This is a genomic window from Idiomarina zobellii, assembly GCF_900100855.1.
Taxonomy (GTDB): domain Bacteria; phylum Pseudomonadota; class Gammaproteobacteria; order Enterobacterales; family Alteromonadaceae; genus Idiomarina; species Idiomarina zobellii.
Genome location: NZ_FNCB01000012.1, coordinates 1 through 57,671 on the forward strand (window position 1 = coordinate 1; position 57,671 = coordinate 57,671).

The 57,671-nt window shown below is 46.8% G+C and carries 53 protein-coding genes, 1 tRNA gene and 1 pseudogene (1 of these 55 running past the window's edge); 39 read left to right on the top strand and 16 right to left on the bottom strand.

Annotation, left to right across the window (positions count from 1 at the left end; genetic code table 11):
• Together BLT32_RS09735 and BLT32_RS09740 are read right to left on the bottom strand one after the other, a co-directional pair.
• Positions 1-232: transposase (locus BLT32_RS09735; RefSeq protein WP_176764953.1), on the bottom strand; the 232-nt coding region annotated here is incomplete at its 3' end.
• Positions 183-818 carry a hypothetical protein gene (locus tag BLT32_RS09740; protein WP_053954146.1) on the bottom strand — a complete coding sequence of 212 codons (636 nt, stop codon included), beginning with the start codon at positions 816-818 and terminating at the stop codon, positions 183-185. The genes BLT32_RS09740 and BLT32_RS09735, both read right to left, overlap by 50 nt.
• Before the next feature lie 149 nt (positions 819-967).
• On the opposite strand from BLT32_RS09740, the gene BLT32_RS09745 reads away from it, so the two are divergent.
• From BLT32_RS09745 to tsaD, 5 genes are all read left to right on the top strand, one after another.
• Positions 968-1,978 carry a helix-turn-helix transcriptional regulator gene (locus tag BLT32_RS09745; RefSeq protein ID WP_082343247.1) on the top strand — a complete coding sequence of 337 codons (1,011 nt, stop codon included), beginning with the start codon at positions 968-970 and terminating at the stop codon, positions 1,976-1,978.
• Between the two features lies 1 nt (position 1,979).
• Positions 1,980-2,639, top strand: coding sequence for a HEPN domain-containing protein (locus tag BLT32_RS09750; protein ID WP_053954148.1), 660 nt, complete (start codon positions 1,980-1,982; stop codon positions 2,637-2,639).
• A 162-nt stretch (positions 2,640-2,801) separates the two neighbouring features.
• Positions 2,802-2,978: a hypothetical protein gene (locus tag BLT32_RS12925; protein WP_161802661.1), complete on the top strand. Its 177-nt coding sequence runs from the start codon at positions 2,802-2,804 to the stop codon at positions 2,976-2,978.
• Entirely contained in the window at positions 2,971-3,264 is a 294-nt protein-coding gene (locus BLT32_RS09755) for a hypothetical protein (RefSeq protein WP_053954149.1), read from the top strand. Before BLT32_RS12925 ends, BLT32_RS09755 begins: the two co-directional genes overlap by 8 nt.
• Positions 3,265-3,891: 627 nt before the next feature.
• On the top strand, positions 3,892-4,941 hold the full coding sequence (gene tsaD, locus BLT32_RS09760; RefSeq protein WP_053954150.1) for a tRNA (adenosine(37)-N6)-threonylcarbamoyltransferase complex transferase subunit TsaD: 1,050 nt from the start codon (positions 3,892-3,894) through the stop codon (positions 4,939-4,941).
• Here tsaD and plsY read toward each other — a convergent pair.
• Positions 4,925-5,515, bottom strand: a complete 591-nt coding sequence (gene plsY / locus BLT32_RS09765) for a glycerol-3-phosphate 1-O-acyltransferase PlsY (RefSeq protein ID WP_053954151.1) — start codon at positions 5,513-5,515, stop codon at positions 4,925-4,927. The two genes, tsaD and plsY, sit on opposite strands and share 17 nt — an antisense overlap.
• Before the next feature lie 98 nt (positions 5,516-5,613).
• On the opposite strand from plsY, the gene folB reads away from it, so the two are divergent.
• Both folB and folK read left to right on the top strand, forming a co-directional pair.
• Positions 5,614-5,997, top strand: coding sequence for a dihydroneopterin aldolase (folB, locus tag BLT32_RS09770; RefSeq protein ID WP_053954152.1), 384 nt, complete (start codon positions 5,614-5,616; stop codon positions 5,995-5,997).
• 9 nt (positions 5,998-6,006) lie between these two features.
• Positions 6,007-6,516 (top strand): 2-amino-4-hydroxy-6-hydroxymethyldihydropteridine diphosphokinase, encoded by a 510-nt coding sequence (folK, locus tag BLT32_RS09775; protein ID WP_053954153.1) that lies wholly within the window; start codon positions 6,007-6,009, stop codon positions 6,514-6,516.
• Here the strand turns inward: folK and BLT32_RS09780 are convergent.
• Positions 6,500-7,636, bottom strand: a complete 1,137-nt coding sequence (locus tag BLT32_RS09780) for a tRNA nucleotidyltransferase/poly(A) polymerase-related protein (protein WP_053954154.1) — start codon at positions 7,634-7,636, stop codon at positions 6,500-6,502. The two genes, folK and BLT32_RS09780, sit on opposite strands and share 17 nt — an antisense overlap.
• 118 nt (positions 7,637-7,754) lie before the next feature.
• Here BLT32_RS09780 and BLT32_RS09785 point away from each other — a divergent pair, with 118 nt between their 5' ends.
• The 4 genes from BLT32_RS09785 to BLT32_RS09800 all read left to right on the top strand — a co-directional run bounded on the left by BLT32_RS09785 (position 7,755) and on the right by BLT32_RS09800 (position 12,149).
• The gene (locus BLT32_RS09785) at positions 7,755-9,161 is read left to right on the top strand and encodes an ExeA family protein (RefSeq protein WP_053954155.1); all 1,407 of its coding nucleotides are present in this window, start codon (positions 7,755-7,757) and stop codon (positions 9,159-9,161) included.
• Between the two features lie 2 nt (positions 9,162-9,163).
• The gene (locus BLT32_RS09790) at positions 9,164-9,850 is read left to right on the top strand and encodes a general secretion pathway protein GspB (protein WP_053954156.1); all 687 of its coding nucleotides are present in this window, start codon (positions 9,164-9,166) and stop codon (positions 9,848-9,850) included.
• A 111-nt stretch (positions 9,851-9,961) separates the two neighbouring features.
• A complete protein-coding gene (locus tag BLT32_RS09795; RefSeq protein ID WP_053954157.1) occupies positions 9,962-11,746 on the top strand; it encodes an acyl-CoA dehydrogenase C-terminal domain-containing protein in 1,785 nt (594 codons plus the stop codon).
• On the top strand, positions 11,727-12,149 hold the full coding sequence (locus tag BLT32_RS09800) for a hypothetical protein (RefSeq protein ID WP_053954158.1): 423 nt from the start codon (positions 11,727-11,729) through the stop codon (positions 12,147-12,149). The genes BLT32_RS09795 and BLT32_RS09800 overlap by 20 nt, the downstream gene beginning before the upstream one ends.
• 83 nt (positions 12,150-12,232) lie before the next feature.
• Here the strand turns inward: BLT32_RS09800 and putA are convergent.
• Positions 12,233-15,400: pseudogene (gene putA, locus BLT32_RS09805) on the bottom strand (bifunctional proline dehydrogenase/L-glutamate gamma-semialdehyde dehydrogenase PutA).
• 151 nt (positions 15,401-15,551) lie between these two features.
• Here putA and BLT32_RS09810 point away from each other — a divergent pair.
• Both BLT32_RS09810 and glnE read left to right on the top strand, forming a co-directional pair.
• Positions 15,552-17,126: a CYTH domain-containing protein gene (locus BLT32_RS09810; protein WP_244887045.1), complete on the top strand. Its 1,575-nt coding sequence runs from the start codon at positions 15,552-15,554 to the stop codon at positions 17,124-17,126.
• Entirely contained in the window at positions 17,126-19,990 is a 2,865-nt protein-coding gene (gene glnE / locus BLT32_RS09815; RefSeq protein WP_053954159.1) for a bifunctional [glutamate--ammonia ligase]-adenylyl-L-tyrosine phosphorylase/[glutamate--ammonia-ligase] adenylyltransferase, read from the top strand. Before BLT32_RS09810 ends, glnE begins: the two co-directional genes overlap by 1 nt.
• On the opposite strand, the gene lpxL is transcribed toward glnE, so the two are convergent.
• Both lpxL and tolC read right to left on the bottom strand, forming a co-directional pair.
• Entirely contained in the window at positions 19,974-20,900 is a 927-nt protein-coding gene (lpxL, locus tag BLT32_RS09820) for an LpxL/LpxP family Kdo(2)-lipid IV(A) lauroyl/palmitoleoyl acyltransferase (protein WP_053954160.1), read from the bottom strand. The genes glnE and lpxL overlap by 17 nt on opposite strands.
• A gap of 100 nt (positions 20,901-21,000) precedes the next feature.
• Positions 21,001-22,374, bottom strand: a complete 1,374-nt coding sequence (gene tolC, locus BLT32_RS09825; protein WP_053954161.1) for an outer membrane channel protein TolC — start codon at positions 22,372-22,374, stop codon at positions 21,001-21,003.
• 223 nt (positions 22,375-22,597) lie between these two features.
• On the opposite strand from tolC, the gene BLT32_RS09830 reads away from it, so the two are divergent.
• The 6 genes from BLT32_RS09830 to rraB all read left to right on the top strand — a co-directional run bounded on the left by BLT32_RS09830 (position 22,598) and on the right by rraB (position 29,036).
• Positions 22,598-23,215 carry an NUDIX domain-containing protein gene (locus tag BLT32_RS09830; protein ID WP_053954162.1) on the top strand — a complete coding sequence of 206 codons (618 nt, stop codon included), beginning with the start codon at positions 22,598-22,600 and terminating at the stop codon, positions 23,213-23,215.
• 8 nt (positions 23,216-23,223) lie between these two features.
• Entirely contained in the window at positions 23,224-23,691 is a 468-nt protein-coding gene (locus tag BLT32_RS09835; RefSeq protein WP_053954163.1) for a DUF1249 domain-containing protein, read from the top strand.
• A gap of 66 nt (positions 23,692-23,757) precedes the next feature.
• Positions 23,758-25,650 (top strand): DNA topoisomerase IV subunit B, encoded by a 1,893-nt coding sequence (gene parE, locus BLT32_RS09840; protein ID WP_053954164.1) that lies wholly within the window; start codon positions 23,758-23,760, stop codon positions 25,648-25,650.
• Positions 25,651-25,674: 24 nt separating this feature from the next.
• On the top strand, positions 25,675-27,915 hold the full coding sequence (gene parC / locus BLT32_RS09845) for a DNA topoisomerase IV subunit A (protein ID WP_053954165.1): 2,241 nt from the start codon (positions 25,675-25,677) through the stop codon (positions 27,913-27,915).
• Positions 27,916-27,930: 15 nt separating this feature from the next.
• The gene (locus BLT32_RS09850) at positions 27,931-28,656 is read left to right on the top strand and encodes a 1-acylglycerol-3-phosphate O-acyltransferase (protein ID WP_053954166.1); all 726 of its coding nucleotides are present in this window, start codon (positions 27,931-27,933) and stop codon (positions 28,654-28,656) included.
• Positions 28,653-29,036 carry a ribonuclease E inhibitor RraB gene (gene rraB / locus BLT32_RS09855; protein WP_053954167.1) on the top strand — a complete coding sequence of 128 codons (384 nt, stop codon included), beginning with the start codon at positions 28,653-28,655 and terminating at the stop codon, positions 29,034-29,036. The genes BLT32_RS09850 and rraB overlap by 4 nt, the downstream gene beginning before the upstream one ends.
• Before the next feature lie 20 nt (positions 29,037-29,056).
• Here the strand turns inward: rraB and BLT32_RS09860 are convergent, their stop codons facing one another.
• The 4 genes from BLT32_RS09860 to pepA all read right to left on the bottom strand — a co-directional run bounded on the left by BLT32_RS09860 (position 29,057) and on the right by pepA (position 34,422).
• Complete coding sequence (locus BLT32_RS09860) at positions 29,057-29,494, bottom strand: hemerythrin domain-containing protein (RefSeq protein WP_053954168.1); 438 nt, start codon at positions 29,492-29,494, stop codon at positions 29,057-29,059.
• Between the two features lie 114 nt (positions 29,495-29,608).
• Positions 29,609-32,458: a valine--tRNA ligase gene (locus BLT32_RS09865; RefSeq protein ID WP_053954169.1), complete on the bottom strand. Its 2,850-nt coding sequence runs from the start codon at positions 32,456-32,458 to the stop codon at positions 29,609-29,611.
• A 7-nt stretch (positions 32,459-32,465) separates the two neighbouring features.
• Positions 32,466-32,915, bottom strand: coding sequence for a DNA polymerase III subunit chi (locus tag BLT32_RS09870; RefSeq protein ID WP_053954170.1), 450 nt, complete (start codon positions 32,913-32,915; stop codon positions 32,466-32,468).
• Position 32,916: 1 nt separating this feature from the next.
• The gene (gene pepA, locus BLT32_RS09875; protein ID WP_053954171.1) at positions 32,917-34,422 is read right to left on the bottom strand and encodes a leucyl aminopeptidase; all 1,506 of its coding nucleotides are present in this window, start codon (positions 34,420-34,422) and stop codon (positions 32,917-32,919) included.
• Between the two features lie 135 nt (positions 34,423-34,557).
• Between pepA and lptF the strand changes: the two genes are divergently transcribed.
• A complete protein-coding gene (lptF, locus tag BLT32_RS09880; protein ID WP_053954172.1) occupies positions 34,558-35,664 on the top strand; it encodes an LPS export ABC transporter permease LptF in 1,107 nt (368 codons plus the stop codon).
• A 2-nt stretch (positions 35,665-35,666) separates the two neighbouring features.
• Entirely contained in the window at positions 35,667-36,737 is a 1,071-nt protein-coding gene (gene lptG / locus BLT32_RS09885; RefSeq protein ID WP_053954173.1) for an LPS export ABC transporter permease LptG, read from the top strand.
• Between the two features lie 20 nt (positions 36,738-36,757).
• On the opposite strand, the gene BLT32_RS09890 is transcribed toward lptG, so the two are convergent.
• Positions 36,758-37,267: an RDD family protein gene (locus BLT32_RS09890; protein ID WP_053954174.1), complete on the bottom strand. Its 510-nt coding sequence runs from the start codon at positions 37,265-37,267 to the stop codon at positions 36,758-36,760.
• A 206-nt stretch (positions 37,268-37,473) separates the two neighbouring features.
• Here BLT32_RS09890 and BLT32_RS09895 point away from each other — a divergent pair.
• From BLT32_RS09895 to BLT32_RS09935, 9 genes are all read left to right on the top strand, one after another.
• Positions 37,474-37,558, top strand: a tRNA-Leu gene (locus BLT32_RS09895).
• Between the two features lie 186 nt (positions 37,559-37,744).
• Positions 37,745-38,431 (top strand): hypothetical protein, encoded by a 687-nt coding sequence (locus BLT32_RS09900; RefSeq protein ID WP_053954175.1) that lies wholly within the window; start codon positions 37,745-37,747, stop codon positions 38,429-38,431.
• A gap of 29 nt (positions 38,432-38,460) precedes the next feature.
• On the top strand, positions 38,461-39,360 hold the full coding sequence (locus tag BLT32_RS09905; RefSeq protein ID WP_161802662.1) for an LPP20 family lipoprotein: 900 nt from the start codon (positions 38,461-38,463) through the stop codon (positions 39,358-39,360).
• On the top strand, positions 39,357-40,484 hold the full coding sequence (locus BLT32_RS09910; RefSeq protein ID WP_053954177.1) for a hypothetical protein: 1,128 nt from the start codon (positions 39,357-39,359) through the stop codon (positions 40,482-40,484). Before BLT32_RS09905 ends, BLT32_RS09910 begins: the two co-directional genes overlap by 4 nt.
• Positions 40,481-41,866, top strand: a complete 1,386-nt coding sequence (locus BLT32_RS09915) for a hypothetical protein (protein WP_053954178.1) — start codon at positions 40,481-40,483, stop codon at positions 41,864-41,866. Before BLT32_RS09910 ends, BLT32_RS09915 begins: the two co-directional genes overlap by 4 nt.
• Before the next feature lie 12 nt (positions 41,867-41,878).
• A complete protein-coding gene (locus tag BLT32_RS09920; protein WP_053954179.1) occupies positions 41,879-43,162 on the top strand; it encodes a hypothetical protein in 1,284 nt (427 codons plus the stop codon).
• Entirely contained in the window at positions 43,162-43,875 is a 714-nt protein-coding gene (locus tag BLT32_RS09925) for a hypothetical protein (protein ID WP_053954180.1), read from the top strand. The genes BLT32_RS09920 and BLT32_RS09925 overlap by 1 nt, the downstream gene beginning before the upstream one ends.
• Positions 43,838-44,965 carry a murein transglycosylase domain-containing protein gene (locus tag BLT32_RS09930; protein ID WP_053954181.1) on the top strand — a complete coding sequence of 376 codons (1,128 nt, stop codon included), beginning with the start codon at positions 43,838-43,840 and terminating at the stop codon, positions 44,963-44,965. Before BLT32_RS09925 ends, BLT32_RS09930 begins: the two co-directional genes overlap by 38 nt.
• 2 nt (positions 44,966-44,967) lie before the next feature.
• The gene (locus tag BLT32_RS09935) at positions 44,968-45,576 is read left to right on the top strand and encodes a hypothetical protein (RefSeq protein ID WP_053954182.1); all 609 of its coding nucleotides are present in this window, start codon (positions 44,968-44,970) and stop codon (positions 45,574-45,576) included.
• Between the two features lie 71 nt (positions 45,577-45,647).
• Here the strand turns inward: BLT32_RS09935 and BLT32_RS09940 are convergent, their stop codons facing one another.
• A complete protein-coding gene (locus BLT32_RS09940; RefSeq protein ID WP_053954183.1) occupies positions 45,648-46,235 on the bottom strand; it encodes a CBS domain-containing protein in 588 nt (195 codons plus the stop codon).
• 579 nt (positions 46,236-46,814) lie between these two features.
• Here BLT32_RS09940 and rnr point away from each other — a divergent pair.
• The 9 genes from rnr to dnaB all read left to right on the top strand — a co-directional run bounded on the left by rnr (position 46,815) and on the right by dnaB (position 54,417).
• Entirely contained in the window at positions 46,815-49,106 is a 2,292-nt protein-coding gene (gene rnr, locus BLT32_RS09950) for a ribonuclease R (protein WP_053954185.1), read from the top strand.
• Positions 49,107-49,109: 3 nt separating this feature from the next.
• Positions 49,110-49,856 carry a 23S rRNA (guanosine(2251)-2'-O)-methyltransferase RlmB gene (gene rlmB, locus BLT32_RS09955; protein ID WP_053954186.1) on the top strand — a complete coding sequence of 249 codons (747 nt, stop codon included), beginning with the start codon at positions 49,110-49,112 and terminating at the stop codon, positions 49,854-49,856.
• Positions 49,846-50,277 carry a hypothetical protein gene (locus BLT32_RS09960; RefSeq protein ID WP_053954187.1) on the top strand — a complete coding sequence of 144 codons (432 nt, stop codon included), beginning with the start codon at positions 49,846-49,848 and terminating at the stop codon, positions 50,275-50,277. Before rlmB ends, BLT32_RS09960 begins: the two co-directional genes overlap by 11 nt.
• Before the next feature lie 136 nt (positions 50,278-50,413).
• Positions 50,414-50,764, top strand: a complete 351-nt coding sequence (rpsF, locus tag BLT32_RS09965) for a 30S ribosomal protein S6 (RefSeq protein ID WP_053954188.1) — start codon at positions 50,414-50,416, stop codon at positions 50,762-50,764.
• A gap of 19 nt (positions 50,765-50,783) precedes the next feature.
• Positions 50,784-51,083 carry a primosomal replication protein N gene (gene priB, locus BLT32_RS09970; protein ID WP_053954189.1) on the top strand — a complete coding sequence of 100 codons (300 nt, stop codon included), beginning with the start codon at positions 50,784-50,786 and terminating at the stop codon, positions 51,081-51,083.
• A 10-nt stretch (positions 51,084-51,093) separates the two neighbouring features.
• Positions 51,094-51,321 (top strand): 30S ribosomal protein S18, encoded by a 228-nt coding sequence (gene rpsR / locus BLT32_RS09975; protein WP_011235166.1) that lies wholly within the window; start codon positions 51,094-51,096, stop codon positions 51,319-51,321.
• Positions 51,322-51,362: 41 nt separating this feature from the next.
• The gene (gene rplI, locus BLT32_RS09980; RefSeq protein WP_053954190.1) at positions 51,363-51,815 is read left to right on the top strand and encodes a 50S ribosomal protein L9; all 453 of its coding nucleotides are present in this window, start codon (positions 51,363-51,365) and stop codon (positions 51,813-51,815) included.
• 160 nt (positions 51,816-51,975) lie between these two features.
• Positions 51,976-52,938 (top strand): DUF4097 family beta strand repeat-containing protein, encoded by a 963-nt coding sequence (locus BLT32_RS09985; protein WP_053954191.1) that lies wholly within the window; start codon positions 51,976-51,978, stop codon positions 52,936-52,938.
• An 84-nt stretch (positions 52,939-53,022) separates the two neighbouring features.
• Positions 53,023-54,417, top strand: a complete 1,395-nt coding sequence (dnaB, locus tag BLT32_RS09990; RefSeq protein WP_053954192.1) for a replicative DNA helicase — start codon at positions 53,023-53,025, stop codon at positions 54,415-54,417.
• 13 nt (positions 54,418-54,430) lie between these two features.
• Here dnaB and BLT32_RS09995 read toward each other — a convergent pair whose 3' ends face one another.
• The 3 genes in view from BLT32_RS09995 to BLT32_RS10005 are tightly spaced (at most 3 nt apart) and all read right to left on the bottom strand, a layout consistent with a single transcriptional unit that may run on beyond the window.
• The gene (locus BLT32_RS09995; protein ID WP_053954193.1) at positions 54,431-54,901 is read right to left on the bottom strand and encodes a chemotaxis protein CheX; all 471 of its coding nucleotides are present in this window, start codon (positions 54,899-54,901) and stop codon (positions 54,431-54,433) included.
• 3 nt (positions 54,902-54,904) lie between these two features.
• The gene (locus tag BLT32_RS10000) at positions 54,905-55,411 is read right to left on the bottom strand and encodes a DUF6702 family protein (RefSeq protein ID WP_053954194.1); all 507 of its coding nucleotides are present in this window, start codon (positions 55,409-55,411) and stop codon (positions 54,905-54,907) included.
• On the bottom strand, positions 55,401-57,671 hold the 3' portion of the coding sequence (locus tag BLT32_RS10005; protein WP_053954232.1) for a M1 family metallopeptidase. The gene runs 60 nt beyond the window's last position; the window shows 2,271 of its 2,331 coding nt (coding positions 61-2,331); its start codon lies off the right edge, out of view — the gene reads right to left on this strand; the stop codon is at positions 55,401-55,403. Before BLT32_RS10005 ends, BLT32_RS10000 begins: the two co-directional genes overlap by 11 nt.

The following is a 57,671-nucleotide window of genomic DNA, read 5'->3' on the forward strand; positions in this document are numbered from 1 at the left end:
GGGGCGTATCAAGTTCAAAGCTGCCGGCCGGACTCTTGACTGTTTTTGACGTCGAACCGTTCTTGCGGTTAGATTGCTCTTTATCACTGAGATGCTCTTCAAGCTCAGCCTGCATCGCGGCTTCGGTGAGTTGTTTAATAAGCGGTGTCAGGATGCCGTCTTTGCCGGTGAGGTCTTTGCCTTCACGCAACTGCTTTAAAGCGGCATCCATGTCGAAATTGGTTTTGGTCATATGTCATCTCTTTTTTGCTTAGTTTAACGAAATGACACAGAATTCTGAACACTACCAATGTTTGTACGAACCTTAATGTCATACTGTTAATTACGTCATTGGTGAGCTCGTCAAAATCTATACTTTGACAAACATTATTGCCAAAAATATTTTTTAAACTTTGCTCTAACGACTGCTTTAAACCTTTCCTTTGTGTTCTCATGATCTCAGCCGCGACTTGGTCATATTCAGTGTCGTTATCATTAGGAATACAATCTGTTCCAGCAGGGTCTTGATAAAACAAAGCCAGAGAAAGACTACGCTCAAAATCTGCTCGGTGGGTACTGAGTAAATGAGAGGTCCACTCTTGCGTAAGTTTCTGACTAGAGTTATCGGGTAAAGCGCCATTCTTTTCTGTCGGGGTAACACCAAGTCGTCGACGTCTCCTATTGATCTTCTCTATATAACTTACTGTTCCTGGAGTGGCTGAGCTCGGCTGCTCGTATTCATCAAACATTGAGTCAAAAACTGGGGCAAAATCGTCTGCAAAGCATAGTTTATGAAGTAAAGAGCTGATCGAATCTTCTAAACATTGTTGTAGCGTCATAACAAATATCCATTGTTAGAAAATGAATAGCCTAACGACTACCTGCGTCATTACATGTCGCAGAGCACTCACCAGCAGAGTTGTTATATCAGGTTGTTAATATTGTTCTTTGTCGGTAAGCTCAGAAAAAATGTAATAGAAATACGAGTATGTCTAAACAGGGAAGTCGAGAATCTATGGTTCGCCAGTGGGAAATGCTAAAGCTATTACCCACAAAGCCACCCGGTATTACAGCGAGTGATATTTGCCAGCATTTGAATGATCAAGGTTTTGATATATCAAAGCGACAAGTTGAGAGAAACCTTAATGACCTCAGCCAATCGTTCGGTATTACTTGTAATGACAAAGGACAGCCTTTTGGTTGGTACTGGGTGTCTAGTGCAGATGCTAGCCTTCCAGCCGTATCTATGGCAGAAGCACTTTCTTTAACAATGGTTGAGCAAGTATTAAAGCCAATTCTGCCAGCCACTGTTTTTGACGCTTTGTCTCCAAAGCTGAATCAGGCCAAAGATACTTTAAACAAAGTTAACCAGCGCTATAAGTTGGCGAGTTGGCAGGAGAAAGTGGCCTATGTTCCTGCAACATTGCCTCAAATTCCTCCCAAAGTTGATGAAGCTATATTAAGCCAAGTTCAGTTGGCAATTCTGAAAGGGCAGTGTATCCATGTGACTTATGACTCGGTAGATAAGCGTGAGTTAAGAGATTATGTACTGCACCCTTTAGGTATTGTGCAAAGAGGTTTGACGACTTATATCACCGCAACTATCGAACCCTACCAAGATGTTTTGCTGTTAGCTATGCATCGTATCCAGGCTCTGGATGTTTTGGAAAAGCCTATCGTGATTCCGTCTGATTATAAATTGAGTGATTACTTGAATGCAGGTCGATTGAGTTTTTCGTCGGGGGAGTCAATCTTAGTAAAAGCCAAAATTAGCTCTGAGACTTCTCTGCATGTTAGCGAAACGCCCTTGAGTCAGGATCAGACCATAAAAAAAGAAGGCGAAGACTGTATTTTAACGGCAACAGTGGCAGATTCCTGGCAACTACGTTGGTGGTTATTGTCATTGTGCAATGACGTAGAGGTATTAGAGCCTAAGTCTTTACGTAATGAAATAAAGCAGCAGCTTGCAGCGGCATCTGCTAAGTATCAGGGAGCATAAAATGCCAAAAAGCTTTGAGAGTTTAAAAGCGTTTCAGCGTGAACACCGAGACAAATGGGGACAGGGTATTAGTTTACGAATTCACCGAGCTCTTAGCTGGTTAAAAAAAGCGGAGTTTGAACGACAGCATGAGGATATAGATGGTGAATTTATAGCGCTCTGGATTAGCTTTAATGCTGCTTATGCAAGTGAGCATAATATTACTATACAGAAAAGTGAACGCGAAGCTTATCGTGATTTCTTTGACCGGGTTATTAACTCTGATGCCGACAAACGGCTTTATAACGTGATTTGGGAGCAGTATCCAACCGCTATTCGTTCGCTCATGAACAATCCGTATGTCTTCCAGCCGTATTGGGACTATGTTAATCAACAAACGGTAGACAATAGTTGGAAAGATAGCTTTGAGTCTGCGAAAAAGCGTGCTAATCAAGCTTTAGCTGAGCAAGACACGGTAACGTCTGTCTCCATTCTAATGGATCGTATGTATACCCTACGGAATCAGGTAATTCATGGTGGTGCAACCTATCAGGGAGGAATGAACCGAGAGCAATTAAGTGATGCGTGCAGGATTCTGGGAGCGATAGCGCCTGTTGTTATCGAACTATTGATGCAAAACGGTACAGAAGTATGGGGTGACGCAGTTTATTTTGAAGAGTAGCAAAGTGGATTTTTGGGGTGCGACGTAAAATGACGCACGAGTAAGAGAGAATGTTAACGTGAACCTCTCAATTAATTAAATGCATTTATTTACCGAGAGGCCACAGCCTAGTGCAACTGTTTTTTAAGGGCACAGTAACTTAATACAATAAAGGAGAGCTTAATGCTTGGTTGGTTATCCGGTTTGTTAGATTGGTTTACTAATCTTTGGAAGAAAGTGCCAGACTCAGCTAAGGAAAAGATAGTTTTGGCGATGGTTGAGTCTTTTGATCTAATTCTCAGGGAGTATTTTCGCTCTAAGAAAGAAAAAAATGAAGAAAAGGAAGTGAGCCATGAGTGATTTCAAAAGTTTCGTAAAAGTAATGGATACAGATGTAAAAAACTCTTCCACTAAGGAGTTAACAAAAAAAATTAATAGTGAAGTATCTGTTGTGGCTCAGGACACTTCAAATAATGAAGTGTCGAAGTTTTCCGGTAAAGTTGTAGACATAGCATATAGTGATGCAGTTATTTCAGAGCTGAGTAACACAATTGGAGAGCCTAACAAAGAAGAAAGCGAAGATGAGTTTGTTGACAGAACGAAATTGGCTTTATATCGAATTCTTAAAAGGAAACTATTCCGATAGGTAATATTTTATTTTGAACAAAGTTGTCATTAGTCTAAAGGAATACTTGATATAGAGTTGCTGTTAAGACGGATTGTTTATGAGTAGATAAAAAGTGCGATCAATTTTAAATAACAAAAGTGAGCTCGAAGAGTTTGCAAGGTCAAGAAAGCTTGCAATAGAGGCCGCTAGAGCTTTGTTTGAAAGGATGTTGAGAGAACCAGAGCTAAGTGATGAGGCTAATAAATATGTATGGTCGGGTGAGAGCAGCGCTGACTTGAAAGGCTATGTATCGGGAGAAGAAAAAAGGCTACAAAAGAGGCCACGAGGCGGGGTTTGCTAAGGGGGCGTTTCTTGGTGTACTAGCAGCAGGTTCTGCGGTAGCTGCATATCTTTTTAGTAAAAAATAAATATAAATAGCCGTCCATGCCGCTTTGTCTGAAAAAAGTTTAGTTTCGCTGGATTGCCTGAGTTCCGTTAACCATATAACAAAATGTTAAGAAGACTTATTGATACGAGTAATTAGTTTCTGTTGGTGTAAGAGTTATATGGCTGAAAAGCCACAATTAGCTCTTTTAAACTGATGAGAAGACAAAAATCAGGTAAAATACCGGTAATTGTCGTTAAAAAGCATCATCGGTGAGTAGTATGCGGGTATTAGGTATAGAAACGTCTTGTGATGAAACAGGTATTGCGGTGTATGACACTGAAAAAGGGCTGCTGGCTCATCAGTTATACTCGCAAGTAAAGCTGCATGCTGACTACGGTGGTGTGGTGCCTGAGTTGGCGTCACGAGATCACGTACGTAAAACTTTGCCGTTGGTGAAAGCCGCACTGCAAGAAGCAGGGTTAACACCGAAAGACTTGGATGGCGTGGCTTACACTAAAGGTCCCGGCCTGGTCGGTGCTTTGTTAGTTGGCTCCTGCATAGGCCGAAGCCTGGCATTTGGATGGGGTCTTCCGGCCGTTGGTGTACACCACATGGAAGGCCATTTGCTGGCGCCCATGCTGGAAGATGACCAGCCTGAATTTCCTTTTGTCGCCTTACTCGTATCAGGCGGACACACGCAGCTGGTTCAGGTCAAAGGCATTGGCGACTACGAGTTATTGGGTGAGTCTGTTGATGATGCTGCCGGTGAGGCTTTCGATAAAACCGCTAAATTAATGGGACTCGACTACCCGGGCGGACCGAGGCTTGCAGCACTTGCCGAAAAGGGGGTGAGTGATCGCTTCACGTTCCCAAGACCGATGACAGACCGTCCCGGTTTGAACTTTTCATTCAGTGGCTTAAAAACCTTTGCGGCAAATACATTAGCGGCGAATGACAACAGCGAGCAAACACTGGCGGATATTGCCCGGGCGTTTGAGGATGCGGTTGTTGATACCTTACTTATTAAATGCCGTCGTGCGTTAAAGCAAACGGGCTATAAGCGACTGGTCATTGCTGGTGGAGTGAGTGCCAATAAACACTTGCGAGCCGAACTTGAAAAGCTAATGCAAAAAGTGAACGGTCGTGTGTTTTATCCTCGCACTGAATTTTGCACTGACAACGGTGCCATGATCGCGCTCGCGGGGGCTTTGCGTTTGCAGGCGGGAGAGCGCGAAGCATTGAGTGTTAAGACGTATCCGCGCTGGCCAATGACCGACTTAGAGCCGATGCAGGTGGCCAAACCAGCGGCGGCTACTGACGGCGTTTAAAGCCTTTTTCCTGACCGGATGTCAGGCGTACGATATTTGACTGGTGTCGCCACAAAATTAACAGCGAAATCATAATAACCGGCACGGTGTACTGCGGTTTTATCCAATACGCATAAAAAGGCGCCAGACAGACAGTGATAAGCGCCGCAAGTGATGACACTTTGCTTATTTTGAAGACCACAAGCCAGGTTGCAATCAGCAGTAACGCCATTTCCCAGGCGACCGGGAACATGGCGCCTAATGCCGTAGCGACAGCTTTGCCACCGCGAAAATGAAAGTACAGCGGGAAAATGTGACCCAGACAGGCAGCCACCGCTATTAGCCCTAAGAAAAAGGGCTCTATACCTAAAAAGTACGAGCCCCACACCGGCACCATGCCTTTTAATACATCAAACCAGAGTGTGAGCAAGGCAGGGATTTTACCGCCAACCCGATAGACATTAGTCGCCCCCGGATTACCAGACCCCTCCTTTCGAGGATCAGGCAGGCCCCATAATTTACAGATAAGCACAGCGCTACTGATAGAGCCTAAGAGGTAGGCTGTCAGAATCATCAGTATGGTTAACGCTGTCATAGGGTACGAATCCCTCTTTTGTTAGGGTAGACTGCGGTTTAAAATTCAGGTTTATAGAATAAGCGGTTTTTGCCGCAATTACTATGGGGTGAGTGAAAATGGAACAAGCGGATATCGATGTGGTTAGCATTGAAGGCCTCAGCGTCGACACAATTATAGGCGTGTACGACTGGGAGAAAGAGAAGAAGCAAACACTCACTTTAGATATTCAAATGAGTTGGGATAACCAAACCGCCGCGAAGTCCGATGACTTGAACGACGCTCTTGATTACGCCTTAGTCAGTGAAAAAGTGACTCAATGGGTTGCCGAAAAGCCACGTCAGTTAATTGAAAGCGTAGCCGAAGGCGTTGCTAGCTTAATTCTCAATGAGTTTGGCGTGCAGAATGTCGAGGTGAAGGTGTCGAAGCCCGGTGCCGTCCCCAATGCTGCTAATGTTGCAGTGACTGTTCGTCGCAGTGTTTTCGACAGTCCTTTCGGCTAAGGGGTCAGTGTGGCAGTTGTCTTTTTAGGACTTGGCTCAAATATTGATAAAGAACATCATATTTTATCCGGTTTGAGAGCGTTGGCGGACAGCTTTAACTACCAGCAACGGTCACGTATTTTTCTGAGCGAGGCGGTGGGCTTTAAGGGAAGCGACTTTTACAATCTTGTCGTGGAAGTCACTACTTTTCAGCCGGTTGAAACGGTGTTAGCGCATTGTAAGCGCATTGAGCAAGAAAACGGACGCAAGCCCGACAGTGCGAAGTACAGCCCCCGCTCGCTAGACATCGACGTGTTGCTTTACGACGATATGGTGCGCGAAAAAGCACCACAGCTGCCACGCCACGAAATAACTGAAAATGCGTTTGTGCTTTGGCCTTTGGCGGAAATAGCCGAAAACAGACAACACCCGATTTTGAAGAAAACTTACGGCGCAATGTGGCACCAATATTGCCAACAGCCTGAACAACAAAATTTAACTCCGCTGGAAAATACGGACTGGCTTAAAGAGTTTGCTTAAGCTGGTGCGTAAGCGTTTCCAGTCGCTTTTCTTTTATCGCAAGCCCAAGTTGTTTGCCGGTGAAGCCTTCACTTATTAGTGCCTGAGGGCTCACTTCCGAAGCCTTTATCGCGGCCTGTGTCAGTTGCTGATTTTGCTTAACAATACGTTCTGAAAATTCAGTGGCTTCATGCTCTAACTGACGCAGCAATAGTAGCTGTTGCAGTTTTTCCGGGCGGCGCCAGTAGTCTATCGACTGCAATGCCTCAGCAAATTGCTCGGCGCTCGGTAGCTTTGTTGAAAGAATGAGGTCACTATTTCGCTCGGCAAGTACAGCGGCATCACGGTACTCATTGGGTATTGCCAATACTTTGCAAAAATCGGAAATATCCTCGACGGGCGACTCGCCAATAAACAAACTCGCAAAGATAAGTGGCTTGGTAAGCTCGGTGTGAGATGCGCTGAATTGAGCCGCCTTGTGTAAACGATTCAGATGGCTGCTCTTCGCTTTGAACTGCTTAAGAACCTGATTTAAACCGCCAATATCAGCCAGGGTACTCAGAAATACGTCCGGGCTACCTGTGCCTAATGACTTTTCCCATTCCAGCCACACGCGCTCAGGCGTCAAAGCTTCAAGCTCGCCAGAGTGAGCTATTTTGACCAGTAATTCATGCGTTTCATCGGCAATGGTAAAACCTAAGTGCTTAAACCGGGCGGCAAAGCGAGCAACGCGAAGTACTCTTAACGGGTCTTCTTCGAACGCCGGTGACACGTGGCGTAACTTTTTCTGTTCAATGTCACGCTGGCCACCGTAGGGATCTATCAGCTGGCCATGCTCGTCTTCGGCTATGGCATTGATAGTAAGGTCGCGGCGCACCAAATCATCTTCTAAAGTGACATCCGGTGAAGCGAATACATCAAAGCCTTTGTAGCCTTTGCCATTTTTACGCTCAGTGCGGGCGAGGGCATATTCTTCTCGGGTTAGTGGGTGTAAAAATACAGGGAAGTCTTTTCCCACTTGCTGGAAGCCCTGGTCGAGCATTTGTTGTGGCGTAGCGCCAACAACCACCCAATCGCGCTCTTTAACGGCTAACCCCAGTAACTTATCGCGAACTGCGCCGCCGACTAAATAGGTTTGCACTCATGACTCCCCGGTTAAACGCCATACTTAGTGAAAGTGATCATCGCTAATCACTGGTGGATGTGCAAGCAAGTCGTTACACTGTTGGTTAAATAATAATAAATTGCGCACAACGCTTATGTATCAAAACTATTTTGGTTTGCAGGCAGAGCCCTTCTCCATAGCGCCAGACCCTAATTACCTTTACCTGAGTGAACGGCATCAGGAGGCGTTAGCTCATCTGACTCAAGGCTTGCAGGGCAGTGGCGGTTTTATCTTATTAACCGGCGAAGTCGGCACGGGCAAAACAACAGTGTCACGGGCGCTTATTGAGCAGTTACCTGAGTCGACCGAAACGGCCTTTATTCTGAACCCCATGCTGAATGAAGATGAGCTGCTGGCGAGTCTGTGCGATGAGTTTGGTATTCGCTATCAAAAGCGCTCGGCAACACGAAAAGTTTTGACGGATAAACTCAGCCAGTTTTTGCTAAAAGCGAATGAAGACGGACAGCAATGTGTGGTGCTCATTGATGAAGCGCAGCACTTAAGACCGCAGGTGTTAGAGCAGTTGCGCCTGCTGACCAACCTGGAAACACACAATAAAAAGCTATTACGCGTTATTCTCATTGGGCAACCTGAGCTCCAGGATTTGCTGCGTCGTCAGGAGTTAAGACAGTTAGCTCAGCGAATTACGGCGCGCTATCACTTATTGCCTCTTACTGAACAAGATACACAGCGTTATATTGCCTATCGATTGCAAGTGGCAGGGGCAAACCGGCCACTGTTTACAGCGGCTGCGGCAAAAAGAGCACATCAGCTGACACAAGGTATTCCGAGGCTTTTAAACCTGTATTGTGACCGCGCTCTGCTGGCTGCCTATACCGATTCGTCACCAGAGGTAAAGCCTGCCCATTTGAACCAGGCGGCTATTGAACTGGACGGTCCGTCGAAAAGGGGAAGGCCGAACAAGACAAAGGCACTTTCTGTCGCAGGGAGTTTATTACTTTTTGCGGTGGCGGCAGTTGCGACGTTTTGGTACAGCTCTCCTTCACCAAAACCTGTGAAAATTACGAATGATTATGCGTCGGCGCAACAGCTTGCCAGCGTTTGGGGACTGCCCGAGCCACCAGAGTCAGAGCCATTTTGCCAGTGGGTTAAACGGTATGACTTAGCCTGTGCCCGCATGAACCAAACTTTGCAGCAGCTGAAAAGTATTAATTATCCGGCCTTGTTGTATCGCAAGGACTCTTCTCCATTATTAATGACAACCGAAACGCCGACAACGACTGACGGCTGGACGGGAGAATTTTTACTGCTCTACCAACAAGCTCCGGCCGAAACCGCGGAAGATAAGCAAGAGTGGATTAGAGCGCAGTTAGAACGTCATTTACCGGAAAAGCTGCACGATGCAGATTCGTCCAGCCAGTTTCGAGAGCTGCAACTTAGCAACGGGTTAAAAGTCACCGGAGAGCTTGATGCTGCAACGTTAGCGTGGTTAGCATCGAGAGCTTCCAATTTCGGTCCTAGATTAAAGGGGGGCGAATAGTCATGTCGTCATTGTTAAAAGCGCTAAAACAGCAGCAGTCTCCCCTTTTGAAAAACAAAAGTGTATTAGACAGCTCTCTTATTGCGCAAGACAGAGAACGGACCAGTCGCTTGTGGCTGATTTGGCCGTTGGCACTTATTTTGGGCGGTGCAACGGGGTATGCGGCCGCATTATGGTCTGGTGCGCCGAGCGCAGATACTAAAATGACTGCCCTTGACTTCTCATGGGGAGAGGCCGTTTCTCTCCCTGAGGTGAGCTGGGAAGCGACACCGACAGAGCCGGAACCGTCCCAGGCAAGTACGAGTAATAAAGTCGAACCTCAGGCTCAGCAGCCAGTGGAGAACCAGCGAGAAGCATTGGATTTATCAAGTGTCTCCCCTGAGCTTTTGAATCGCTTTCAGGACGCCGTTGAGCAAACCGGGGGAGGGACAGAAAGTAAAGTGAGTGTTGTACCTTCTTTGTCTGACTTGTCGACCGCATTCCAACGACAAGTGCCAGAGTTTAGCTATGACAGTCATATGTACCGGAGCAGTTCAAGCGACCGTTGGATTGAGCTAAATGGCCAGCGTTTGTATGAAGGTGATAGCTACCAAAGCTTAAATATCATTCGCATAGAGCCACATCAGGTGGTACTTGCGCTTGACTCTAAAGCCTTTTCGCACCCTGCTTTAGAAGACTGGAAACGATAGAAATTATTGACATCCCGCAATGGGATTCATACTCTTGTGCGATACAGTTTAAACAGGTGTTTAAATTAAGGGTTTAAATTCCCTGTTTGGTTCAGACAAGAGGTAAAAGATATGGCGGATTACAGAGCTCCACGTGATGATATGGACTTTGTCCTGCATGACGTTTTTAATGTCGCAGCGGATTGGGAGCTAGCTCCTGAACTGGCTGAAATGATGGATGTTGAAACCGCAGGTGCGATTCTTGATGAAGGCGCTAAGGTTGCTGAAAACTTAGTGGCTCCGCTGGCGCGAGAAGCTGACGAAGAAGGCGTAAAGTTTGAAGACGGTGCAGTCACAACGCCTAAAGGCTATAAAGAAAACTTCCGTCAGTTAGCCGAAGGTGGCTGGGTTGGTGTTACTGCTAACCCTGAGTTCGGCGGTATGGGGCTGCCTAAGTCGTTATCGGCGCAGTATGAAGAAATGCTGTGCAGTGCAGATATCGCTTTTTCACTATACCCGGGTCTTACTTCCGGGGCCATTATGGCCATTGACTCCCACGGCAGTGACGAACTCAAAAATCATTACTTACCACGTATGGTTTCAGGTGAGTGGACAGGTACTATGTGTCTGACCGAACCTCACGCCGGAACCGATCTCGGCATTATCAAAAGCAAAGCTATTCCATCAGAGGATGGCAGTTTTGAAATTAGCGGCACGAAGATCTTCATCACAGGTGGTGAGCATGACTTAGCGGACAACATTGTTCACTTAGTGCTGGCAAAACTGCCTGACGCACCGGCGGGTACTAAAGGTATTTCGCTGTTTGTGGTTCCGAAATTTTTATCCGATGCCGAAGGTAATTTAACAGAGCGTAATGCCGTAAGTTGTGGCTCTATTGAGCACAAAATGGGCATTCATGGTTCAGCAACCTGTGTGATGAACTTTGACGGCGCTAAAGGCTGGTTGGTTGGCGAGCCGCATCGTGGTTTGCCCGCTATGTTCACAATGATGAACTACGAACGTCTGGGCGTTGGTATTCAGGGACTGGGTGCAGCAGAGCGCTCTTATCAAAATGCTTTGGAGTACGCGAAAGATCGCATTCAGGGACGCGGCGCCAAAGCGACTCGAAATGACAGCGCTGAGGCAGATTCCATTTTAGTGCATGGTGACGTGCGTCGCATGCTGCTGACCATGAAAGCGTTGACCGAAGGCGGTCGTGCATTTTCGACTTGGGTCGGTCAGCAGCTAGACCGCTCAAAATACTCTCAAGATGATGCGGTTCGTGAAAAAGCCGATGCTATGGTGGCATTACTGACGCCTGTTGCTAAAGCGTTTTTAACCGATACCGGTCTTGAGTCGACTATTCACGGTCAGCAGGTGTTTGGTGGTCACGGCTATGTGCGTGAATGGGGGCAAGAGCAGTTGGTTCGCGATACCCGTATTGCACAAATTTATGAAGGTACTAACGGTATTCAGGCACTCGACTTGCTGGGCCGTAAAGTAGGGGGCTCGCGTGGCGAACTACTGAAGCCTTTTGTGGAAGAAATAGCAACATTCCTACAGGGAATTGCAGGCAACAGTAACTGGGCTAAAGAAGCTGAAACTTTGCAGAAGTCACTGCAGGACTTAACCAGTATCAGCGAAGAGTTACTGCAAAAAGCGGCTACCGATGAAAACCTGGTGAACAGTGTTGCGGTAGAATATTTGCACTTGGTGGGATATATTTCTTACGGTTACATGTGGTTACGAATGGCCGTTGCGGCTGAGCAAAAACAAGCTGAAAAGCCTTATCTGGCGTCAAAAATTAAAACAGCGCGTTTTTACTTTGCTCGCATTATGCCTCGTACTCACGCATTATTGGGTGCAATTAAAGACGGCAGCGAGAGTTTATACTTACATGACGACGAACAATTCTGAAACACTTCAGTTTTATCGTGATAGCCGCCGCCCCCAAGCCTGGGGCGGCTTTTTTTTGGCGTTGTGGATGGCAATTTATATTGGTGGTGTAGTGCCGATATGGGTTATTGCGGTTGGCGTCTTACTGACCATGGCACTCATGGCTGGGATAGTGATTAAGTTCCGGCCCAAACAGCTCGCTGCAAGTTGGGACGGTAAGCAGCTCGAAGAACGGCGTTTAATTTTGCCACCGAGAACACACAATTTAAGTAATCCACCAAAGCTGCTTCGTTACGAAGATGATATAGCAGCTCTGCAGTTTAGAGACGAGTCGAACCACCTTCACGAAGTTTATGTGGTGTTTGATGAGGACTTACAGGGAAGCGTCAACGGAACCGACGTCGAGCTTGTTGATAAGCGCTAAACTTACCTGCTAACCAATTGAAAAACGCCGCAACGGTTAACGTTAGCGGCGTTTTTATTGATACCCAATAACAGGTTACTTAATTAGTCATCCAGTGATAGCAGTGTGGCATTACCGCCAACTGCTGTGATGTTATCACTGCGTGTTTTCTCGGTAATAAAACGAGTAAGGTAGTGAGGACCACCGGCTTTCGGCCCTGTACCTGACATGCCGCGACCACCAAATGGTTGCACACCAACAATAGCACCAATTTGGTTACGGTTAATGTACACGTTACCCACATCAATTTTGCTGGCAACCTCGTAGGCAAAGGTTTCGTTACGGCTGTGAATACCGAAAGTTAAACCAAAGCCGGTGTTATTGATGCTCTCAATAACTTCCTCAATGTTGTCGGTTGAATAACGAATAACATGCAGAATTGGGCCAAAGTTTTCTTTTACCAGCTGACTGATGCTGTCAATTTCGATAGCCGTTGGCGCAACAAAAGTACCACCCATTGTGTAGTCCGGCATTGGCGCACGGGCAATCAAACGACCGGCTTGCTGAATGTCGGTAATATGCTGCTCAAGGTTCGTCTTGGCAATGCCGTCAATCACTGGGCCAACATCGGTTTCATGCAGTAACGGGTCACCGACTTGCAACTCTTCCATGGCACCACGCAGCAGGTCGATAACACGGTCAGCCACGTCTTCCTGAACGAACAAGACACGAAGTGCAGAGCAGCGCTGACCGGCACTTTGGAATGCACTGGCAACAACGTCTGTCACAACCTGCTCAGGCAGCGCTGTTGAGTCAACCATCATGGCATTTTGGCCACCTGTTTCGGCAACCAATGGCACGATAGGTCCTGTGCGAGCCGCAAGCGCACGGTTAATAGCTTGTGCTGTGTAAGTAGAGCCAGTAAAACAGACACCGCCAATATCTTCTTGTGATGTCAGGTAACTACCAACTTCCGCACCGCTACCCGGCATGTAATGCAAGACATTACCCGGAATACCCGCTTCTAGTGCAAGTTGCACTGCGCGGTAAGCGATAAGACCAGTTTGCTCGGCCGGTTTGGCGATAACTGAGTTACCGGTCACCAATGCTGCGGCGACCTGACCAACGAAAATGGCCAGCGGGAAGTTCCATGGACTAATACAGATGAAGGTGCCACGACCTTCCACAAACAGTTCATTGTCTTCGCCAGTTGGCCCCGGTAGCTGAATAGGCGAGCCCATCAACTCACGCGCTTGGTTAGCGTAGTAACGACAGAAGTCGACTGCTTCCCGAACCTCATCAATACCGTCCTGCAAGCCTTTACCGGCTTCAACAGAACACAATGCAATTAGCTCGTTGCGGTTGGCTTCCATTAAGTCAGCAAACTTCTCAAGGCATTTCGCTCGCTCTTCAGTCGGAACGTCACGCCATTGCTTGTAAGCTTTGTTAGCACTTTCAAGCGCTTGCTCTGCGAGTTTCTTATCGCCCCAGTAAATACTACCGACCTGTTTTGCGGTTTCCTGTGGGCTGGTAATGCTGACGTGGTGATCGGTTTCAACGGTCTTGCCATCGACAATAGGACCGCCTTGCCATTGTTTGTCACGATATTGCTGAACCGCTGCAATAAAGTCATCTGCTTGTGAGTGAATATTCATATTCAATCCTAATGAATTTGTGCGATCCCCATAAATTTGAGGAGGAAGTGGAATCTTGCTATTAGCATACTTCTCGTAACCCGATGCTGTTTTCATCGGATGCTCAACCAGGTCATTAACCGGCGTGTCGGCGTCTAATAGCTTATGAACGAAAGACGAGTTGGCGCCGTTTTCTAAGAGTCGGCGAACCAGGTACGGTAGTAAGTCTCTGTGCGGACCCACTGGCGCATAGATGCGTACGACCATGCCCGGGTTTTGTTCCATAAGCGTGTCGTACAGACTGTCACCCATACCGTGCAAACGCTGATATTCAATACGGCGTTTGTGAGTTTCGTTCATGTGCTGGATGCTCATAATGGTCTGAGCATTATGCGTCGCAAACTGCGGATAAATTGCACCGTCGGTATCATCGCTGACTAAATAGCGAGCGCAGGCGAGATAGGAAATATCACTGTGCGATTTGCGGGTAAAGACTGGGTACCCGGGCAGACCATTTTCCTGAGTCCACTTAATTTCGTTATCCCAGTAAGCACCTTTTACCAGGCGTACCGGAATTTCATCACCGCACTCCTTAGCCAGTGCAGTAATCCAGCACAAGGTTGGTAAAGCACGTTTCGAGTAGGCTTGAACGACCAGACCAAAACGTGGCCAGCCTTTACAGACACCACTGCGATAGACTTTCTCAAACAGCTCTAACGATAACTCATGACGGTCTGCTTCTTCGGCATCAATAGTAACGCCGACGTCCGCTTACTTGGCCAGCTTGACTAGCTCCGTCAGAGTAGTTGCTAATTCGGTTAGCACACGCTCATGGTTAGAAGCTTCATAACGCGGATGCAATGCCGACAGTTTAATTGAAATAGTCGGTCGAGGAGCGTCCGGGTTATTGAATTTCTCTTTGGTAATAGTCTTAATGGAGTTGACGTACTGCTGCTTATAATAAGTTGCGTCTTTCGCAGTCAGTGCCGCTTCACCTAACATGTCGTAGGCATGGGTATAACCTTTATCGCGGTTATCGCGACTCTCTTTAAGCGCTTCTTCAATAGTGCGCCCTAAGACAAATTGCTTACCCATAATCTGCATGGCGGCATAAGTCGCCTTGCGAATAACGGGTTTACCCATTTTGCGAACCAAGCGTCTGAAAGCACCTCTGGGGGTTTCCATCGCTTTACCGGTAGGGTTAGTCACGCTATTGGTTAGCGCTAGTGCCCAGGTACCGGAATTCACCAGCCAGGACGCACTTTGCCCCATGTGTTTCTGCCAGTCACCGCCGGACAGTTTATCCTGGATAAGTGCATCGGCAGTGTAGCCATCGGGTATTCTAAGCAAGGCCTCGGCGAGACACATGAGGATAATGCCCTCTTTAGTGTCTAAGCTGTACTCTTGCAGGAAAGCATCGACAACACCGTTGTCGGCTTGCTCTCGAACTTGCTCAACTAACTTAGCTGCGCGTTCGGTTACTGCGCTAACCGTCTCTTCATCGGCAGGAACAAGCGGCAATAACTCGCGCATATATTGATCTTCATCGACAATATAGTTGTCGGTTATCGCTTGTTGCAGAGACTTTAAGTCTTCTGCCTGATGCTGTTTGGATAGCACCTCACTCGCTTTGAACATAGCATCTCCTGTATAGCCAGGCCGAAGCTCGGCGTGCTTCCCCAACGTCGGGAATCGGCGCAAGTATAAGCTTATTTTTGCGCGGGTAAAGACCCTAAAAAAGGCCTGTCGTCACGTTGCTATTTTTTCGGGATACTGTCAAGCCAACAAAATGCCTATGTTTGTTGACCCTAAGCCGCCAAGCCAGTACCTTTACTTTAACTTTCACCCGCTTCGGAATGCGTCAATGTCACAAGAACTTGAGTTAAAATTACTGATTGCTCCTGAAAAACGAGATCAAGCTTTAAAAGTGTGTCAATCACTGGCTGATGCCCGTTCAGGAACCACGCAAAAAACACAGTTTGAACTCAGAAACAGTTATTTCGACACATCCGATTTGCGTTTGCGTCAGTTTGATATGGGATTACGCATACGCAGCCATAAAGATCAAAAAGAACAAACGATTAAGTTAGCCGGTCGGGTTATGGGCGGTATGCATCAACGGCCGGAGTACAATGTAAATGTTGAGAGCGAAAAGCCCGATTTAACATTGTTTGATAGTGAGATTTGGCCTGACGACTTTCCGGTTTACGACATTCAGCGTGACTTAGAAACTATTTTTGTGACTGACTTTACGCGCACCCGCTGGCGCCTGCCTAGCGGTGATGGCGTGATTGAAATGGTGCTGGATGAGGGACAAATTCAAGCCGGCGAAAATTCAGAAACTATTTCTGAAATTGAGCTGGAGTTACAGGGTGGCTCGATAGATGATGCGTATCATTTAGCACATCAGCTGGTGAGTAAAGTGGAGGCGAAAGTCGGCTCTTTAAGTAAAGCTGCGCGGGGCTATATGCTGGCTGGTAAGAGTTTGCTGGAGCCTTTTACTCAAATGCATTATGTGCCGTTGGAAGGTGACTTTACCATTGGTCAGGCCTTGTATCGTGCTGTTGAATACGGGTTAAGGCATTGGCAGCACAATGAGTCCTGTTTGCTTTTTAATCCGAGTGTTCGCGCGGTTCAAGGACTTGCTGATGGTATTCAATTAGTGCGAGTTGCTCTGGAACAATTGATTGAACTGGGTGTTGGCGAGCGTCAATTATTGAACAATTTAGCTAAAATCACTGAGCAGTTACAGTGGCTGAAAAACTTTGAAGGGCTTGATGAGCTAACGGCAGAAGATGGAGCCTACCATAGAGCCTTAAAGCGTTATGAAAAGCTGTATGAAAGCTTACAGAACAGCCAGGAAGATGTGATTCGGTTAAATGAAGTTGCAGAGGTGGTGGCGTCTGTGCGTTATCAAACAACAGTCCTGAAGCTGTCACAGTTTTTAATTGAACAGGAAATGACAGAAGAGTTGTCTCAGCCAGTATCGCCTTGGTGCAGTCAATTGCTTAAAAGCGACTGGCAACTCGTGCAAACGGCTTTTTCTGAGCATGAGAAATTAAATGAAGAAGGCTACTTAAAGTTATTGAAGCCATTGCAAAACAGTCTGCTGATGGGGACTTGTTTTGGTGAGCTGTTCGACGACGATGTACGCGAGAAATTCCGTTTACCCTGGCAGGATTTAGCGCGCGGTATTCGAGAAATTACCGCCCTGCATATTTTGCATGAACGCATTAAAGAGCGTGGTGACGAAGACTTGGACCGTTTGCTAGAGTGGCAAAAAATGCAACGAGAGTCCTTGTTGAAGGCACTGGAATACTCAAGAAAGGCAGCGTTAAAGCGTGATCCGTATTGGTTTGCCTAATGCTTAAGCTTAACTCCTATTTAGAAACACACAGTGAGTCTGCCTGGGAGCGCTTCGAAGAAGCTAGTGAAGTTTCGCTTACTGAGCCCCAGCAGCAGGCTTTGCGCGCACTTTTTGCGGTAAGCCCTTTTATTGCGGGCGTCGCTGAGCGCTATCCCCATCAGTTGCTCGCTGACTTTTTTGCCAATGACGGTGCTATTGCTATAGATGATAGCAGCGTATATGAAAGTAAGCTCAACAAACTACTCAGCGAATGCGACGACGACCGCCGTGCCAAATATAAACTGCGGGAGTATCGTCATTGTGTCATGGCGAAGCTGGCGGCAGCAGATATTCTTGGTCAATTACCTATTACTGAAGCGTTAAGACATTTCAGTATTTTTGCCGATGCCGCTATTGAGCAAAGCCTCAGTTGGGCCTTTAAACGATTAGTAGCCAAGCATGGTACGCCTCGGGACAGCAATGGCGAGGCCATGCCTATGCTGGTTATTGGTATGGGAAAACTTGGCGGGCGTGAGCTCAATTTTTCTTCAGATATTGATCTTATCTTTGCGTACCCTGAGCAGGGAGAGACCGAGGGACCCGGTCGTAATTTAGAGCACAGCGTGTTCTACAAACGATTAGCGCAGTTGTTTATTGCCTTGCTCGATGAAACAACCGCCGATGGTCAGGTCTTTCGGGTCGATATGCGTTTACGGCCTTTCGGTCAGTCTGGCCCGCTGGTTACCAGTATTAACGCGCTAGAGCATTATTATCAGGAGCAAGGGCGCGACTGGGAGCGCTACGCAATGGTAAAAGCCCGCCTTATTGGCGCAAGTGCCGTGGACGAGAAAATTTTCTATGATTTGATACGACCTTTTGTTTATCGTCGTTACATTGACTTTAGTGCCATAGAAGCGCTGCGCAAAATGAAGTTGCTTATTACCCAGGAGACGCGGCGACGAGGGGTCAAGAACAATATCAAGCTGGGCGCCGGCGGTATCCGCGAGGTGGAGTTTATTGTTCAGGCGCACCAGCTTATTCGGGGCGGTCAGGAAAAAAGTTTACAAACACGGTCGTTGTATAAGGCAATTAATGGTTTGGTTGAGCTAGAGCTCATAGAGAAAGAACGAGCGGACAAGCTGATTGAGAACTATGAGTTTTTACGCACTATAGAGCATCGTTTGCAGCAAATCGATGATGCACAAACGCAGCAGTTACCCGACGACGAACTGGGTCAGGAGCGGTTGCGGTGTATGTTGGGCGAGGCTGACTGGGCATCAGTGCAAGCGCGTGTGGATGACTGCATGGCGAGCATTCACGAAGAGTTTCAACAAGTCGTTGGTGAACAGTCCGAAGACGATGAAGAAGAGCAGTCGCTGCAAGTGCTTTGGCAGGATATGCTGGAAGACGACGCGGCTATCGAGATTCTGGAAGCAGAAGGGGTTGATGAACCGGAACGTTTATGGCGGCTGATTAATGACTTTCGGCAGGAGAGTCGGCGTCGAAGTTCCGGGCCAAGAGGACGCGCAGCAATGGCACGCTTAATGCCAATGATGCTAAGACATGCGGTTCAGCATCAACATCCCGAACGACTTCTTGAGCGGCTGCTGTCTATTATTAAAGCCATAATGAGTCGTACGGCCTACATCGAATTATTGGCGGAAAACCCTGGTGCGCGCACGCAACTGTGTAAGTTGTGTATGGCCAGCCCCTGGATCTCGAATCAGCTGGCACAGCATCCACTGTTACTCGACGAGCTGATTGACCCTCAACAGCTCTATACACTGCCTGAAGCGAAGAATTACGATGCGTTACTGCGTGAATATTTAGTTCGTATTCCAGAGCAGGACTTAGAAACGCAGATGGATGCTCTCAGGCAGGCAAAACAGGCGCTACAGCTTAAAATTGCCGCAGCCGATATCAGTAACGTCCTGGAGCTTATGAATGTCAGTGATCATTTAAGTGCCCTGGCAGAAGCTATTATTCAAGAAGTGATTGGTCTGGCTTGGTACCAGTTAACCCAGAAGCACGGCAAACCAGAGGGAACCAGTGTTGAGAATACCGGCTTTGGGGTTATGGCTTATGGCAAACTGGGTGGAGAAGAGCTTGGCTACGGCTCCGATCTCGACTTGGTGTTTGTTACTGATTCGACCTACGAGGGGGTCACTGACGGCAATAAGCCTATTGAGGTTCAGCAGTTCTACTTGCGTTTGGCGCAGCGCGTACTGCATCTATTTACTACGCGAACGGTTGCCGGTGTGTTATACGATGTTGACCTTCGTTTACGACCGTCCGGGCAGTCAGGGTTGTTAGTCACTCGGGTGAACTCCTACGCACGCTACCTGCATGACGATGCCTGGACATGGGAGTTACAGGCACTGGTGCGAGCTCGCCCAGTTTATGGTAGTAAAAGTATTAGAGATACGCTGATGGATATCCGGCGGGCAGCTCTAATGCAGCCCAGAGACGCCGAACAGCTGAGAAAGGATATTGTGTCTATGCGACGCAAAATGAAACATCACTTGTCAGCCAGTCGCATAGATGCGTTTGACTTGAAGCAGGACGATGGTGGTATTGCGGATATTGAGTTTATTACTCAATACCTTGTGCTTAAATATGCGCATACACACCCCAGCTTGTGTCGCTACAGCGATAATATTCGACTGTTAACCGAGGCTCAGCAAGAACATTTGCTAGACGATGTTGATGCCCAGAATTTGGTGAATGCGTTTCAGATATTTCGTTGTGAGAGTCACGCCCTGGCGTTGCAGGGAGAGCAGCTTTTAGAAAAGCACAACTTAGACGCAGAGCGCCAAGCTGTTATTCGTTGCTGGAATAAGCTGCTTGGCGACACTGAGATAGAACCTACTGATAATAACTAGGCATATCGGCGTCAGGCCGCGTTTTAAACCGGCGATGAACCCACAAGTATTGCTCGGGAGCTTTTTTTACAGCCTCTTCGACTAGAGTGTTGACGTAGCGAGCGTCCGCTTTGTCGTCGCCTGACGGGAAGTTTTGAAGCTCGGGTTCGTAATATAAGTCATAGCCCGTACCGTCTTTGCGGCGAACACAGCGAGATACCAACACTTTGCAATTAGGTGCGTTGGCGAACAACATAGTGCCAGTGGTGGTTGAGGCGTCAGGGACCTCAAAGAATTTAACGAACTCAGTACGGCGGCGGCCGTAATCCTGGTCAGGTAAGTAACCGGCAATATCGCCTTGAGACAGAGCTTTAAGCATGCCTTTAACGTCTTTCCGCTGAATCATGTATTTATTGGAGCGAGCACGTCCGCGAGTTTGCAGAAACTCCATTACTGCGTTGTTATGAGGGCGATACAAACCAACAGCAGGCTCTACAAACCCGTGCAAGCGAGCATGCACTTCCAGGCTGAGAAAATGAAACAGCAATAACAACACGCCACTGCCGTCTTCCTGGGCTTTGCGCAAGTTCTCCTCACCGTGAATATGAAGCTTGCGACGAATGCGCCAGTCCGGCCACCACCAAGCCATACCGACTTCAAAATAAGCGATACCGGTGTTCTTCATATTCTCTGTAACCAGCGACTCGATCTTCTCGTCACTATAGTCAGGAAAACAGAGCTTTAAATTAGTGCGGGCAATATTAACGCGCCGGGGCATAAGCTTTTTAAACAGTAAGCCAAGACCACGCCCCATAGCCAGCTGTACACGATAAGGCAGCCAGGAAACGGTATAAAGGATAAGAACGCCAAGCCAGGTAAGCCAGAACTTTGGGTGCAAAAAATAGAATTTAAATTTGGGTTGTTCAATCACAACAAGAACCGTTGTTGTTTATTAAATTGGAGCGGATAGTAACATAGAATTAAGGGAGGCAGGCACCACTAACGGGACGTGGTGCCTGTGGTCAGCGGAGTTAGTCTGCCGCAGTTCCTTCGACGTCTTCAGACAAACTGCTGTTAATTGCCAGTAGGTCGTTTTCCTGAAGCTGTCCTGCCGCTTGCTCTAAACGTAGCATTTGGCGAATATAGCCATAGCGAGCTTCTGATAAGTTACGCTTAGCGTTATACAGGTTTTGAGTGCTATTCAGTACGTCAACGATAGTACGGGTACCGACTTCAAAACCTGCCTCTGTTGCTTTTAAGGCACTTTCTGCTGAAACTACAGACTGCTGGAATGCGCTAATACTGGCAATTGACGCAGATACTTCGTAGTAAGCGTTACGCACTTCACGCTCGATTTGGCGACGTGTCTGAACCATTTGCTGGCTAGTTGCAACGTAGTTGTCACGCGCTTGAGAAACTTCAGCTGAGGTGCGGAAGCCTGAGAAAATAGGTACGCTGACGTTTAGACCAATTGAACGGCTATCAAGACGGCCCGTATCTGGGGATGGCTCACCTTGTATTGTTCTATCGGTATCATTGGCTGAATAGTTCGCTGATAATGACACAGTCGGGTAGTGACCCGCTTGCTGAAGCTTAATTTGCTGTTCAGCAATCTCAACCTGCACCATGCTCTCTAATAAGCTTAGATTACTATTTTCCGCTTTCTTTACCCATTTCATGACATCTTCCGGTGCAGGGTCACTGGGCGAAAAGGTTTCGGTGTCTAATGCGGCCAGCGTCTGTGGGTATTGCCCAGTGATTTCACGAATGCTTTCGTAAGCAATTTCTACGGCATTACGAGCCTGAATTTCACGGGCGACGGCGCTGTCATATTGTGCTTGTGCTTCGTGCACGTCAGTAATGGCGGTTAAACCAACAGAGAAACGTTGTTTGGTTTGCTCAAGCTGACGTTTAATGGCTTTTTTCTCGGCTTCAGCAAATGACAGGTCGTCTTTTGCCTGAAGTGCCTGGAAGTAAGCGTTTACAACACGCAGCATTAATTCCTGCTGAGCATTACTGTATGAAATCTCGGCTTGATAGGCTTGCTTTTCAGCAATGTCAGCGTTTTTCCAGACGCTCCAGTCAAAGATACTTTGGTTTAAAGTAACGCCTGCTTGCCAACCACTACTATCTATTGCAAATTTCTGGATTTGATTGTTAACAAACTGTGGCGAGTCACTCGTAGACTCACTATAACCAGCTTCACCGTTAACCTGTGGTAAGAACCCTGACTTGGCAATATCGACGCCTTTTTGGGTTGCATTACGTTCAGCCGCAGCTCTTAACAACGTAGGGTCGTTATCAACCGCTAAGCGGTAAATCTGAGCTAAATCTTCGGCATTTGATGTAAAAGAGACTGTAGTTAATGCAATTCCTACAGCCGCTGACAAGAAGTGCTTTTTCATGGTAGTCAGTGTCCCGTTACTTGACATGCAATAGTCTTAAAGTGATTGCGCGTTAGTTTACATACAGTGTTGAATGATTACCAGTGTAATTGATTCACGCTGATAATTTAAGCAAAACATGGTTTCAGAATCTGCTCAAGTGTAACAGAATGTTTGCTGTATAGTAGATCATAAAATGGATGCGACTTCGTAGAAAAAAACGTCGAATAGGTAAGGAGATGCGATGACCTCAAGACTGACTCGAAAAGATGTTGAACTCGACAAAAAACAGCCGCTTTATGAAGGTTTTTTGTCGGTTTATAAATACAAACTCAAGCACCGTTTGTTTCAAGGCGGTTGGAGTCAGCCAATTGAGCGTGAATTGATGGAGCGTGGCCACGCTGTCGTGGTGATACCTTATGATCCTGTTCGCGACGAGTTAGTCGTGCTGGAACAGTTTCGGGTAGGTGCATTAGATGACCCTAACGGACCTTGGCTATTTGAATTTGTCGCAGGCATGTTTGACGCTGATGAAAGTGCTGAAGAGGTCGCAACACGAGAATTAAAAGAAGAAGCAGGACTGGAAGCCAAACAGTTGATTTACGCAACCAGCTACTACTCGAGCCCGGGCGGAACCGATGAGAAACTGACCATTTATATTGCGGAAGTCGACACGAGTTTAGCGGCTGATTTTGGTGGCCTCCCTGAAGAAGACGAAGACATTAAAGTGCATGTGTTACCGAGTAAAGATGCTATTGGTATGTTGGAGCGCGAGGAAATTAATAATGCGGCAAGCGTTATTGGGTTACAATGGTTGTTATTACACCGTAATAGCGTATTCAAAAATAAGCTAAGCTTGTAAGGATCCGTATGCAGCAGCGGTATGTTGTCGACGTAGCTGAGTTACACCGGCTGAATGAGCTGAATTATGCAGCTCTATTGCCTTTTGTACCGGGTGACAGTGACTCCGCTAAAAGCGAAGTCATTATTCAGGCCGGTGAAGGACTGGTGTTTGTGGTAAAACGTGCCGACAGTTCGCGCTATACGACGGATATATCCATTGAGCAATTAAAGCCCAGCTGGGCGGATTACTTACGCGCTAAAATGACGGTACGCTTATACCATGATGTGCGTATGGCAGAAGTATTAAAAACACAGGGTATTACGAAGTTAGAAGTTCATTATCGTCAACCTAATAAAGAAATGCGTCATCGCGATGAAAAGTACCAGGCGAATCAGTTTTTGTCGGACTGGTTACAACTGTGCCGTAAGCAAGGTCGCATTCAACCCGAGCTGAGCGAGTCAGTGCAGAAATTTATGCCTTACTACTTCAAATAGACGACGGTTAGCGGTAAATTGTCAGTCAACTTTGCGGAGCGAGCTACAACAAAAAAACAGGGACTCATGACAGACTACAAATCCGATTCTATTGAGGTGTTGAATGGCTTAGAGCCGGTTCAGCGCCGTCCCGGTATGTATACCGACACCACGCGACCCAATCACTTAGGTCAGGAAGTTATCGATAACAGTGTGGATGAGGCACTTGCCGGCCACGCTAAAAGCTTAGTGGTTATTTTACACACCGATCAATCCTTAGAAGTCATGGATGACGGTCGTGGTATGCCTGTGGATATTCACCCGGAAGAAGGGGTTCCGGGTGTCGAGCTTATTATGAGCAAATTGCATGCGGGCGGTAAGTTCTCGAATAAAAATTACCAGTTTTCCGGTGGTCTGCATGGTGTTGGTATCTCTGTTGTTAACGCGCTGTCGAAGCGTGTTGAGCTCACCATTAAGCGAGATGGTCAGGTTTACGAAATGGCTTTCGAAAATGGCGACAAAGTCTCTGAACTAGAAGTCACCGGCACCGTTGGAAAGCGCAATACCGGAACCAAAGTCCATTTTTGGCCAGACGCTCAGTATTTTGATTCCTCAAAGTTCTCTGTTACCAAGTTGAAGCACCTGCTTCGGGCGAAGGCGGTGCTATGTCCCGGGTTAAGTATTACCTTCAAAAATAAGGTCGATGACACCGAAGAAACCTGGTTTTACGAGGACGGCCTGACCGATTACCTGATTGAAGCGGTAAAAGAGGTTCCTACTTTACCGGAAGACCCATTTAATGGCTCTTTTAGCTCGCAAACCGAAGGGGTTGAATGGGCGGTAACCTGGTTACCGGAAGGTGGTGAGGGCCTATCTGAGAGTTATGTAAACCTGATTCCAACGCCATTAGGTGGTACGCATGTTAATGGCTTGCGGCAAGGTCTTTTAGAGGCTATGCGGGAGTTTTGTGAGTTCCGTAACTTGCTGCCACGAGGAGTTAAGCTGACACCTGATGACGTGTGGGAACGCTGCTCTTATATTTTGTCGACTAAGATGCAGGATCCCCAGTTTGCCGGTCAAACTAAAGAACGACTGTCGTCGAGACAGTCTGCCAGTTTTGTTTCCGGGGTGGTAAAAGATGCATTCAGCTTGTGGCTGAATGAGCACACCGAGCAAGCTGAGTTATTGGCCGATGTGTGTATTAGTAACGCGCAGCGTCGCTTACGAGCAAGCAAGAAGGTTGTTCGTAAGAAAGTCACTCAGGGGCCTGCGCTTCCGGGTAAGTTAACCGACTGCTCAAGTCAGGATCCATCAAGCAGCGAATTGTTTTTGGTGGAAGGTGACTCGGCAGGTGGCTCAGCAAAGCAAGCCCGTGACCGAGAGTTTCAGGCAGTTATGCCGCTGCGCGGGAAGATTCTTAACACCTGGGAAGTCGATCCGGAACAAATTCTGGGCTCACAGGAAATTCACGATATATCCGTTGCTGTGGGCGTTGACCCGAACAGTGTCGATTTAGACAAGCTTCGCTACGGTAAGATTTGTATTCTGGCCGATGCCGACTCCGATGGGCTGCATATAGCGACTTTGTTGTGTGCACTCTTTGTGAAGCATTTCAGACCGCTGGTTGAAAATGGTCATATTTTTGTTGCCATGCCGCCGCTTTATCGAATCGATGTGGGCAAAGAGGTGTTTTATGCCCTCGATGAAGACGAAAAACAGGGCATCTTAGACCGTATTGAAGCTGAGAAGAAAAAAGGCAAAATTAACGTTCAGCGTTTCAAAGGCTTGGGTGAAATGAACCCGCTGACGCTTCGTGAAACGACTATGGACCCGAATACACGTCGATTGGTGCAGCTGACTATAGATGATGCAGAAATGATGGAAGAGCTAATGGATATGTTGCTGGCGAAGAAGCGCGCGAGTGATCGCCGCACCTGGCTGGAGAGTAAAGGCAACATGGCCGATTTGGCTGAACTGTAGGCTGCTTAGTAAGGAGAAGTGAGAATGTCGACGGAGATTACCGAAACACGCCCCCTCAGCCGCTTTACTGAAGAGGCCTACTTAAATTATTCCATGTACGTCATTATGGACCGGGCATTGCCGCATATTGGCGATGGTTTGAAGCCGGTTCAGCGACGTATTGTTTATGCAATGTCGGAGCTGGGCTTATCGGCTTTAGCGAAGTATAAAAAATCCGCCCGTACAGTGGGTGATGTGCTGGGTAAGTTTCACCCTCATGGTGACAGCGCGTGTTATGAAGCTATGGTACTCATGGCGCAGCCATTCTCGTATCGACATCCGTTGGTGGATGGTCAGGGTAACTGGGGCTCTCCCGATGACCCTAAGTCGTTCGCAGCGATGCGTTATACCGAAGCACGACTGTCTAAGTTTAGTGAAGTTCTGCTGAGTGAATTAGGGCAAGGCACTGCTGACTGGATACCTAACTTTGATGGCACCATGAAGGAGCCCAAAGTACTGCCCGCTAGGCTACCTCATATCCTGTTGAATGGTGTGACGGGTATTGCCGTAGGTATGGCCACGGATATCCCACCGCACAATGCCCGCGAAGTGGCTAACGCTTGTGCCATGTTACTGGAAAAGCCAAGCAGCACGCTCGAAGACATTATGGACGTGTTAAAGGGGCCGGACTATCCGACCGACGCAGAAGTCATTACGCCTGCCGACGACATTAAGAAAATGTATGAAACAGGTCGCGGCAGTATAAAAATGCGTGCTTCTTATGAAGTTGACGATGGCGAAATCGTTGTTACTGCGTTACCCCACCAAGCCTCGGGCGCAAAAGTGTTAGAGCAAATTGCTCAACAAATGCAGGCGAAAAAATTACCGTTGGTATCTGACTTGCGAGATGAGTCTGACCACGAGAATCCAACTCGATTGGTTATTGTCCCTCGCTCAAATCGCGTTGATACCGAGCAATTAATGAACCACTTATTCGCGACAACTGACTTAGAAAAACAGTATCGCGTTAATTTGAATATTCTGGGGCTGGACGGTCGTCCTCAAGTTAAGCCGTTACTGGGGCTGCTAAAAGAGTGGCTAGAATTTCGTCAGCAGACGGTTACTCGCCGTTTGCAATACCGTTTAGACAAAGTACTGGCGCGTCTTCATATTCTCGAAGGCTTGCTTATTGCGTATCTTAACCTTGATGAAGTCATCGAGATTATTCGCACAGAAGATAAGCCTAAAGAAGTCTTAATGTCGCGCTTCGAGCTGTCAGACAAACAGGCCGAAGCCATTCTTGAGTTGAAGTTACGTCACTTGGCGAAGCTGGAAGAGCAGAAGCTGAAAGGTGAGCAGGACGAATTAAATAAAGAGCGCGAGCAGCTTGAGAAAATTCTGGGCTCAGACCGACGTTTGAAAACCTTGATTCGCAAAGAACTGCTTGCCGATGCTGACACTTATGGTGACGAACGTCGCTCGCCGTTGGTTGAGCGTAACGAAGCAAAAGCATTGAGTGAGCGTGACTTAACGCCTGCAGAAGCCGTTACTGTCGTGTTGTCGAAAAAAGGCTGGGTGCGTAGCGCGAAAGGTCATGACATTGATGGTGAAAAGCTTAGCTATAAATCCGGAGACAGTTTCCTTGGATCAGCTGAAGGTAAGAGTAACCAGCCAGTTGTGTTTATTGACAGCTCTGGGCGCAGCTTCTCGTGTGAAGCTCACTTGTTGCCCTCTGCAAGAAGTCAGGGAGAGCCGTTAACCGGACGCTTTAGTCTGGTCTCAGGCGAAACGGTCGAACATGTGTTAATGGGTAAAGACGACAGCTGTGTCTTGTTGGCATCCGATGCGGGTTACGGTTTTATTTGCCAGTTTAGTGATTTAGTCAGCCGCAATAAAAACGGTAAGGCGATTATTACCTTGCCAACCGGAGCTAAAATACTAGAGCCAACTCAGGTAAACAGTATTGAAAATGACCGCGTTATTGCCGTATCCAATGAAGGCCGTATGTTGGTCTTCCCGGTGGCAGATTTACCACAACTGAGCAAAGGTAAAGGGAACAAAATTATTAATATCCCAGCGTTAAGAGCACAGTCGCGGGAAGAGTATGTGGTGGCCCTGGCGACAGCCGCGCCGGACAAAGCGGTAACGCTAATGGCCGGGAAGCGGAAGTTGACTTTGAAGCCGGCCGATCTTGAGCACTACCTGGGCGAGCGAGGGCGCCGGGGTAACAAACTGCCCAGAGGTCTTCAGCGAGTCGACGATATTATCGTTGAAGATGAAGAGTAAAGGCGGGGAGTTGTCATGTTAGCGGTGCTGAGGTGGTTGTTTTTAGGTGGCTTCATTGTTGTGTTTGGTATCGTTGGCTGCCTGTTTTGCATTATTCGACCCTTTCACCGAAACAACACGTATCGGTTCGCTCACATTTTTGGGTGGGCGACTCGGGTCTTGGGAGTAAAGATTGAAGTCACTCGTCATCCGGATATTGAACGTGGCGGGCCTTATGTGTTTGTTTGTAACCACCAGAATAGCTGGGAAATATTCACTATCGCGGCTATGTTGCCGAAGAATACGGTGACTTTGGGTAAGAAGAGCCTACGCTGGATTCCGTTTTTTGGCTGGCTGTACTGGTTGGCGGGAAATATTCTCATCGACCGGAAAAATGCGGGCAAAGCACACGGTACAATTGCCCAGACTGCGAATGCGATAAACCAACGTGATATTTCCGTGTGGATGTTCCCTGAAGGTACGCGTAGTTATGGGCGTGGATTGCTGCCTTTTAAAAATGGTGCTTTTCATACGGCGTTTCGGGCACAGGTAGATGTTGTTCCTGTTTGCGTGTCAGAGCTGCATGGGAAAATTAAAATGAACCGTTGGAACAATGGTGTATTAAAAGTGGCATTTCTTGAGCCGATTCGCATCGCAAACTACCAGAAAGAGAACTTGCGCGACTTAAGCCGCCACTGCCATGACATTATGGACAGCAAAATTAATCAGTTAAACGAACAAGTGAAGAAGGAAAGCGAATGAGCCAGTCTCTGAATGAGCTACTTGAGCAAAACGAACAAACGATTAACGCACTCATCAGTGACGGTGCTGAGCCTGACGTTCTTTATGAGATTGAACACCACCTTGCTTCTACAGACTTTACTAAATTAGAGAAAGCTGCGGTGGAGCTGGTGAAGCTGGGTTACCATGTTGATGACGCTGACGAATTTGAAGACGAGCAGGGTAAGCGCTGGTTTGCGTTCATCGCTGCGACGGATGCTGAACTCGATAATAATGTGTTAGCGCGTCAGGTAAGAGAAATTGCGGATGTTGCTGACGAGTGTGACGTTGAGTATGACGGCTGGGGTACCATGCTGGATGACGATGAACTGGATGACGAATACGATGATGGAGAGGAGTGATCCTCTCCACCGTCAATTTGTTACAGCCCTTTTTCTTTCATCATTTCTCGATACTCTTTACCTAAAGACTGCTTTTCAGAGTCCTCTAAAACCTTTCCAGCTTTCTGGAAGAACCCTTGTTCCTCGTCTTCCAAATGATGCAGTACTTTATGCTTTAGGTTTTTAAGGTGTTGCAGCCAACCTGGAGACGACATATCCGTTTTTTCTAAGGCCTCAATAAGCTCGTCAATTTCATGGTGCTCGGCAATGCCATGGCGCGACATCTCAATAGTTGCGTTATCTTCAATTAAAGGGTTATAGAAATAACGCTCTTCCGCCGCAGCATGTTGTTCCAATTGAGTTTTCAATTGCTGGTAGTACTGCTCGCGCTCTGGCTCGTTACCTGATGTGTCCAGTAAAAGGTCTAAAAGCTGACGTTGTTTATCATGGTCAACTCGTAGCTCTTCAAAAATAGTCATGGCTCTCTCCCTTGTTATCGGTATAACCGTTGATACGAGCTTATGGCAAAATTAGATTAAGCGCATACAAAAACGCCCAGCTTAATAGCCGGGCGTTTGATTATCGTCAACGTGTTAAAGTGCGCTAATTTTTTCCTGCTGCTCTTTCAGCTGGCTTAGCGTTGCCTCAGCTTCAGCAAGCTTTTCACGTTCTTTTGCTATAACAGCTTCAGGCGCTTTATTAACGAAGTTTTCGTTGCTGAGTTTACCGTTAAGGCGCTGCCATTCTTTCTCAGCCTTTTCAATAGCCTTCTGCAAGCGCTGTAGCTCAGCGTCCTTGTCAATTAAGCCGGCCATTGGAATGTGCAACTTCAAGCTATCGACCAAGGCCGTCATGCTGGCAGGTGCTTCATCATCGCTATCAATAAACTCAATAAATTCAAGCTTGGCCAGACTGCTCAGGAAGCTTTCGTTATTCTCTATACGTCCCTTCGCCATAGCGTCGGCGTTCGACAACAATAACGACAATGGTTTATTTGGCGATAAGTCCATTTCACCACGAATATTACGGATAGCCAGAATAACACGCTTTAACCATTCCATATCCAGCATGGCTTGCTCATTAACCGAGCTTTGTACCTGCGGGAACGGTTGCAGCATAATAGTATCGCCTTCAACGCTCGCTAGCGGCTTGACCCTTTGCCAAATGGTTTCAGTGATGTATGGCATAATTGGATGAAGCAAACGCAGAAGCTGTTCCAAAATGCTGACCAAAGTATGGCGGGTACCGCGCTGCTGAACCTCTGTACCATTCTGCAGAACTGGTTTGGTGAGCTCTAAGTACCAGTCGCAGAATTGGTTCCAGGTGAACTCATAAGCAATGGCTGCGGCCTGGTCAAAACGGTAGCTCTCCAGCGCCTGACGGAACTCTTTCACCGTACTGTTAAAGCGCGCGATAATCCATTCGTCAGCCAGTGATAACGTCATTTCACCGCCGCTTTGACCGCAATCGTGTTCTTCTGTGTTCATAAGCACGAAGCGGCTGGCATTCCATAGCTTGTTACAGAAGTTACGATAGCCTTCCAGGCGTTTCATGTCCCAGTTGATATCACGGCCGGTTGAAGCCAACGCCGTTAGCGTAAAGCGCAGTGCGTCGGTACCATGGGCTGTAATGCCTTCCGGGAATTCTGCGCGAGTACGCTTTTCAATTTTTTCGCGCATTTTCGGCTGCATCATATTAGCGGTACGCTTGGCGACTAATTCGTCAGCGCTTATGCCGTCAATCATGTCCAGAGGATCCAACACATTCCCCTTGGACTTAGACATTTTCTGGCCTTCCTCGTCGCGAATAAGACCCGTGACATACACCTTTTTGAAAGGCACTTGAGGTTTACCCTCATCGTCTTTCATGAAGTGCATGGTCATCATTATCATGCGGGCAACCCAGAAGAAAATAATGTCAAAACCAGTCACCAACACATCGGTAGGGTGGAAAGTTTTTAAGTCATCGGTGTTCTTCGGCCAGCCCAGCGTAGAGAATGTCCAAAGTGCTGACGAGAACCAGGTGTCTAAAACATCCTCGTCCTGCTGAAGGGCAGTGTCACCTAAGTTATATTTTTCACGAACTTCTTCTTCGGTACGGCCGACATAAACATTGCCGCTTTCGTCATACCAAGCCGGTATGCGATGTCCCCACCAAAGTTGACGGGATATACACCAGTCCTGAATGTCGCGCATCCAGCTGAAGTACATATTCTCATATTGCTTGGGAACGAACTCGATGCGGCCGTCTTCTACCGCTTCGGTCGCCTGTTTCGCCAACGGCTCAACACGAACATACCATTGGTCAGTCAGGTGAGGCTCAATAGGCACACCGCCACGGTCACCATAAGGGACTTTGTTGGTATGTTTTTCAATCTTTTCCAATAACCCCAGCTCGTCAAATTCAGCAATCAGTTGTCTGCGGGCTTCAAAACGCTCTTTGCCTGCGTATTGGCTCGGTAATGTTCCGTCAAATCCGTCAAGTTCACTCAGTGCTTCGCCAGTGCTGGTGTATAACCCGGCTTTTTCCATAACGTGAGCAGTGTCATCGAAAATTGATATCATGCCGGTTTGGTGGCGCTTGCCAATTTCGTAATCGTTAAAGTCGTGAGCTGGCGTCACTTTTACGCAGCCGGTACCAAATTCGCTATCAACATGATGGTCGGCGACGATAGGAATACGACGGTTTACGATAGGCAGATTAATGTGCTTGCCGACTAAACGTCCAAAGCGCTCATCGTCTGGGTGAACAGCCACGCAGACATCACCCAGCATGGTTTCTGGTCGCGTCGTCGCAACAACTAAATGGTCTTTGCCGTCTTCGGTTTTCTCACCGTCAGCAAGTGGGTAGCGTAAGTACCAAATAGAGCCCTGTTGTTCTTTGTTTTCGACTTCCAGGTCTGAAATGGCGGTTTGCAATGCCGGATCCCAGTTGACCAGTCGTTTGCCGCGATAAATTAAGTTTTCTTCATGTAGCTTCACAAACACTTCGCGAACGGCGTCGGACAGGCCTTCGTCCATGGTAAAACGCTCGCGATCCCAGTCTACAGAATCGCCTAAACGACGCATTTGCTGAGTAATAGTACCGCCGGACTGATGTTTCCATTCCCAAATTTTATCAATGAAGGCTTCTCGACCTAGCTCTTGCCGTGTTTGATTTTGGGCCGCCAGTTGGCGCTCCACCACCATTTGTGTAGCAATGCCCGCATGGTCTGAGCCGACCTGCCACAAGGTATTTTTACCATCCATACGCTGATAACGAATAAGCGTATCCATGATGGTGTGTTGAAACGCATGGCCCATATGCAGACTGCCGGTCACATTGGGCGGCGGGATCATAATGGAGTAAGAGTCACCTTGGCCGCTAGGCTTGAAGTACCCTTTTTCTTCCCATTGTTGGTAAAGGTTTTGCTCTATATCTGCAGGGGAATATGTTTTATCCATAATGACCTTACTTCTGTTCGGATATCAGGGGTACGGTGTGCATTTGGCAACCGCGAGCCCGGTAATGTTTGTAACGTTCTCTGGCAACTGCTTTGCCGTCATCTGACACTGGCACAATGTCGTACAGTTGCTGACTTTGTTGCGCCTGTACGGGTACTTCATTGGCTAAATTGAATAGCGCATAACCCGGTCTACTTGAGCCTGGCTCCGTTTGTGGCCAACCAATTTCAACCGGAGCACCGGTAGAGGCGCCTTCGCCGACTAAGTTGTGCGGAATGAAAGCATCAGCAGGACGCTGCCATAGCAGTTCATCCAGAGCTTCTGCCTGGGCTTGACTTTGAGCCCAGACACGCAATCGCTTATGTTTTCTGTACAGTTCAGCGATCTTATCGCAAATTAACGCATTTTGCTCATCCTCTGATGCTTCCGGCATCAGAAAAAACGTAGCTGAGGGCATATTATTCGGTAGCCTCGCTCGAGCAACGGTTAATTAAGAACTGAGTCAATAAAGGCACCGGGCGTCCCGTTGAACCTTTTTCTTTACCACCTTGCCAAGCTGTGCCGGCGATATCCATGTGAGCCCAGTTGTACTTTTTGGTGAAGCGCGACAGGAAGCAAGCCGCAGTGATAGTGCCCGCTTCGCGGCCGCCTATGTTCGCCATGTCCGCAAAAGGACTGTCCAACATCGATTGGTACTCGTCCCATAACGGCATACGCCAGGCTTTATCGCCGCTTTGCTGGGCTGCGTTTAACACTTCGTGTGCCAGTGGGTTGTGCTGACTGAGCACCGCAGAAGCGTGACTGCCCAGAGCGATAACGCAGGCGCCTGTCAGTGTTGCCAAGTCGATAACAGAGTCTGGCTCAAAACGTTCAACGTAAGTTAGTGTATCGCACAGTACCAGGCGGCCTTCCGCGTCAGTATTGAGGACTTCTACGGTTTGTCCGCTCATGGTTGTGAGAATGTCGCCGGGGCGATAGGCCTTGCCGTCCGGCATGTTTTCACAACCAGCGACTGCACCAATAACATTTACAGGCAGTTGTAGTTCGGCCAACGCTTGCATAGCACCCAGTACGCCGGCTGCACCGCCCATATCGTATTTCATTTCGTCCATGTTGGCGGACGGCTTAATTGAAATACCACCGGAATCGAATGTCAGGCCTTTACCAACAAGAACAATGGGCGCTTGGTCATCAGGCGCACCTTTATAATGCATTAGAGTCAGCACTGACTCATGCTCAGAACCTCGACCAACGGCTAAATAAGCATTCATACCGAGCTTTTCCATCTCGGCTTCTTCAACCGTCGTGACGCTCAGGTTATCGTAGCCCTCTGCCATTTTTTCGGCCTGCTCGGCCAGGTAACGAGGTGTACAAATGTTCGGTGGCATATTTGCCACATTTCGGCATACATCCATGCCCGCTGATACTGCTAGCCCATGTTGAACCGCTTGTTCACCCAAAGTAAGTTCTTTGCGGCTCGGAACGTTGAAGATTAACTTGCGAAGCGGGCGGCGGGGCTCTTCCTTCTTGCTTTTGAGCTCGTTAAAGTTATATAAAGCTGCCCGGGCGGCTTCAACGGCCTGTCTAACTTTCCAGTAGGTATCACGACCCTTTACGTGTAGCTCGCTTAGAAAGCATACCGCTTCCATCGAGCCGGTTTCATTTAACGTGTTAATAGTACGCGCAATAATTTGGCGGTACTGTCGCTCGTCAAGTTCACGCTCTTTACCGCAACCAACCAGTAATACCCGTTCAGCTAAAATGTTTGGAACATGATGCAATAAAAGAACTTGTCCAGACTTACCTTCTAAATCACCACGGCGCAATAAATTGCTTAAATAGCCATCACTGACTTTGTCCAGCTGTTCAGCCACACCAGATAATCGGCGGGGTTCAAAGACACCTACGACAATACACGCAGAACGTTGTTTTTCCGGATTACCACTTTTGACGCTGAACTCCATGACAGTGCTCCTGTTTCAGGTGGCTTTAATGCCTGCTATAGTTTAGCTCTTAAGACATTTTGTTGTTAAAATAACAAGTTTACTTAAAAATCGCAGCTATTCCAGTAAAAACCTAAGTTACATGAGTGAACATTAGTGCGCATATTTCGGTATTTAATCAGTGAAACACTAAAGTCGCAGCTTGCTGTGCTCTTTATTCTGATGGCTATTTTTGTCAGTCAGAAATTTGTACGTGTGTTGTCCGATGCCTCTGAGGGAGATATTCCCGGCAGTGTTATTTTTCAATTGTTGTCGCTGAATTTACCGGCACTGCTGGCTTTAATTCTTCCTTTGAGTTTATTTTTAGGCATTTTGCTGGCCCATGGACGTATCTACGCTGACAACGAAATGACTATTTTGCACGCCTGTGGTGTCAGCGAGTGGTATGTTACTAGGGTGACTCTGGTCTTGTCGCTGGTATTGGCATTAGTGACTGGGGCGCTGACTTTATGGGCGGTGCCCTGGGCGCTTGAGCAAGAGCAGCAAGTTGAAGAAAAAGCTCGTTCGGATAGCGGCTTGACGGCGTTAATGCCGGGGCGCTTCCAGCAAGCCAGTAACCAAAAGGCGGTTATCTTTGTTCAAGACGTGAATGAAGAAGGCGAGTTGCAAGAAGTTTTTGTTGCGCAACATAGTCACGAAGGCAATGAGCTACGTGCGGGCAGTGTCGTTATGGCGAAGACTGGACGTGTTATTAGCGAAGACAGCGGTTCTCAGTGGCTGGAACTGGGAGAGGGAAACCGCTATGCCGGTGACCAAAGTAGCTATCAGACGATGACCTTCGATAATTATCGCCTACAAATAAAAGAGCAGGAAGCCGACGGTCAGGCACGAAAACTGGAAAATTACTCTACGCTGGAGTTATTAGAAACTCCGGGGAATGCGGCTGTAGCAGAGTTTCAATGGCGTATTGCTATTCCTTTGGCAATGCCGTTATTAACGTTAATTGCGGTGCCGCTTAGTCGCGTAAATCCAAGGCAGGGCAAGTTTGCGCGAATGGCTCCGGCTTTCTTGATCTACCTTGGTTACTTTCTGGTGTTAATGGCCGCTAAGGCCGCAGTGCGAGATGGCGTGATACCGTCGGTAATAGGCCTTTGGTGGATCCATTTTATTTTGCTGATATTCGGCTTTATTTTAATCGGTAAAGGTAGGCCGTTGGGCTTGAAGCTCTTGTCACGTTTTAGTGTCCGGAATAAGCGGGGTTAACGATGTTAAGTATTCTGGATAAATACATTGGCCTGACGGTACTAAAAACCTCATTAATGAGTTTGGCGGTACTGACCGGATTGTCTTCGCTGATTCGTTTTGTTGAACAGTTAAAGGCCGTTGGCCGGGGAAACTACGATACCCTGGATGCGGCGTTATTTGTTTTTTACAGCTTACCGCGTGACGTGGAATTATTTTTCCCTATGGCGGCGCTACTTGGCGGCTTGATTGGTGTCGGTATGCTGGCGAGCAACTCTGAGCTCGTTGTTATGCTTGCTGCCGGCCGTTCGCGACTGAATATTATCGCCGCTGTTATGAAAGTCGCCATTATTATGATGGTTGCCGTAATGGCGATTGGTGAATGGGTTGCCCCACCTATGGAGTCCAAAGGTCGTGCAATTCGCTCACAGGAAATTTCTGGTGGTAGCTTAATTTCGGCTCAGCAGGGTGTTTGGGCAAAGGACGGTTCTGACTTTATCCATATTGGCGAAGTGGAAGACACCGGGCGCCTTAATAACGTTATTATTTATGACTTTGATGAGAACCGTGAACTTCAAAAAGCAACCTACGCCCAAACTGCGCTGTTTACTAACGGCGCATGGCGTATGCAGGATGTTGTTATTACAGAATTGAGCGCAAGTCGTGTCAGCTCAACTCGAAAAAACAGTGTGCAGTGGCAGTCGACGTTAACGCCGGATAAGTTAGGCGTCGTAACTATTAAGCCTGAATCTTTGTCGGTTTCTGGTTTGTTGGATTACCTGAATTACCTGGAGCTTAATCAGCAATCTGCCAAGCGCTATGAGCTCGCTTTATGGCGTAAGCTGCTTGCTCCAGTAACGGTTGCGGTTATGTTATTGGTTGCATTGTCCTTTATTTTTGGACCGCTTCGCTCAACAACTATGGGGGCTCGTATTTTGATGGGAGTCATTACCGGTTTCGGCTTTCATGTCAGTAATGAGATATTCGGACCCTTAGCGCAGGTGTATCAAGTTCCCGCTTTCCTTGGCGCGTTACTACCCAGTATTGTATTTGCGGCTCTTGCTGTGTACTTTATGCAGAAGAAAGCAGGGTAATAAAGGCACTGGAGCGAGCCCTAAAGCTCGTTCCAGTAAAATAGCTGATTAGCTTCTTTCGATAAGGTCACAACTTCAGTACCTGCTGCATAGTCATGCCAGGCTCGGCGATTTTTAAAGTCAACTAAAACCCATAGGTTCCCAAGCCCCGCACAGCAAGTCAGCAGTCGAATAATGGTTTGCTTTAATGTTAAGCGACTGCCATCACGATTTTGTAACTTTAGACGCCAGGCTCTCATACCAATGGTTTGACCCGAGCGCTTCCAGAACCAGCCAAAGAAGAGAGTTAATACACTGATTAAGTAGATGCTGTACCAGGGCCCCTGGGCAAGCCATCCGGCATGATCCATTTCTTCACTGAGCTCGACCCAATTCAGAGCAGTTAAGGTTGCCGCAAAGCCTAACGCCAGCGCTGAGGAGAGCATGATAATAGCGACAGCCACTAAAAAATCGTATACCCAGGCGGCTAAGCGACGGAGGAAACCAGCGCTTGGAAAACTGGCGTGTAATTCTTGAGCGTTTAATGTCATTGTAGAGAGTTCTCTGTTATCGATGGCGTTATATTAACACGGAGGATACCGGCTGACATTAACTCCCGATTACAAGCAATATGGTTAATGAATCATCAGTCAGTGCGGTGAAAACCACTTTTCGATAATTTTCGCTTGATTAGCTAAGTATCGCGGGTATAATCCCGACCCGTTACCTTCCTTGGTAACTTCACCTCGCAAGAAATGGCGCTGTGGTGGAATTGGTAGACACGCCTGATTCAAAATCAGGTTCCTTCGGGAGTGACGGTTCAAGTCCGTCCAGCGCCACCATAATAAACCTCTTATTACCCTTACTCGCTTTCAGCCATTTGAGAGTCGATTTCGCGATCCTGTTTAAAAAAAATTTAAAAACTGATTGATCCTGCTTAACGCTTTCTTTACATTTACCATTATGGCTTAACTAAGCCTATGTAATAAAAATGTTGATTTGGCTCAAGGCCTCTGAGGGAAAGTATTATGAAAAAATGGATCGTTGCACCACTAGCCGCTGTTGTACTGAGTGCGTGTATGTCTACTTCAAATGAAAACGCCGCGACTTTAGACAGAAACCAGGCCGTCGCTGATCTTTCTGTGCAAATGGAAGAGCTCGGGTTTAACCGTGTTGAAATTCAGCCGGGTGTCGATGAATTCTTAAATATCTGTGCTTCTATCCTGGAGCGCCAATACAACGTGATGGGTGAGTATCGTACTCAGACGGAAAACTACGTTGATGTACAAGCATTTTTGACGGCTCATCAAGGGAAATCTGAAGAAGAGCTGAGAGCGGCGATTATTGCATTTGACGAAAAAGCAGAGACTGAAGATGACAAAATTGGTCCAAAGCTCGCAGCCTACAATTCAGCAATCGAAGGTGTATCTGAGCAAAATACTAAATTAGCGACTGACATCACCGTGCAATTAGCGCAAGCAGCTATCATTTTAAGTGAGCACTCTACCACTGTCGCTAAAGCTGGCAGTTTAGGTATGGTGTCAGGGTGGATGAGCGGTAACGAACAGAACGCCGATAATAACCTTGGCTTGGCTATTCTACGCGCAAAAGATCAAATCGATTTAGCATCGGATGCCAACGAAATTATTACGCTAGAGCAAGAAACCATTGAAGCCATTAATGCGCTTCAAGACGAGTTAGAAGCTAAAGGGTAATGCCTATTCGTTATTGGGTGGTCATAATTATGGCCACCTTCAGTTTTTCTATCACCGCGCAAGAGCTGCCGGACTGGATTTTCAAATCAGAAAATACCAGTGAGCAACTGACAGCTGTTGGCAGCGGTCCGTCGAGTTCTGAAGCAAAACGCGCAGCAATAGCAGAAATTATTGCTCAGGTTAGTCAGTCGATGTCTGCTGAAAACGTTTCTATTCTTGAAAAAACACAAGCAGGAACATCCCAATACTTTAAACAGTCAGTTGTCAGTAACACACTCTCAATCGATGTAAATAAAGTTAACGTCAGTGAGCAGTTTGTTGATAAAAAATCAGGCGTAACCTACGTACAGGCAACTATCAGTAAAAGGCAACTGATTCGCTTTCTTGAGGATGAGCTTACACCGATAGCGACGCTTAGTTTTCCTGCTCAGTCACCTGCTGTTGATAAGGTGCTTTGGGCATTAAAGTACCGGGAGGCGAATGCCTACGGGTTAAGGATTGAAAGAGCTTTGGCCGGTTTAGGCGCTACCAATGGCACGCTTAAAAATAAACTTCGTGAGAATTTAAGTGCTGTTGCAAAGGTATGGCAACGCTATGGTGTTCGCGTTATTGCTGACAGCTCTTTGCAAAGCCTTGTTGGAATTATTAATCAGCAAATACCGTCTGCGACAGAAACCGTTTTATGGTTGCAGCTGAAGCCTGCTCACAGAACAAGACAATCAGAAAATAATCACCAGCATAAACTGGACTTAATGGTTGAATTAACGCAACCACATTCACCTTTTAGGGTATTTCGGCAAGAGCATATTACTGTTGTCGGTAATGGAACATCTACCCAGCAAGCTCGTAACCATGCCCTGGAGCAAATGCGAGCTATTTTAGATACCCCTATACAAAACTGGCTTTTTGAAAAAGGAAGTGAACTATGAAGTTAGTGACGAAACTCACTATCACAGCATTGGCTGTTTTATCTCTAAGTGCTTGTCAGACTCGTCAAGCTGATCAAACACAAACCGCGAAAGTATCAAACCGAGCGTCAAATGCCAGTGTTGCACGTAGCGCTTATAACTTTGATAGCGAAGACATTAAAGTACCGGCGTATTTCGATACTCAAGGCCTGCAGAACTGCACGTTTAACCCAGCGACTGAGTCTGATGCCTGTCCACTTAAGAAACCAACCGTTCGTATGTATTTTGCGGGTACCGATGTGGGCGGTGAAGGTCAAGGCGTAGAGGCTCTGCGTGAGTATGATGATAAGCAGTTGCTATTTATGCTGGAGAATCAGTTCGCGGGCATTAACCGCTTCAGAATCATTACGCGTGACGACGATGTTATTTCTGCAGAAAAACAAACTTTCATGGAGCAGCAGGGAGCCAGGGCCTTAGCAGAAAGAGCTGGCAGCCAGAAAGTGCTAAAGCCTGACTTTATTGTCAAATTAGATACTCTTCGCACAGTAAAAAGTGAAGGCTCAATTACCGGCTGGATGGACTACACATTAGAGCTAACAACCGCTGTTTTGAACCCTTTCACACGAGAGCTAATGTCTTACCCTAATTTAGGGAAGATTCGTGTTAAATCGGAAGATGTGCGTGAGCGTAACGAGCTAAAATACGTCATGGTGAATAACCGTTATGAAACAGGCTTTCGTTACCACGACCCTGCGCACGTTAATGCGGTGATTAACGATATGACGTCTCGTGGCATTGATATTTTGCTGACACGTATGCTTTCTGAAATGCCAGCAACGGCCCAGGTTCTTGGTATTAAAGGAAATCAGGTGAGTTTGGACCGCGGTCAGAACGCCGGTGTACTACCCAACGAGACAATGATTATTTTTCAATACGAAGCTGGCTTTGTTGAGCCAATTGGCGTGGCCAATGTGAACCCTTCTCGCAACAGTGCAGTGGGTGAAATAGCGGTATGGAAGAATAGCGACCTGGCTGAACAAGTGGAACGTTCAGCGGCGAACGGAATCTACCGCCCGTCAAATGGCACTAAGATTTTCGCTGTTTCAGTTGGTACCCCGGCCGGATTCCTGGAGTCTCGCACATGAGGAAACTAGCACTTAGTTTTGGTGTGCTAGCCAGTGTAGCTTCATGCAGCGCATTAGCTCAGGTTTCTCTGAGCTCAATGCGCGGCATCGAAGCAGAAGCCTGCGCCTATGGGCGCGGAACGCCCGCGATAGAGTCGGCAAAAATGGATGCCTTGTCGCAGGTTGCGCAATTCTTATCGTCCCCTAAGTTGCTGGCGCAACAAACCTCAAGCGAAGATATCGACACGGAGACGTCATCCTGGGCTCGTAAGTTGAGCGACATGCAGCAGCAGGGTATGAGTATTCAGCAAATGCCTGTTGATATTTCGGCTCCTCGCCTTCAGGGCAGCGATACTTGTGTCACTGTTCGTTTAAAAACAGGCAGTTTGCCAAAATCGAACGGTCAATCGGATGGCGGTGACTGGGATGCTGCAGCCGAGAATGTGTTAGTGACGGTTATAGGCGAAGGGTGGCCTGACAACGAGAACGGCCGCACAGCACGTACTCAAGCTGAAATGGATGCCTTGAAACGTGCGGTTTCACAAGTCGTTGGTATGTGGCTGACTCAGCAAAATACTCAGTTTTCAACGACCGAGGAGTCTTCGAGCGAGAGCGGTGATGAGTTTTCGGTGAACGAAGTTATTTCTCAACAATTGCATACAAGGTCGCAAGGACTCGTTAAAGAGTGGTCTTTGCTCAACAGTCGAGAACTGCCTAATAACGGCGTTGAAGTCACAATTAAAGCTGTGGTGGAAAAGCAACCTATTGCTCAGGCTGCGAATGATGTGTTGATGGCTATTGGTTCGCCGCGAGTGAATGTTCAAGCACCGGAACCACTGAGTAGCCTGCTGAAAGATTGGCTTGCAGAGCAGGGTATTGAATATAGCTCTCACGCTAATTTAGTGATTAAAGCTGACTCGGTTCTTCGAGCAAGGGGCGCCAACAGTCGGCTGCAGCTCAATGTAACGGTAGAAGACTTATCGGGACAGCAATACGGACTTTGGCGAAATGAACCAAGCTTATTGTCTTTGCCAACAAGTGCTCAGGTCGAACACGACCTTATTGATGTGCACCTCGCTACTCCCGAACAGCAGCAGTCACTGCGCAAAACGCTGAAAAAGTCGTTTAATCAGGTGGTCGCACAAGGTGGCATGGTTCGCGATATTTTTATACATACGCGTTACTTGTCTCAGCCCGATAAGCTGTCTTCTATTTTGTCGACACTGGGCGGTGTGAAAGACGTAGTTGTGAATAGTCAGGGGGACTATTACAAAGCCAGTTTGCGATATGCCGGAGCAACCGGTGAACTTGTTGCTGCTCTGCATCAGTCGGTACGACCAATAGCAGCACAAAGCCTGCCCAAAGCTCAAATAAACAATGAATTTACTATTCGGTTTGATTAAGGAAAATAAATAATGAAACGTTCACTCTTAACTTTAGCGTTATTGGCTGCGTTGCCAACATTTGCACAAGACTTTGACTTAACAGATATGACTCCGGCCCGACCTGGCGAAAATGTGGAGTCTGCCGACGTCGTTACTAAAGGTAATGTGGTTGTCGGTAAAGACGAGAAAACGGCTGTAAAAGCAGCTCACCAACAGCTTGTAGATGAAAACCAGGATGGTATTCGTTTAGTTCAGGTTGGCAGCGGAACCGGGATTTTGTCTATCGGTAGTTCTAGTTATAACACCTACGACAATATGAATGCGACGCTGTTATCGAAGCGTGGCGCATACAACCAAGCCGCGCTAATTGCGAAGAAGCAGCTTATTGAAAATATGAATGGCATTCAACAGGAATGTGAGAACGCTGTTCAAACGGTATTGGATGATATCCAAACGGGTTCTGACTCGGTTACTAATGAATCAACGACTATGCAAGAGAATTGCATTGACTCTGTATCTGGTTCTTTATCTGGCTATGTCACTTTCGATGTTTATGACAACGTTGATGAAAAGACAGTTCGAGTTAGCTTAATTTCAACACCTAAAACACGCGCGCAAATTCGTGACAGTCATGGCGCTGTTGCCGTAACGACAAACCCGAATGAAGTATTTAAGCAAGTAGTTGCAGATATTAACAGTGGTGTTTTGCCGCCAATGGGAGCGAAAATCCTAACCCACGCTGACACCGGCGAAATTATTTTAATGGGTTATGGCTCTGCAATTATTCGCGATAACGATAACCCGCGTGTTGCAAGACGCCTGAAAGATGCGGCTAAACGCCAGTCACAAAGCCGAGCAAACAGCGCGCTTATTGGCACTATGCAGGGCGATGAAGTTTATTGGAAAGGCAGCTTCAGCGAAGATCAAGTGGAGTCAAATCAGCAGTTTGAATACGGCGGCGATCCGCGCTTAGAAGATCCGACAACTGCAAAAAAACTGGATAGCGAACGTACTGTCTTCCTTAATCAATTGAAAATGTCTGATGAATATGGCGCTGTCACTAAAGGTCAACTGCCTCCGGGCGTCAGTAACCGGAGCTTTGCGAGCGAAGATGGTCATTGGATGTATACCGTATCCGTTTATTCTCCTTCTTTAGAAGCGGTGTCTCGCGAAGCTAAACGCGAAATGGAAGCCGGCGGTACAGCTAATCCAAGCAGTTCAGGTCGGAATATTCGAGTTTATGGTGGCCAAAACGACGAAGCGGCGAACCCTCAAGGGGCGTCAGGTAAGGTGTCTGACGAAGATAACCTATAATGAAGTGGTTTATTGCATCGCTGGGGCTTTTGTCCCAGCTTGCTATAGCTTCAGAGCCACCAGAGCTGAGTCGGTTTGAAAAAGAGATTTCAGACGGCGAAGCTAGAGTGCGAACTGACTCGAAATTACCAAGCCAGGCCTGGCAAAAAGCTTGTCGGTCAGCATTGACTTTACCTCTTAGAGCCGAAGTTAGAGAACGTCTGAGTGAACGTGTTGGCCTTAGCGTGCCTGGTGAGGTTTCATTTCTTCGAGCAGACATTGAGAAGTTTAACTCATGGAATGAGTCCGGGTGGCTGCATTGTACGGGGGAGTCACAAGTCAGTGATTGGTCATTGAATATTGCCGGCTTATCGGTAAGAGCAGCATGGTTTTTGGTCGAACAGGGCGAGCTTGAACAGATAAAGCCTTTTCTTAAAGAAGCTTTATCACACTCGTATTCTTCTGCCGATGCAGTGGCGTTAATCGCGAAGCTGGCGCCCGAGGAGCAACGTCTAGGCTATTTAGACACTAACCTTAATGACAGTGCATTGATCATGAATGCTGCAAAATACGCAGTGTCATCAATTTGGTTTTCTGATGGCCGTTGGCAATCAGTGATTGACTTAACCAGTAGCTGCGACTCAGTGGAGTGCCGTCAATTAAAGCTGAATGCTGAAGAACAAAAGGAGCGGGAAGATGCTGAAAAAGCCGACGATTTATCTAGCTATTTTTAGTCTCAGCGTTTTTAGTACGGTTGCACAGGACGATGCTGAATTTGAGCAGTACCTTAAAGAGCAGCAGACTGAGTTTCAGGAGTTCCAGGATAAACGTGAGCAGGAATTTCAGGCGTTTGTTGAGCGTTGGCAGGAAGCCGAGCAAGCGTATCGTAAGGAAGTTGCTGAAAAGTGGGATGACGCTAAGCTCCCTGATAAAAAACGCTGGGTTGAATATTCGGACGACAAAAGTCGTCGAACCATCGTCGATTATGAAAACAACACTATTACAGTGGAAGTTTTGGATGACTCTGACGACGCGGATGTATTAAACACAGCGAAAGCTGAAGTTAAACGGTTGAATGAGACCTCTGCGCAAGAAGCTGTTGAGTCCGATCCTGTCTTAATCAATGCGGGCATGAGTGTTAATAGCCGCTCTCAAAAGCAACCACAGAAATCTGAGTCTTTGCTAGGCAGAAAGGTCGAGGCACAGGACTTGTCTCAGCAAAAAGTACAGCGCTCCGGTAAACGAGCCTCAGTGACTATCAAGATGCCAGACGCTGCGGTATCAGATCGCGTAAAACGAGTACTACCGGCAGCAGAGACTTACGCGCGTCAATGGGGGCTCCCAACCGAGTTAGTTATAGCTGTTATCCATACTGAATCTAGCTTTAACCCGCTGGCCCGTTCTCACATTCCTGCTTTTGGCTTAATGCAGATAGTTCCTACGTCAGCAGGAAAAGACATCACTGGCTTTTTGCATGGTCAACAACGCTTGCTAACGCCTGAATACCTGTTTGATCCGAATAGAAATATACAGGCTGGCAGCGTTTATTTTCATTTGTTGATAAACCGCTATTTTAAAGATGTTCGCAATACTCAGTCTCGCTTTTATATGGCAATTGCGGCTTATAATACTGGACCGGGAAATGTGGCGCGGGCAATGACGAATACCACTTCATTGACGAGAGCGAGTAGAGCTGCGAACCAAATGTCACCGAAGCAAGTGTACGAGCATTTAATGACTTATTTGCCGGCATCGGAAACCAAGAATTATTTAACAAAAGTCACTGAGCGTGAAGCTCATTATCAAAAAACATTGGGTTTATAATTATGAAAAAACATTTGATTACCATAGGGGTGTGCTTTGCATTAGCTGCTTGTGCCTCTCAACCGGAACAAACAGAAGAGCAAAAGTCGTCGGCACAGGCAAATCAGCAGATGCAGTCTGTGACCGGAAATCCTCAAGACTCAGCGCCTGCTTGGGTGTTTCTTCCTAAATCGGACAAAGGGCTAGCTTCATCAGCGTGTGTCGACTGGTCAGGAAATATGGCCGTAGATAGACCGCAAGCGGTGGCTGCTGCAAGAGCTGATATGGCACAGCAGATCAGCATAAAGGCTAGCGTGTTAGATAAATTATATAACCGCAAGCTTCAGGCTGAAGGCAAAAGTGATGTTGGTTCGACATTTGAGCAGGTCACTAAACAAGTTTCCAGCGAAACTCTAGAAGGTTCAACGCCGGAAGAAATTTCGTTAGCGCAAATTGATGGTAAAAAGTATTTGTGTGCTTTAGTTGTTAAAGAAGACACTCGTGAAACTTTTGATACTTTAGTTGATGAGTCAAACCGTCAGCTTGATCCGCAATCTAAAGCGGCGCTCTATGAAGAGTTTCGTACTCAAAAAGCAATGAAAGAGCTGGAAAAAGAGCTAGATTCACTTTAATGCAGATAGTTCATATTGAAACAGATGCCCCAATATAATGCGTTATATCGGGGCATTTTTAATTTAAAGTGTTAGTCGATCATCTCTTTGTGGTTGACTACTGAAATAATCTCAGCAAATGTCGAGGGTAAATGAAAAACGTTTATGGACTCGCCTGTAAGCTCAGCTATTTTAAGGGATGAAATGACACCATAAACCTCATTGTTGTTGACCACGACAAGAAAATCTTTACCGGAAGACTTCAGGGTTGCAGCAGCATCACCTATCTTAGATTTTTGCACATCGCTCAATTGCACTTGTGGTAGAGATGATAGGGGGGTCATCAAATCTTTTGAAGTAAGCTCTCCCCAGTGAGTTTGAGTACTGGTTACTAATTGGGTTGCTTTTCGCCCATGTAAATCTCTAAGTGCTAATAAACCTGTCATACGTTTATCATTATTTTGAATACAGGCATAACGGCTTGAACGCTGTTTCAGTGCGAGTTCTGCATCACTGATAAATGTATTTTCGGACAGCTCTACAGGTACGGACATATCAAAATTATCCATGACATGAAGAGCGCTGTCATGCCAGCTAAGCTTTTTCAAGCCTTCGAAACGGTGATGGATTAACGCTGAGTCTTCTTTTGAAGACCATTGAATTTCTTTGAAATTACTCATTGTAAAACTCCTTTAAAAAAATGTGTGTTTGTTTTTAAAGGAAGTAAGGAGGCTCACGAGGTCTGTGCCATAGAGGTAGTCGTGTTTCGGGCAAACACTGTACAAAGTTTATTAAGGTTCTGGAAAGCTTTTCAATATACCCTTGTGTTTTGCTTGCTAGAGTTTTGTCTGACTCATCACTGTCTTCCGTTAAGTCTGTTTCAAACGTTAAGAGGTCAGCGGCAATCGTTGCACTTTCAGTATTTGAAGCTAGATGAGGAGAGTTCTGTGTAGAGGGAAGTTGATAAGTTAAAAACGCCAAAACGGCAATAATAAAACATGCGCAGGCTTCCCTAATAAAACCGGTCGAAGCTTCCCATTTGTGATTATTCAGTGCGCACAATTTCATGTTTTATTTCGACAACTTTCATCTGACTCAGATCAAGTTAAAACATATTGAGTCGTTCAACAATAAATTTATCCAACTATCGTTATATGGCGTCTCTTGTTCAAAATACAAGCAAACACTGACAATCCTTTCTACAGCACGTATACTGTTGTGCATCGGTAATTGAACCGAACAAAATTAAATAGGATTCTATGTCAGATAATAAAACAGTGCCCGAATACGAAGTTGAAATTCCTAGCCGCGAGCAGCTACTTCAGCTAGTGAAAGATAATCTCAAACCCGTTCCTTTTGACGAGTTTGTTCGAGTTTTCAAGCTCGACGATGAACGCCAGGCGGTTGGCTTGAAAAGACGCTTGCGTGCTATGGAGCGCGATGGGCAGCTGATATACAGTAAGGCCAATGCCTACGGAATACCCGAGCGCATGGACTTAATTAAAGGCCGTATTATTGGCCACAAAGATGGTTTTGGCTTTTGTCAGCCTGATGAAGGCGGGCCGGATTTATTTATACCACACCATCAAATGTATTCAGTCCTGCATGGTGACCGGGTTTTAGTTAAAAAAAGTGGTAAAGACAACCGAGGAAAAACAGAAGGGCGCATTGTTCGGGTAACGGAACCGAGGGATCGCAATATCGTTGGTCGTTACTTTATTGAGCATGACCTGGGCATAGTTGTTCCCGACGATAACCGCATTAGCCAGGATATTTTAATTCCGGATGCCGATAAAAATGGGGCTCGCCATGGACAGTTAGTGGTTGTTGAAATCACCCGACGTCCCAGTCGTCGTACCAGCCCTATTGGCCATGTTACCGAAGTATTGGGTGAACATATGGCACCGGGTATGGAAATTGAAGTGGCCATACGTGAGCACGATATCCCGAATGAGTGGCCCGAGGGAATAGACAGTGAACTGTCTAAGTACAGTGAAGAAGTGCCGAAAGAAGCCTATGAAGGACGTGTCGATTTACGTGACTTGCCATTAATTACTATCGATGGTGCAGATTCTCGTGACTTTGATGACGCGGTTTGCTGTATACCTGAAGAAAAAGGCTGGCGTTTGTGGGTCGCCATTGCTGACGTTTCTTATTATGTTCGTCCGGATACGGTACTCGATAAATCTGCGACAGAACGTGGCAATTCTGTTTACTTCCCGAATAACGTTATTCCGATGCTGCCGGAGAAGCTGTCAAATGGCCTGTGCTCTTTAAACCCTGACGTTGATCGTTTATGCATGGTCGCTGAAATGGAGCTTGGGCCGCGTGGTAAGTTAAAAACGTCGAAGTTTTACCCCGCCGTTATGAAAAGCCATGCGCGACTCACTTATGACAAAGTGAAAGACATTCTCGATGGCGACAAAGCATTACGAGAGCAGTATGAACCGGTTCTTGAAAACATAGAGGAACTTAGAAAACTCTATAACGCGTTAAGCGCTGCACGTAAGCGTCGTTCTGCTATTGAGTTTGATACCCAGGAAACGCGCTTCATATTCAACGCTCAACGTAAAATTGAGCGTATTGAGCCTGTTAAGCGCCATGTTGCACATAAAATTATTGAAGAGTGCATGATTATGGCGAACGTTGCTGCGGCTCAATTGATTGAATCTGACAAGGAAGTGGGCGCCTTATTCCGTGTTCACGAGACACCGAGCGACGAGCGTCTAACCAGCTTTCGAGCATTTCTTGGTGAACTCGGTCTCAACTTAGGGGGCGGAGAAGAGCCTACCCCAAGAGACTATGCGAAGCTGCTGGAAGAAGTGAAAGACCGTCAGGACCACGAGTTGATAGAAACCATGCTACTGCGCTCAATGCAGCAAGCGGTGTATCAACCGGAAAACAAAGGGCACTTCGGTTTAGCACTGAAATCATACGCGCACTTTACATCGCCAATTCGCCGTTACCCTGATTTAATTTTACATCGAGCCATTAAGTCGATAGTTCGCAAGCAAAATGGCAGTGATAAAGGCTTGGTTGGTGCTTGGTCGTATTCAGAAACACAGCTAGATGAACTGGGCGTTCACACTTCCATGACCGAGCGTCGTGCTGATGATGCGACCCGTCAAGTCGATGAGTGGCTGAAGTGTGAGTTCATGCTTGATCACATAGGCATGGAGTTTGAAGGCGTAATATCCTCAGTCACAAACTTTGGCCTGTTTATTAGGTTGAGCGACTATCAAATTGATGGTCTTGTTCACATAAGCAACTTAGACAACGATTATTATCACTTCGATCAGCAAAAAGGCATGCTGATAGGGGAAAATAGTCATAGCGTGTTCCGTTTGGGGGACAGTGTTAAAGTCAAAGTGAAAGACGTGAATCTGGACGATCGAAAAATTGACTTGAGCTTACTGGAAGCGACAAGCCCAAGCGGTAAAAAACGTGATATGCCTAAGAAAGGGGCTGGTAAACCTAAGGGCAGTCGGCCTTCAAAAAATAAGCGCGGAGGCCAGCGTAAAAAGGGCTCTCGCAATAAAAACCGGAAATAAACAATGAGTCAGAAAGTTACTGTTTTTGGTTTGCATGCCGTTAAGGCAATTTTGAAAAACCACCCCGACCGATTAGTCGAGCTTTACGTGTCGAAAGAACGTCAGGACGAGTCGGTTAAAGAAATTGTTAATGAGTGTTATACCGCTGGAATTCGACCGCAATGGGTGCCGAAGCAAGCATTGGAAAAGCGTGCCGAAGGTGGGAATCATCAAGGTGTTGTTGCAACGGTACATTCGCCACCGACATTAACAGAGCATGACCTGGCTCAGCTTCTGGACGGCTCGGAAGCACCAGCGCTATTTTTAGTGCTGGACGGTGTGACAGATCCTCATAATTTAGGGGCGTGCCTGAGAACTGCTGATGCTGCAGGTGTTACTGGGGTGATTGTGCCTAAGGACAAATCAGCGCAAATTACACCAACAGTAAGAAAAGTCGCCTCTGGTGCTGCGGAGCAGGTTCCTTTAGTGGTTGTTACTAACTTGGCGAGAACTCTGCGGGACCTTCAGGAAAAAGGTGTTTGGGTTTACGGCACCGCTGGCGAAGCCACCCAGTCTTTATATGATATTGATTACAGAGGCCCCGTAGCTTTAGTGATGGGAGCCGAGGGAAAAGGCATGCGACGCATGACTCGCGAAACTTGTGACGAGCTTGTTTCAATACCGTTAAGTGGTAGTGTCAGCAGCTTAAATGTTTCAGTGGCTAGTGGTGTTTGCCTGTTCGAAGTGGTGAGGCAGCGCAGTGGAGCTTAAGCGAAAACTGATACCTGTAGGTATCGCTCTGGCAATGATTGCCGTGTTGTTTATCAGTTGGACGCCAAACTGGGATAGTCCTGAGTGGATGCGCTCAACAAAACCTTTTGTGTCGTTCTCATTTAATGTAGAACAGGCAGACAGTCGTGCTGCAGAAGAGTTGGTTATCGACATTAAAAACCGCTTAAAGGTAAGGCACGAATGGCATGTTGTTAAAGAGAAAGAGTCGCAGTGGCAAGTTCAAACGAAAGTCACAGAAGACGACACCAGTATTCAATTGGATGCCTCGGTATTTAAAGAAGGCAGCGCGGTTGATCATTTAATCGTTCGCGGTGAGAAAGCTGTTGCAAATGAATTAGCGGACCGCCTCGTCTCCCTCCTAAGTTCGCGTATTGAAAAAGCTCATAAAGACGCTGACTAAGTTGCGGTCAGCGCTTTTTTTTGATAGTATCGCGCGGCTTAAATCAGCCATTGTATTAACTACTAGTTGAGTTCCTTGCTTCTATGTCAGTGCGGCTGAGCTGAACCGAGGCTATACGAACCAAAAGGAAACTGTAATGCGTCATTACGAAATCGTATTTATGGTCCACCCGGACCAAAGCGAGCAAGTACCTGGCATGATCGAGCGCTATAGCGAAACGATCAAGCAAGGTGGTGGTCAAATCCATCGTTTAGAAGACTGGGGCCGTCGTCAATTGGCTTACCCAATCAACAAACTGCACAAAGCGCACTATGTTCTTTTGAACGTTGAAGCGTCTGCAGAGGTTGTGGAAGAGCTTGAAACTGCATTCCGTTTTAACGATGCAGTATTACGCAACATGATCATGCGTAAGAAAGAAGCGATTACTGAACCTTCGCCGCTGACTAAGCCGAAGGAAGATCGCAAAGGTGACAGTGAAGCTGCGTAAAGCAAGCTGACTATTCACTATGAATCGACTGCATTTAACCGGAACTTTAAGCAAAGCTGCAAAGCTGGAAACTAGCCCATCAGGCATAGAACATTTGCAGTTAGTTATTGAGCATCGGTCGATGCAACCCGAAGCGGGTATGAGTCGCCAGTCTTATGTGCGAATTCAAGTCGTTTTAAGTGGTGAAGGGTTACAACACTGGTTACAAAAATTGACGGTGGGTTGTGAAGTCTTAGCAGAAGGCTTTCTGCACAGACACGAAGACAATAGCGGTACGCCGCGTCTCGTACTTCACGCTCAGCATCTAGAATTGATTTAAGGAGACCATCATGGCTCGTTTTTTCCGTCGCCGTAAGTTCTGCCGCTTTAAAGCAGACGGCGTAAAAGAAATTGATTACAAAGACATCGCTACGCTTAAGAACTACATTACCGAAACCGGTAAAATCGTTCCTAGCCGTATTACTGGAACATCTGCTAAGTATCAGCGTCAGTTAGCGCGCGCTATCAAGCGTGCTCGTTATTTGTCACTGCTGCCTTATACTGATTCACATCAGTAAGCTAGCGCGGTTCGATTACCAAAAGTAGAGGTAGCGAGAAAATGAATATCATTTTATTAGACAAAATTGCTAACTTGGGAAGCCTTGGCGATCAAGTAAGCGTAAAATCTGGTTATGCACGTAACTTCCTTTTCCCACAAGGAAAAGCAGTACCTGCAACTAAAAGCAACATCGAGCTGTTCGAACAGCGCCGTGCTGAGTACGAAGCCAAATTAGCTGAGCACTTAGCAGAAGCTGAAGCGCGTGCTGAAAAAGTTAATGCGTTAGATGCAGTTGTTATCGAATCTAAAGCGGGTGATGAAGGCAAACTATTCGGCTCTATCGGTACTCGCGACATCGCTGATGCAGTAACTGCAGCAGGCGTTGAAGTGAAGAAGAGCGAAGTGTTAATGCCTCACGGAACTATCCGTGAAGTTGGTGAATTTGACATTGAATTGCACCTGCATGCAGATGTATTTGCGAACATCACTTTGAAAGTTGTTGCTGCTGAGTAATTTCGGCAACTAACCGATTAAAAAAAGCTGCCTTCGGGCAGCTTTTTTTTTGCCTTCGGTATACCTTATGTAAAGCTTTTCAGCAGGAAGTTAATTTTACTGAGCCAGTCATATTAGCCTCAGAGTCAACAACTGAAAGAAATTTAACCGGGAGAATGACATGAAAACATTAATAACTCTATTAGGTAGTGGTTTGCTTTTGATGACGTCATCGGCTCTGGCACAAGACAAAGTCGACAAGGAGCTTGAGGTTACGCCAACCAGTAGACTGTCTATTGATAATATGCGAGGAAAGCTGGAACTCATTACCTCTGAAACTGACAGTGTAAGAGTTGTAGGAACACTTGATGAAGAAGCTGAGGAGTTTATCTTTGAGAAACGGGGAAACACCCTATATGTAGAGGTTAAAACCCCTCAAAATAAAGGCTTTAGTTTCTCTTCGTCTGATTCAGACGGATCAGATTTAAAAGTGTATGCACCAGAGTCAATGGATATCGATGTTAAAGGTGTATCTATGGATGTATTGGCTGCTGGTTTTACCAACGATTTCGATGTGCGTCTGGTGAGTGGAAATATCAGTGTTAGTGACATTAGTGGGTTAATACATCTGAAAACGGTGAGTGGCAATATTAATTCAAAACGAGCGAGTGGTAACGGCAGTTTCGAGACAGTCAGCGGAGACATAACGGATACAGAAAATACGTCTGCTGAAGGCTCCTATCAGGCCGTTAGCGGCGATATCATTGTCGAATCTGATAGCCTGTCAGATATTACCATGCAGTCTGTATCGGGTGACATTAACGCAACACTTGGTATTTTAAGTCACGCTAAAATGACAACCGTGAGCGGCGATGCACAGTTGACCTCAGGACTGGCAGAGTCTGCTCGAGTCGAAGCCAAGTCAGTCAGTGGCGACTTAGACTTTGAATGGCGGGGTGACTTACATGCTAATTTCTCCATCAAATCAAACGCTGGTGGAAAAATCACTAATCGTTTAACCGATGACAAAGTAGAAAAAGCTGAATGGGGTCCATCATCAACATTAGAATTTAAACTCGGCGATGCAACGGCGGATGTCTCTGCCACAACAGTCAGCGGTGAAATAACGTTAAGCAAAGACTAGTTTCATCGGCAAACTTGCTTTCTAATTAAGAGGGGATTTTGTATAGTACTCCCCTCTTTTTTATTCCTATCTTAGGTTTTTCGGATGGCAGAAACAGCAAGAAAACGTGATGCATCGGTGGAAGCACTGCGCTCTGCGCCTCATTCCATAGAGGCCGAGCAGTCGGTTTTAGGCGGCCTTATGCTTGATAACGACGCATGGGACAGTGTTGCCGGCAGCGTCATTTCGGAAGATTTCTACCATCGCGCGCATCGCTTAATATTCAAAGCAATGAATGAGCTGGCACAGCGCAGCCAGCCTATGGATCTTGTAACGGTCTCTGAGTCTTTAGAAACAGCCGGTGAGCTAGAGCAGATTGGGGGGTTCGCCTATCTTGGTGAAATCGCCAAGAACACTCCGAGTGCTGCGAACATACTCGCTTATGCCAATATTGTCAGAGAGCGCGCAATTCTGCGCGAAATGATAGGGGCGGCGAACGACATTGCCGAGTCGGGTTATGACACCCAGGGCAGAAGCAGTGCCGAGTTATTGGATCTCGCCGAATCTAAAGTGTTTAAAATTGCGGAAAAACGAGTAAGCTCAAGCGAAGGGCCACAAGGTATTAATCAGATTCTTGAGCGTACTGTAGGAAAAATAGAGCAACTCAGTAAGCTCAAGAACAACAATGGTGTGACCGGTGTTTCGACTGGCTTTACAGATTTGGACCAAATGACGGCAGGTTTACAGCCGTCTGACTTGGTTATCGTTGCTGCCCGCCCGTCGATGGGTAAAACGACCTTTGCCATGAACTTGGCCGAGAACATTGCACTTAATGACGATAAGCCAGTACTGGTATTTAGCTTAGAGATGCCTGCAGAGCAGCTGATGATGCGTATGTTAGCGTCGTTAAGCCGCGTTGATCAGAACAAAGTGAGAACGGGTAAACTGGAAGATGATGACTGGGCCAGAATAGCGTCGGTCATGAATATGCTTAACGATAGAAATAATATCTATATTGATGACTCATCGGGATTAACGCCGACGGAAGTCAGGTCTCGTGCGCGTCGTGTTCATAGGGAGCATAAAGGGCTTTCTATGATCATGGTCGATTACCTTCAGCTTATGACTGTCCCGGGTATGTCTGAAAACCGAACACTTGAAATTGCGGAAATATCGAGATCATTAAAGTCTTTAGCGAAAGAGTTAGAGGTACCGGTAGTTGCATTGTCACAGCTAAACCGCTCACTAGAGCAACGCTCAGATAAGCGTCCGGTTAACTCGGACTTGCGTGAGTCCGGCTCAATAGAGCAGGATGCGGACGTTATTATGTTTATATACCGAGATGAAGTGTATCACCCTGATTCTGCTGAAAAAGGGATGGCCGAAATTATTATTGGTAAGCAGCGTAACGGACCCATTGGGAAGGTCGATTTGAAATTCCACGGGCACTTATCCAGATTCGATAATTATGCCCGTGCTGCAGACGACGACCGATATTAGTCGTCGCTCTGCGTTACTTTATTTTGTCGAAGCAAATTTCGATGTAAGCTTTGCCGGCAACGTGGTTGAACGGCATTATAAGCTTGGAGCCTTCCGACTTGTGTGAAATGGTGTGGTCTTTTCCTGAGACAACTATTGGTGTGGCCATGTCAAAGTCATAACCGTTTTCCCCAAGAGTTTTTTTAGCGCCTCCAGTCACCATATTGGTAATTTCACCTACCATGTCGCAAACGTCTTCATTAATGCTGTCTGGCAGTTCGCCAAGCATCTTATTCATGATTTCGCAAGCAAGGTTCTCTTCAAAAGAAATCGAAAAAGATCCCTTAACCTGAGGACCGACCATGCCGATAATCCCCGATACATCGCCACGGGCATACTCATCTTTTTTTAACTGAGCCTTCCCAGGTTTCAATTCCATTTGAGCCATCATCGACAAGACATTTTGCAACGCTTGAAGAAATGGGTTTACAAACTCGGCATTCATTATTTATTCCTTACTGTCTTTCTGGCAGTTAATGGTATCAGTTCTGTTTTCATCCGTTAATATCAGGCTGCGGTTACCGTAACTATCAACAACATTGACAGTGTTTACTTGAGCCGAAAAACTGTCGAATAACAATGTATTTGATACTTCCCATCCGCACAGATTTTTTTGCTTAGGTAGCTCTTGGTAGACCCATATTTTCTGATAGTCGGCTTCAAAACCAACCCACTTCAGGCTCGCTTCTTCGCCTTTGGTGTTTTTGACTGAGAAGTTATCAGTGACCCATTGCTGTAACACAGCCTCTGCGTTTTCTTGATCTAGACTAAACCGCTCGCCTGTTAACTTGCTAAGCGCATGCTGAACGTCATGTAACGTATACTGATGAACAAACTCAACGGCTCCGGTGTTTTGGTTACTGCTTATCTCGGTTAGTCCAAAAAAATAGCGATGTGCTAACGCAGGAAGCGTCAGCACAACACAGATTACTAGGGCGAAAACTTTAACTTTCATCGTCTGACTTCAACTTCTCATCATAACGCTCCATTAAACTGTCTTTACGGTCGTCGCGCTTGAACAGTTCAATTCTTGATGGAACGGCACGTGCCGGCCAGTAGTTATTGGTCGTATCGACGTCGGCAGTTTCCCAGTTCGGGTCAATGACTACCTGAGTTAAGGTTTTATCGCGTATTAATAGCTTACTAACCTGCTCTGGAGAGCGGCGCCATATCTCCGCTGGAATGCGAACATGTTCTTTACTGCCATCTTCATAGTGCAAGTCGAGCAAAATAGGCATAACCAAGCCGCCTTTGTTTGAAAAGTCGAGCACATAGAAGTTACTGCCATTTTCGAGCATTGCTTTTTGCTCTTCGTTCAGTCCTTTTAACAGTTCCTGGTATTCGTTTCTATCAGCATTTGTGACGGTAAACTCGTCATTCTCGTTATAGAAATCGGCCAAGTGGGGCTGTTGATGAATTTTATAATTGACATCGGCATTACGCTTAGTCGTCAAAGAAGTTGGCTCTTGTTCTTTTTGCTCACGCTGCCACGCTTTTTCTACTTCAGGATCTTGAGTGTTAATTGTCAGTAAATGCACTTTATCCAGTGAAATATCGACATGTTCTGTCGAGTAGAACCAGCCCCGCCAGAACCAGTCTAAATCAACGCCGGATGCATCTTCTAATGTTCTGAATAAATCCTCTGGGGTTGGGCGTTTGAACTTCCAACGGTGAGCGTACTCACGGAATGCGAAATCAAACAACTCGCGGCCGACAATGGTTTCACGCAAAATATTGAGAGCAGTTGCAGGCTTACCGTAGGCGTTATTGCCGAATTGGAGTATCGACTCTGAGTTGGTCATTATTGGCATTTGGTTAGCGCTTGCCATATAACGGGTAATATTGCGCGGCTCACCCCGCCAGGACGGGTAGTCTTTTTCCCACTTTTGTTCAGCCAGGAACTGTAGGTAAGTATTAATACCTTCGTCCATCCAAGTCCACTGACGTTCGTCGGTATTCACTATCATTGGGAAATAAATATGACCAATTTCATGAATGATAACTGAAATGAGCCCGTACTTAGTACGCGCTGAATAGTATTTCTCTCCGGATTCTTCATCGACGTAAGGACGAGGCCCGTTGAAGGTTATCATTGGGTACTCCATACCACCGACTGGTCCATTTACAGAAATAGCGACCGGGTATGGATAGTCAAAGCTATAGTCGTTGTAATGTTCAATGGTATGAATAATCGAGGCTGTCGAATAGCGCTCCCAAAGCGGGTTCCCTTCTTCAGGATAAAATGACATTGCCATGACATCAGTGTCATTCTTTTTATAGCCCTGTGCATCCCAAATAAATTTGCGAGAAGAAGCCCAGGCAAAGTCGCGCACTTTGTCGGCTTCGAAAATCCAGGTTTTGGTGTCGTCTGTGCCTTCCTTTTCGTTCTCTAAAGCTTCTTCTTGAGTAACTATTTTGACAGGCTCACCTGAATTACGGGCTAGCTCTAAACGCTGACGCTGGGTCGAAGTTAGCACCTCATTCGGATTTTGTAGAACGCCGGTTGATGCGACAACATGGTCGGCAGGAACGGTAATTTCAACACGGTAGTCACCAAACTCTAGTGCAAACTCACCGTTGCCAACAAATTGTTTATTCTGCCAGCCTTCAACATCGTAGTAAGCAGCCATGCGAGGGAACCACTGTGCCATTTCATACAGGTAGTTACCATCGTCTTCGAAATACTCGTAACCACCACGACCACCGAGCACGTCGGCTTCGATGATGTTAAAAGCCCAGTTGATATTAAAAGTGACGCTTTCACCACTTTCTAACGGCTCGTCTAAGTCCAAACGCAGCATTGTGTCGTTGACATAATGAGAGAGTGGCTCACCGTTGTCATAGCTAATTTCTGTCAGCTCGTACCCTGCTGGAAAACTTTCCTGGGTCATCATGCTTTCCATACGGGAAAAGCTAATTCGCTCAGGCTTGCTGGTGCTGTTTGACTGGGGGCCTATGGAGTCTTTGAGGAACCGGTTTTGGTCAAGCTGAACCCACAAATAGCGCAAAGTATCAGGTGAGTTATTGGTGTAAGTGATGGTACTTTGAGCAGTAATGCTCTGATTCTCATCATCCAACTGTACTTTTATATGATAGTCAGCTTCTTGCTGCCAATACTCGTGCCCCGGAGCACCAGAAGCTGTGCGATAAACGTTCGGACTGCGAAATTTATCGTCATTCAGCTGACGAAACTTATCTTCAAATGCCTGAGCATG

Excerpts from the sequence above, each read along its gene's own strand:
- BLT32_RS09740 (WP_053954146.1), bottom strand. The coding sequence starts at position 818 with ATGACGCTACAACAATGTTTAGAAGATTCGATCAGCTCTTTACTTCAT.
- BLT32_RS09745 (WP_082343247.1), top strand. The coding sequence starts at position 968 with ATGTCTAAACAGGGAAGTCGAGAATCTATGGTTCGCCAGTGGGAAATG.
- BLT32_RS09750 (WP_053954148.1), top strand. The coding sequence starts at position 1,980 with ATGCCAAAAAGCTTTGAGAGTTTAAAAGCGTTTCAGCGTGAACACCGA.
- BLT32_RS12925 (WP_161802661.1), top strand. The coding sequence starts at position 2,802 with ATGCTTGGTTGGTTATCCGGTTTGTTAGATTGGTTTACTAATCTTTGG.
- BLT32_RS09755 (WP_053954149.1), top strand. The coding sequence starts at position 2,971 with ATGAGTGATTTCAAAAGTTTCGTAAAAGTAATGGATACAGATGTAAAA.
- tsaD (WP_053954150.1), top strand. The coding sequence starts at position 3,892 with ATGCGGGTATTAGGTATAGAAACGTCTTGTGATGAAACAGGTATTGCG.
- plsY (WP_053954151.1), bottom strand. The coding sequence starts at position 5,515 with ATGACAGCGTTAACCATACTGATGATTCTGACAGCCTACCTCTTAGGC.
- folB (WP_053954152.1), top strand. The coding sequence starts at position 5,614 with ATGGAACAAGCGGATATCGATGTGGTTAGCATTGAAGGCCTCAGCGTC.
- BLT32_RS09785 (WP_053954155.1), top strand. The coding sequence starts at position 7,755 with ATGTATCAAAACTATTTTGGTTTGCAGGCAGAGCCCTTCTCCATAGCG.
- BLT32_RS09790 (WP_053954156.1), top strand. The coding sequence starts at position 9,164 with ATGTCGTCATTGTTAAAAGCGCTAAAACAGCAGCAGTCTCCCCTTTTG.
- BLT32_RS09795 (WP_053954157.1), top strand. The coding sequence starts at position 9,962 with ATGGCGGATTACAGAGCTCCACGTGATGATATGGACTTTGTCCTGCAT.
- BLT32_RS09800 (WP_053954158.1), top strand. The coding sequence starts at position 11,727 with ATGACGACGAACAATTCTGAAACACTTCAGTTTTATCGTGATAGCCGC.
- BLT32_RS09810 (WP_244887045.1), top strand. The coding sequence starts at position 15,552 with ATGCCTATGTTTGTTGACCCTAAGCCGCCAAGCCAGTACCTTTACTTT.
- glnE (WP_053954159.1), top strand. The coding sequence starts at position 17,126 with ATGCTTAAGCTTAACTCCTATTTAGAAACACACAGTGAGTCTGCCTGG.
- tolC (WP_053954161.1), bottom strand. The coding sequence starts at position 22,374 with ATGAAAAAGCACTTCTTGTCAGCGGCTGTAGGAATTGCATTAACTACA.
- BLT32_RS09830 (WP_053954162.1), top strand. The coding sequence starts at position 22,598 with ATGACCTCAAGACTGACTCGAAAAGATGTTGAACTCGACAAAAAACAG.
- BLT32_RS09835 (WP_053954163.1), top strand. The coding sequence starts at position 23,224 with ATGCAGCAGCGGTATGTTGTCGACGTAGCTGAGTTACACCGGCTGAAT.
- parE (WP_053954164.1), top strand. The coding sequence starts at position 23,758 with ATGACAGACTACAAATCCGATTCTATTGAGGTGTTGAATGGCTTAGAG.
- parC (WP_053954165.1), top strand. The coding sequence starts at position 25,675 with ATGTCGACGGAGATTACCGAAACACGCCCCCTCAGCCGCTTTACTGAA.
- BLT32_RS09850 (WP_053954166.1), top strand. The coding sequence starts at position 27,931 with ATGTTAGCGGTGCTGAGGTGGTTGTTTTTAGGTGGCTTCATTGTTGTG.
- rraB (WP_053954167.1), top strand. The coding sequence starts at position 28,653 with ATGAGCCAGTCTCTGAATGAGCTACTTGAGCAAAACGAACAAACGATT.
- BLT32_RS09860 (WP_053954168.1), bottom strand. The coding sequence starts at position 29,494 with ATGACTATTTTTGAAGAGCTACGAGTTGACCATGATAAACAACGTCAG.
- BLT32_RS09865 (WP_053954169.1), bottom strand. The coding sequence starts at position 32,458 with ATGGATAAAACATATTCCCCTGCAGATATAGAGCAAAACCTTTACCAA.
- BLT32_RS09870 (WP_053954170.1), bottom strand. The coding sequence starts at position 32,915 with ATGCCCTCAGCTACGTTTTTTCTGATGCCGGAAGCATCAGAGGATGAG.
- pepA (WP_053954171.1), bottom strand. The coding sequence starts at position 34,422 with ATGGAGTTCAGCGTCAAAAGTGGTAATCCGGAAAAACAACGTTCTGCG.
- lptG (WP_053954173.1), top strand. The coding sequence starts at position 35,667 with ATGTTAAGTATTCTGGATAAATACATTGGCCTGACGGTACTAAAAACC.
- BLT32_RS09890 (WP_053954174.1), bottom strand. The coding sequence starts at position 37,267 with ATGACATTAAACGCTCAAGAATTACACGCCAGTTTTCCAAGCGCTGGT.
- BLT32_RS09900 (WP_053954175.1), top strand. The coding sequence starts at position 37,745 with ATGAAAAAATGGATCGTTGCACCACTAGCCGCTGTTGTACTGAGTGCG.
- BLT32_RS09905 (WP_161802662.1), top strand. The coding sequence starts at position 38,461 with ATGGCCACCTTCAGTTTTTCTATCACCGCGCAAGAGCTGCCGGACTGG.
- BLT32_RS09910 (WP_053954177.1), top strand. The coding sequence starts at position 39,357 with ATGAAGTTAGTGACGAAACTCACTATCACAGCATTGGCTGTTTTATCT.
- BLT32_RS09915 (WP_053954178.1), top strand. The coding sequence starts at position 40,481 with ATGAGGAAACTAGCACTTAGTTTTGGTGTGCTAGCCAGTGTAGCTTCA.
- BLT32_RS09920 (WP_053954179.1), top strand. The coding sequence starts at position 41,879 with ATGAAACGTTCACTCTTAACTTTAGCGTTATTGGCTGCGTTGCCAACA.
- BLT32_RS09925 (WP_053954180.1), top strand. The coding sequence starts at position 43,162 with ATGAAGTGGTTTATTGCATCGCTGGGGCTTTTGTCCCAGCTTGCTATA.
- BLT32_RS09930 (WP_053954181.1), top strand. The coding sequence starts at position 43,838 with ATGCTGAAAAAGCCGACGATTTATCTAGCTATTTTTAGTCTCAGCGTT.
- BLT32_RS09935 (WP_053954182.1), top strand. The coding sequence starts at position 44,968 with ATGAAAAAACATTTGATTACCATAGGGGTGTGCTTTGCATTAGCTGCT.
- BLT32_RS09940 (WP_053954183.1), bottom strand. The coding sequence starts at position 46,235 with ATGAGTAATTTCAAAGAAATTCAATGGTCTTCAAAAGAAGACTCAGCG.
- rnr (WP_053954185.1), top strand. The coding sequence starts at position 46,815 with ATGTCAGATAATAAAACAGTGCCCGAATACGAAGTTGAAATTCCTAGC.
- rlmB (WP_053954186.1), top strand. The coding sequence starts at position 49,110 with ATGAGTCAGAAAGTTACTGTTTTTGGTTTGCATGCCGTTAAGGCAATT.
- rpsF (WP_053954188.1), top strand. The coding sequence starts at position 50,414 with ATGCGTCATTACGAAATCGTATTTATGGTCCACCCGGACCAAAGCGAG.
- priB (WP_053954189.1), top strand. The coding sequence starts at position 50,784 with ATGAATCGACTGCATTTAACCGGAACTTTAAGCAAAGCTGCAAAGCTG.
- rpsR (WP_011235166.1), top strand. The coding sequence starts at position 51,094 with ATGGCTCGTTTTTTCCGTCGCCGTAAGTTCTGCCGCTTTAAAGCAGAC.
- rplI (WP_053954190.1), top strand. The coding sequence starts at position 51,363 with ATGAATATCATTTTATTAGACAAAATTGCTAACTTGGGAAGCCTTGGC.
- BLT32_RS09985 (WP_053954191.1), top strand. The coding sequence starts at position 51,976 with ATGAAAACATTAATAACTCTATTAGGTAGTGGTTTGCTTTTGATGACG.
- dnaB (WP_053954192.1), top strand. The coding sequence starts at position 53,023 with ATGGCAGAAACAGCAAGAAAACGTGATGCATCGGTGGAAGCACTGCGC.
- BLT32_RS09995 (WP_053954193.1), bottom strand. The coding sequence starts at position 54,901 with ATGAATGCCGAGTTTGTAAACCCATTTCTTCAAGCGTTGCAAAATGTC.
- BLT32_RS10000 (WP_053954194.1), bottom strand. The coding sequence starts at position 55,411 with ATGAAAGTTAAAGTTTTCGCCCTAGTAATCTGTGTTGTGCTGACGCTT.